Raw genomic sequence first — 57,465 nt, forward strand, 5'->3', positions numbered from 1 at the left:
GTCCCCGCTGGTGGCCTGGAGCTGTTCGCCAAGGTCCGCTCGACCCGCCCGCCCCGCCCTGCCGTGCTGCATCACCGCGCTGGCGCCACATGGGTGGAACTGGTCGACGGCGAGTCCGGCATCGCGCCCGGACAGGCCTGTGTGCTCTATTCCGATGACGGCAACGAGGCGCGTGTGTTCGGCGGCGGCTTCATCGAGCGTTCGGAGCGTGGCGCCGAGGCCGAGGCCATGCTGACGCGGCTTTCCGCCAGGCCGGCGCAGATCCCCGCCGAGTAATCCAAAAGCCGCTCAGAGACTTTTTCGAAATTCGCGCCGGCGAGTGACAGAGGCCAAACAGTCTCTCAGGAATTGGGCGTGGTATGCGTGACCGTCCCCGCGGTCAGGATGCGCAGCACCCTGATCGCTTCCTCGCCGCTGGTGCGCGGCTCGGCCCGTGTCTCGATGCACTGGATGAAATGCTCCAGTTCACGCGTCAGCGGCATGCCTTGTGCAACCGCGACATAGGACGGCTCATTGGTGGTGAAGGCCCATTGGCCGCTGTCCTGCCACACAGCGTGGCGGTAGACGGCAAGCTTGCGTTCCCATGGTTCGACGTCGTCGAACACCGCCATCGCCTTGGTTCCGACCACGGTGAGCCGCCGCTCGCGATAGGGATTGAGCCGCGAAGTGAAAAGATGGCTGCGCAGGCCGTTGGGAAAGCGCATGTGCAGATGCGCGAAGTCGCTGAGATTGTCGAGCAGGGCAGCGCCCTCGCCGCGCACCTCGATCGGCTCGGTGCCGGTGATCGCCAGGATCATCGACAAATCGTGCGGCGCCAGGTCCCACAGCGCGTCGTTCTCGGTGTGGAACTTGCCAAGGCCGAGCCGATGCGAATGGATGTAGCGGACTTCGCCGAGTTCGCCCTTGTCGATCAGCCCCTTCAGCGTCTCGAAGGCGGGATGGAAACGCAAGACATGGCCGACCATGAAGACGCGGCCATTGTCCTTGGCCGCCTGCACCGCGCGCTCGGCGTCCGGCACCGTCAGCGCGATCGGCTTCTCCACCAGCACGTCCTTGCCGCTCTCGGAGGCGCGCACCGCGAGGTCGGCATGGAATTGCGGCGGCAACGCCATGACGATGGCGTCGATATCGTCACGGACGAACAGCTGGTCGGGCTCGATCGCCAGGCAATCCTGCTCGCTGGCGAAGCCTTCGGCGCGAGCCCGGTTGGCGTCGGACACCGCGTGCAACGCGCCGAGCGCCTTGAGGGTGCGGATGTGGTTGCTGCCCCAGTATCCGCAACCGAGGACTGCAATGCGCGGTTTCATCTGTTTCAACTCTTAAAACTCGTGGCCGAGACATAGCGACGTGCCCCTACGAACTCAACCCCGGCGGCAGCAACCAAATGTCTGCGCGGCAAAGCTTTTCGACAATGACAATAAGCCGGCGCGCCGGTTGCTTCGAAGCTTGACAGGCTCGCCCTCCCAACCTTATATCCGCGCGACCTTGGCGAACGCCCCCGACATGCCCTTTCGATTTAAGGCGGATTTCGGGCCTTTCGCCGCCCTGGCGGGGTAGCTCAGTTGGTTAGAGCACGGGAATCATAATCCTGGGGTCGGGGGTTCAAGTCCCTCTCCCGCTACCACCTTCAAAGTCCCAACAATTCTCTGCTCCGCTGGCAGGCTCTCTGAAGCCCAGCGTTTGCACGGTGTGTGGCCAAAAGCTGGGGAGTGCTGCAGCGCCCTGAGCGTGCAAATTGCTCTCTGAATGCCGATCATTCTCCGAAGCTGTGGAGTAGCTCCAAAAATCCCCAGGTTTTGACAACAGCAATATCAATGCCTTAGCGCCAGCCTTGCTGCGGGCAGTTTTGCGGTTCGCTCGCCTGTCAACGAGACTACAACCAGGCCATCACTCGCTAGGTCCGGCTTGCGCAACACGGACGTCGCCAAGCTACTACTCGGACCTCGTGTTTTGGGCCGCAAGCTGACCGACTGGTTTTAGGTCAAGGTGCGAAGAAGCGGACACTCCGCCTACGACCCCATCTCTCGGACGTATTCCCTATCTGCATTAGCTCCGAAAGCCGACGCTCAGGTGCATCACCAAAGCGGCCGCTCTGCGTGACGAACGGACGTTGCAGGTCACCAAACTTGACGCTGGGCTGGCCAGAGCCGACACTGAGCAGAGAAAAACAGGAGCACCTCTGTGGGAGGGCCAGACTCCGACTCAGAGATGACGATCAGCTCGCTCCGATCCGAGTTGACAGCGGCGCGCGAAGAAAATCAGGTACGCACCGCGGAGGTCGTCAATCTCCTTGAGCAGCAGAATGCGACGAGTGCGATCCTCAGGGTGATCGCCGCATCGCCGACCGACATCCAACCCGTCCTGCAGGTCGTGGCGGAGAGTGCTGCGCGCTTTTGCGACACCTACGACGCCGGCATTTTCCTGGCGCGAGACGGGACACTTTTCCCCAAAGCGCACTACGGCCCCATCGCCTTCGACTTCGAACCGATGCCGGTCGCACGCGATTGGGTCTGCGGTCGCGCCTTCGCCGACTGCAAGACTGTGCATGTCAACGACATAGCGGTAGCAGGTGCGGAGTTTCCTGTCAGCCAAACACTTGCCGAAAGGCTTGGCCACCGCACGATGCTCGCAACACCTCTCATGCGTGACACCGAGGCGATCGGCGCGCTCATCATCAGGCGCATCGAGGTCAAGCCGTTCAGCGAGAAGCAGATCAAGCTGCTCAAGATTTTCGCCGACCAAGCGGTCATCGCCATCGAGAACGTGCGACTGTTCGACGAGGTGCAGGCGCGTACACGCGACCTCGGCGAGGCGTTGGAGCAGCAGACCGCGACCGCCGATGTGCTCAAGGCAATCAGCCGGTCGGCCTTCGATCTCCAACCGGTACTGCAGACGCTGGTCGACTCGGCAATACGCCTGGCCGGGGCGGACATGGGCGCAATCACGTTGCGCGTTGGCGATACGTTGCGGTTCATGGCAGGCGGCGGGCAGGCTGCCGAGCTGCATGCATACGAACGAGCCAACCCACACGTCGTGGGACGAGGGACGTTCCAGGGCCGCGCCGCGCTGGAGGGATTGACGATCCACGTGGCGGACGCGCTTGAAGACCCGGAATACGAAAGGCCGGAAGCGGCAATCATGGGCAGTTTCCGCGCAGTACTTTCTGTTCCGCTGAAGCGGGGTCAGGAGACCATCGGCGTATTCGGCATGGCGCGGCGGGCGATCGGGCTATTTTCACCGCGTCAAGTCGAACTGGTCGAGAGCTTCGCCGACCAGGCGGTGATCGCCATCGAGAACGTCCGGCTGTTCGACGAGGTGCAGGCGCGCAACCGTGAGGTGACTGAAGCGCTGGAACAGCAGACGGCGACGGCCGAAGTGTTGAAGACGATCAGCAGTTCGGCGTTCGATCTCGATTCCGTGCTGCATACGCTTGTGAAGTCCGCGTCCGACCTCTGTCATTCCGGGATGGGCTACATCTATCTGCGCCAGGGCGACGTGTTGCAGCCGACGGTACAGATCGGATGGAGCCAAGAATTCCAGGACCACATGAACAACCTCCCGGTCACGCCAGGCCGGGGCAGCATCGCCGCCCGCGTTGCCCAGAGCGGGTCCGTGGAGCAGATTGCCGACGTTCTCGACGATCCGGAGTATACCAACATCGAAGGCCAGCGGCTCGGCGGCTTCCGCACCCTGCTGGGCGTTCCGCTGATGCGTGACGGCGCCGTGACCGGCGTGTTCGTCCTCGCCCGCTCGTCGGTCTCGCCGTTCAGTACGCGCGAAATCGAACTGGTGCAGACATTTTCGGATCAGGCGGTCATCGCGATCGAGAACGTGCGGCTGTTCGAAGAGGTCGGGTCGCGTGGCCGTGACCTGACCGACGCGCTAGAGAAGCAGACAGCGACCGGCGCAATATTGCAAGTGATTGCCGGGTCTCCTACGGACATTCAGCCTGTGCTGGACGCCGTCGCTGAAAGTGCCGCTCGGCTCTGCGACGCCTATGACGCAACGATCTATCTACTGCGCTCCGACAGGCTGGCTGTGGGAGCGCATCACGGACCGATTCCGATTGACGGTGCTGGCTTGCCGGTCGCGCGCGACATCGTTACCGGCCGCGCCGTATTGGATCGGGTGCCGGTCCACGTTCACGACTTGACCATCGCTGGAGAGGAGTTTGCAACTGGCCGAATGATGGCTCAACGCCTTGGTTTTCGCGCGATTCTCGCCACTCCACTGTTGCAGGAAGGAAAAGCAATCGGAGCGCTTATGATCCGGCGCATCGAGGCGCGGCCATTTAGCGACAGCCAAATTGGCCTTCTCAAAACTTTCGCCAACCAGGCCGTCATCGCGATCGGCAATGTGCGGCTCTTCGAAGAGGTGCAGGCTCGCACCGCCGAGCTTGGCGAAGCATTACTGCAGCAGACCGCGACCGCGGATGTGCTCAAGGTCATAAGCCGCTCCGCATTCGACCTGCAGAGCGTCCTGCAGACACTTATCGATTCTGCTGTGAGGCTCTGCGGTGCGAAAACGTCTGGCATCTTTATGCGGGACGGCGATGTCTTCCGGCTTGCGGCAGGCTACGACCAAACCCCGGAGTATCGCGCGTATGAAGAGGCGAATCCGAGTCCGATCAGCCGACAATCCTGGGTCGGCCGAACAGCACTCGACAAGGCAGTCGTCCACATTCCGGATGTTACCAAGGACACCGAACATGGCCTTCCCGAAGCTCCGCGACTCGGAGGTTATTCGGCTGTGCTCTGTGTACCGCTCATGCGCGAAGGATCGGTAATTGGCGTCTTCGCAATGACGCGACCCGAACCCGGGCCCTTCACCGATAGCCAGATCGAACTTGTCCAGACCTTTGCCGACCAGGCCGTAATTGCGATCGAGAACGTCCGCCTTTTCGAGGAGGTGCAGCAGCGGACACGGGAGGCCACAGAGGCGCTGGAGTACCAGACGGCGACCAGCGATGTGCTTAGCGTCATCAGCCGCTCGCCCACCGATGGGCAGCCAGTGTTTAATATGATCGCGCATAGCGCCGCCCGTCTATGCGAAGCGCAGTTCTGCTTTGTCTACAGATTTGACGGCGAGCTTCTGCATTTCGTCGCACATCACGGCATCACCGAAGAAAGCGTTGAGATCGTGCGCAACACCTTTCCCGTGGCACCTACTCGCGGCAGCGCTGCCGAACGGGCAATTCTATATCTTGACGTGGCGCAGATCCCGGACCTCACCTTGGATAGTGAATTCACGCATCGCGCCGCGGCGGCTTTTTCGGGCCTGCGCAGTGCTGTCGCCGTGCCGATGCTGCGTGACGGCCTGCCCATCGGTTGCATAGCAGTCGGGCGTGCTGAGACGGGCTTTCTTGCCGCTAAGCAAGTCGAACTTCTGAAGACCTTCGCCGACCAGGCCGTGATCGCCATCGAAAATGTCCGCCTGTTTGATGAGGTCAAGGCGCGGACCGCGGAGCTAAGCGAGTCGCTTCAGCAGCAGACAGCGACAGCAGACGTGCTCAAGGTCATCAGCCGGTCGGCCTTCGACCTGCAGAACGTCCTTGACACCCTGGCAGAGTCCGCCGCGCACCTCTGCGACGCGGACATTGCCGATTTCTATCGTCTGGTCGACGACGGATTTCAGTGGACCACGACCTTCAGCCGAGATCCGGAAGCGGCCCCTGCCCATACCAAGATCATGCGCCAGCCGGGGCGCGGATCGGTGTCGGGGCGCGTTCTGCTGGAACAGAAAACCGTTCACGTCCCGGATTTCGAAGCCGATCCCGAGTTCACCTTCACCGACGTGGCGCGGCAGCGCGGCGTTCGCTGCATCCTCGGCGTTCCGCTCCTGCGCGGCACGGAGCTGATGGGGTTGCTTCTGGTCATGCGCAAGGCGCCCGGGCCGTTCTCGCCAAAGCAGATCGAGCTGGTCGAGACTTTCGCCGATCAGGCTGTCATCGCCATCGAGAACGCGCGGTTGTTTGAGGAGGTGCAGACGCGCACAGCCGAGCTAAGCGAGTCGCTGCAGCAGCAGACGGCGACGGCCGATGTGCTGAAGGCGATCAGCCGCTCTACGTTCGACCTGCAGCCGGTTCTCGACACGCTGGTGGAATCAGCGGCCAAGCTGTGCGACGCGGACACGAGCGTCATCTTCAAGCGCGACGGCGATCTCTACCGGTGGTCGGCCGAGTACGGCAATTTGCCTGAAGCCGCGGTTTTCGCCAAAGCCAATCCCTTCGCGGCTAGTCGCGACAGCGTCACCGGACGGGTGGCCCTCGAAGCCCGCGCCGTCCACGTTTCGGACGTGCTCGCCGACCCGGACTACGGGGCAACGCAGCTTCAGAAGCTCGGCGGCTACCGTACCATTCTATGCGTTCCGATCTTGCGCGAAGGCGCGCCGGTAGGCGTGTTCGCACTGACGCGGTCACAGGTGCGGGACTTCACGCCGAGGCAGATCGAGCTCGTCGAGACGTTTGCCGACCAGTCCGGCATAGCGATCGAGAACGTCCGGCTGTTCGACGAGGTGCAGGCGCGTACCCGCGAATTGTCACGCTCGCTCGAAGATCTGAGGACCGCGCAGGACCGCCTCGTGCAAACGGAGAAGCTCGCCTCACTCGGCCAGTTGACCGCCGGTATCGCCCACGAGATCAAGAACCCGCTCAACTTCGTCAACAACTTCTCAGCGCTCTCCGGCGAACTCATCGATGATTTGAGCAGTGTGCTGGCCGGAGCGCCTTTGGAGGCATCCGTGCGCGATGAGGTCGCCGAACTGACAGGCGTGCTCAAGAGCAATCTCGACAAGGTGGTCCAGCACGGCAAGCGGGCCGATTCCATCGTCAGGAACATGCTGCTGCATTCGCGCGCGGGTTCTGGAGAGCATCGTCCGATCGACATCAATGCCGTCGTGGAGGAGAGCCTGAACCTTGCCTATCACGGGGCGCGCGCCGAAAAGCCGGGATTCAACGTCACGCTGACGCGGAATTTCGACCCGCAGGCGGGGGATGTCGATCTCTACCCGCAGGAGATCACGCGGGTGCTTCTCAACCTCATCTCCAACGGCTTTTATGCAACGGCCAAGCGCAGCGCCGCAGCGAATGGCGCGGGTTATGAGCCGACGCTCTCCGCCACCACCAGGAGTCTCGGCGACCGTGTCGAAATCAGGATCCGCGACAACGGCACCGGCATTCCGCCGGAGGTGAAGGAGAAGATGTTCAATCCATTCTTCACGACCAAGCCAGCCGGCGAGGGCACCGGGCTCGGCCTGTCGCTCAGCCACGACATCGTCGTCAAACAGCATGCCGGCACGATCGACGTCGACAGCCAGCCAGGCGAGTTCACCGAGTTCCGGATTGTGCTGCCGCGCGCTGCGGCCTCGCTCGCAAAATCGGGAGGTGAAGCATGAGCCTCCTCATCCTGGTCGTCGACGACGAACCCGACGTCGAGCCGCTGTTTCGCCAGCAGTTCCGCCGCGACATCCGAGCCAGCCGCTTCACCATGGAGTTCGCGCAATCGGCGGTCGATGCGTTGGAGCAGATCGACCACGCCGAAGGGGTGACACTGATCCTAGTGCTGTCCGACATCAACATGCCCGGCATGAGCGGGCTCGAGCTGCTGCCGAAGATCAAGGTGCTGCGGCCCGACGTCCCGGTCATCATGATCACCGCCTATGGCGACGCCGAAACCAAGAGCAAGGCGCTGGAGAACGGTGCCGAAGCGCTGCTGACCAAGCCGATCGACTTTTCGGCGCTCAGGCAACAGATCGAAACCCGGCTGGGAATGGTGGCGTGACGGCGCGCATCCTCGTGGTCGACGACGAGCCCGATCTTGAGGTCTTGATCGTCCAGAAGTTCCGGCGTCAGATCCGCGACGGCGCGGTCATTTTCCTGTTTGCCAACGATGGTGTGGACGCCCTGTCCGTCATCGACGGCAACAGCGACATCGACATGGTGCTGTGCGACATCAACATGCCCCGTATGGACGGCCTGTCGCTGCTGGAGAAGCTGCAGCAGGCCGAGGGCCAGCAGCTTTCGACGGTCATCGTCTCCGCTTACGGTGACATGGCCAACATCCGCACTGCGATGAACCGAGGCGCCTTCGACTTCATCACTAAGCCGATCGACTTTGCCGACCTGGAGACCACGATCGCCAAGACCTTGAAGCATCGCGAGGTGCTGCACGAGGCGCATCGGCGGCAAGCGGTCGCGGAGCGCGCGCATGCATCGCTGTCGCGCTACTTCTCGCCCAATCTGGCCGAGCGGCTGGCCGGCGACGCCGACGGGTTGGCGCTAGCCGGGCAGTGGCGCGAGGTCGCCTCGCTGTTCACCGACATTACCAGCTTCACAACGCTGGTGGAAACGATCGACCCTGCCACGCTTGGCGCGCTCCTCAACGACTATTTGGCTGGCATGACCGACGTCGTGTTCGCGCATGAAGGCACCGTCGCCAAGATCGTCGGCGATGCGCTGCATGTGCTGTTTGGCGCTCCTGGCGAGCAGCAGGACCATGCGGCGCGCGCGGTTGCCTGCGCGTTCGAGCTCGACGCGCTGTCGCAATCGTTCCGCGATAGCTGGCGCGACAAGGGCGTCGCGGTCGGTACGACCCGCATCGGCGTCCATGCGGGTCCGGCGCTGGTCGGAAATTTCGGCGGAGGCCGCTTCTTCGACTATACGGCCTATGGCGACACCATCAATATCGCGGCGCGGCTGGAAAGCGCCAACAAGCAGCTGGGCACGCGTATCTGCGTCAGCGGGAGCGCGGCTGCAAGGGTCGACGGCTTCCGCGGACGGCCGGTCGGCGATCTGATGCTGCGCGGCAGGGCCGAGGCGCTGCGCGCGTTCGAGCCTTTGTCGTCAAAGCAGTATGATGATCCTTCGACGGCGAGCTATCTCGAAGCCTTCGGCAGATTGGAGGCCGGCGATGCAAACGCGCTTACGGCTTTCGCCGCGCAGATCGGCAAATGTCCAGACGACCAGCTCGCCAGCTTCCATCTCAAGCGGCTGCTCAACGGCGCCAAGGGAACGCGGATCAGCCTCGACTGATCTTTGCGCCTGTCGCTACCGCGACCGTCAGACAAAAAGCACTTCGGCGGACAGAGCGCGGACATCGGCGGCCAGGATCGCGGCAAGGCGGCGTTGGGCGCGAATTTCGGCCATGAGGGGTGAGTACCTTCAGGAAGCCTAAATTTAGGTGCTCTGGCCGCGAGTCTATTCGGCCCTTCGCCGGCAAGGCCGGCGAAGATACGGTCGAACACGCCCATCCTGCTCCAACGGATGAAGCGGTTGTAAAGCGTCTTGGGCGGGCCATAGCCCGTTGGCGCATCCTTCCACTGCAGGCCGTTCCTGATCACGTAGACGATCCCGCTCACCACCCGTCGGTCATCGACCCGTGGAACGCCATGCGACAGCGGAAAATGCGGCGATATCCGCGCCATCTGGCGCTCGCTCAGCAGAAACAAATCACCCATCACGGCCTCCTTCTCGGAAACCGTGAATCACATCTCAATCCAAATTAATAGGTCCTGAGCCTAGACATGTGTGATCATTCCAGCAATCGTCTGCGTCGGGTCAAACTTTCGCGTTCGCCTGATGTCGTGGATGCGCCGGAATCGGTCGAGAGATGAAGGGCCTGTCGCGCGACTTGATGAACCCGAAAACTGACGTTCGCGGACAGCGCAGTGCCAAAAGGGACCTTGCATCAAATGGCAAGCTCCAGGTGGTGTCCGCGCTTGGTCGAAGAGAAACTCGGCAAGGCGGCCGAACCGCGGAGCAGTTGAAGGCCGCCTGAGCCCTGCGATCCCCATAGGGGCGTTTTCGGGCAGGCTAAGGCCGAAGGTCCACCGGTCCGGGCGGTCCGGGCGAAATCGCCCAGCCGCGGAACCCGGATATAGTCTTTCTGGAGAGTCATGCTGACGACAAAGGAACCGTCGGCGTGCTTTATGGGGGCAGAAACGCCAGGGCAGCTTCGGAAGCGTTCCGCTTCAGATTGTGAACTGGCCTTAGTCCTCCGCAAGGCCTAACTTGCGGCAAAGGAGCGCTCAGCCATGACGCGACGGCCTTACGGACTGGTCTGCCCGATCTCGCGCGCCTGCGAGTTCCTGGAGCCACGCTGGACGATTCAAATCCTGGCCGAGCTCTGGAACGGCTCGACCCGCTTCAATGACATTCGCAAGGGAGTAGGCAACATCTCGTCCGCCCTCTTGTCGAGGCGGCTCAAGGAGATGGAAGCGTTGGGCCTGGTCGAGCGCGTCGAGGACAAGGCGTCGGGCACCATCGCCTATTTCCGCACCGAGAAGTCGATCAAGCTCGAGCCGGCGATGAACGCGCTGGCGGAATGGGCGCAATGCAACATCGAGGCGGAGATCGCGCTCGCCGACGTGGATGTTTCGACCCTCATGTGGCTCGTGCGGCGAAAGATCGACCTCGCTGAGCTGCCGCGGCGGCGCGCCGTCATCCGGTTCCATTTCCGCGACGATCCCCCACCGAAGTGCCTCCATTATTGGTTTGTGGTCGAGCCAGGCGCGGACTTGCCCGAGCTATGCTCGCTCGACCCCCACCGGGACGTCGACCTCTACGTCGAGACCGGCGTTGTTCCGCTGGGGGCCATTCTGGAGGGCCGCTCCAGCATCGAGCGTGAGAAAGAAAAGGGCGGCCTTTTCCTGAGCGGCGACCCCGGCCTTGCCCGCAGCATGGACCGTTGGCTGCGAACCTCGGTCTATGCGGCGCTCGAAGGTATCGTCCCGCTTTCTTGAAAACCATACTGAGGTTGCAGCCTCACGCGCGGAGGGTCGCTCGTAGCCGTGCAACGCCTATTACCGAGAACAAGGGAGGAAAGACATGTCGGGTAAAATTCTGCAAATCAACTACAAGCTCAACGGGCCGAGGGCCGAGTATGAGAAAGACAACCTGCCCTATGCTCAACCCATCGCGGACATACCTGGCCTGCGCTGGAAGGTCTGGATTATAAACGAGGCCCAAAGCGAAGCCGGCGGGATTTACCTGTTCGACGATGACGCCGCCGCGCAGTCCTTCGTTGATGGGCCAGTTGTTTCGGAGATGAAAGGTGACCCGACGTTGAGCATCAAGGCGTTTGACGTGATCGCTGAACTCACGACCATCACCCGTGGCCCGGTGAAGTATATAGACTCACTGAACGCGATTCAAAGCGTGGTCGCCTAGATCTTAATTCCAGGCATTTTAGCAAAATTGAATATTCCAATGAACGGCCTGTGATTTGCCCGCCGGGAGTTGGGCCGACGCCGTTCCAAGCTCTCCACCTTATGGTGGTCGCCGTCCGGCAGCGCGTCTCTCGTTATATCTGCCAGTGATCTGATCGCTTCATATCTTACCGCCGCAACGTCTTGGCATTCTGTCCCCTGGTCATCAGGAAAAACCATCCCGTTGTCGTCAAGGTCGAAATAAAAGAGCGCCATGGGTGTTGAATTGGCAGGCCGCGATTTTGTTCCAACGCTGACGGCTTTTGTCCGATTCCGAACCGTCGGCGCGATCACCCGCCCCGCAGCGCGGACCAGATGTCATGCCAATATGCTGTGACAAGCGAGGCCAGCGCCGCAGCGGCCATACCGGTGACGCCTAAGGCGCCTAGGCCCATGAGCTTCCAGCGTGTCACCTATTGGCAGCTGTCGGAGGCTCTCGGTCCCCATAGTCCAAGATAGAGGCTATCCTCCTCAATTTGGACATTGCTTCATCGATAGTTCGCCAGGATGGCTCTCCCTGATGTAGCGAATCCCTGGCGCTCGCCAGATCAGTTCTGACGATCTGCATTATTTCGCGGGCGACTTCTTTCTTGTCCATGATGCCACTCCTGCGAGACCACGATGGTGGTCTTGGGCACCATCATGCCACGACCGCCGACCGGGCGGCAACGGAACGATCCACCCTGTGCCGGGTTACACCCACCAAAGGTGAACCATCATGCTTAAGCTGTTGATCCGCCTCGGCGCGATCTATGCGGCGTTTCAAATCGGCAGGGAATACGGCCGCGCCGAGACGGAGGTCATGCTGTTGCCGCCCGTCGACTATGAGAGACGCCCATCGGGCAAGGAACGAGGCGGAGTTTGGGGAGCCGACCTAAGTGCGGTTCCGACTAGGTCGACCGTCAGCAACCTACCTGAGGCCCGTTTCGTTGCCAATCAACGGAATGATTTTTGGGGATCTATCGGGTTCGCGCTCGGTGCTTGTTCGCGCTTCTGACGCCTGACTTCAGGAGACCGTGCCGTTCCTGCCAGATGATTCTTTCGGTTGGGCTTGCACGTCGAAAATACCCGCGCTATGTATTCAACCGATAGGTTGTCAACCGAATGGTTAATTACGTGCCGTCAGATCGTCTCAGCTCGACCCTGTTCGCTCTCTCCGATCCTACGCGGCGTGGAATCCTTGCGCGCTTGGCGACCGGCGACGCCACTGTGACTGAATTGGCCGAGCCGTATGAAATGAGCCTTGCGGCCGTTTCCAAGCACCTAAAGGTGCTCGAAACTGCGGGCCTAGTTTCGCGCGGCCGAGAGGCGCAGTGGCGTCCCTGTCACCTTGAGGCCGCTCCTCTCCGAGATGTCTTCGAGTGGCTCGAAAGCTATCAGCGCTTCTGGGACAGAAGCCTCGATACCCTGGCCCAATATCTGAAGGTTATGCAGCGCCAGGACCCCGATAGCAAAGATGGCTGAGCTCTTGCGAGCCGCGAGCCGACCCCTTCGACCCCAAATAAAAAAAGGAAGATCTCAGTGACATCAACAATTGACGCCAGTTCGCTAGACGAGCCCGTAATTATCATCACGCGAATGCTCGACGCGCCACGTGAACTTATCTGGAAGGCCATTACAGATCCAAAGCATGTCGCGCAGTGGTACGGCGGGCACGGCTTCTCGAGCCCTCTCTGCGAGATGGATGTAAGACCCGGCGGCGCCTGGCTCCACATTATGCAAGCCCCCAACGGCGCACAGTTCACGATCAACTGCGTCTTTCTAGAAGTCGTCGAGCCAGAGCGGCTCGTCTGGAAAACCATCAAAGACGAGAAGCGAAATCCTGCTCCACCGACTGCCGTCAATACGGTCACCCTCGAGACACACGGACTTCAGACGAAATGGATGCTCGTCGCACGCTTCGATTCGTTCGAGGACCGGGACATCACAGCCGGGATGGGTTTCGGCCACATGATCAGCCAGGGCGCGGAGCGCATGGCGGAATACCTCAAGACTCTTTGAGGCAGCGAATGTCGGCGGCGACCATGGCCGCCGGAACGCCTCTCACCAAACAAGCTAGGAGACAATTGTATGCCAACCGACTTTCAAACGCCTTCGAGCTCGAAGGCCATGTTGTGGACTGGGCGAGCAATGAGCGGCCTCGTGCTGCTGTTCCTGGTCATGGACGGCACCACGAAGCTGATGATGATCCAGCCCGTAGTCGATGCGACGGCGCAGATCGGCTATCCACTGGACCTGGTGCGCCCCATCGGAATCATCGGTCTCGTTTGCGCCGTCCTTTATGCCGTTCCGCGCACGGCCCTCCTCGGCGCGATCCTCACCACCGGCCTGCTCGGCGGCGCCATCGCCAGCAAGATGCGCCTAGAGGAACCACTCTTCAGCCAGGTTCTCTTCGGGGCCTATGTCGGCGTCCTGGCCTGGGGCGGCCTCTACCTGCGCGACGGCCGGCTGCGCGCCCTCTTCACCCTGCGCCGCGCAACGACGACCTGATCGCGACGCCCATTCCCACAGACCGAACTGCAACCCCGCCTAAGGAGCGAGACATGCAACCCTATCTGTTTTTCAAAGGCGAATGCGAGGACGCGTTCAAGCTTTACGCCACCTGCCTCGGCGGCAAGATCGAGGCCATGCTTTCTTATGAGGGCACCCCGGCCGCGGACCATGTGCCGGCAGAATTGCGCAGCAAGATCATCAATGCTCGTCTGGCGGTGGGAAATACGGTCTTGTTGGGAACTGACGTTTCGCCGGACCGCTATCATGAGCCTCAAGGCTTCTCGGTAGCGCTCCCCGTCGACAGCCCGACCGAGGCCGAGCGCGTATTTCAAGCCTTGGCGGAAGGCGGGACGGTGCGCATCCCGCTCGAGCAGAACTTCTTCGCCGTCCGCTATGGCACGCTCGTCGATCGCTTCGGTATCCCGTGGATGATCGTTTGCCAGCAGCCGGCCTGATCTTTCTGCCGGACCCTTGGCATGCCATCCGGCCATCGCTTGACCCAAAATTGGAGGGATCAATGACTACCATTGCTATCGCCGTCGTCGCTCTGTTCGGCGCTTTACTTGTTCTTATTCTCATCATTGCCTTTGCCGCTCCCGACACGTTCCGCGTTCAGCGCGCGGTGAGCATCAAGGCTCCGCCAGAGAAGATCTTTGCGCTCATCGCCAACTTTCGCGATTGGGTATCCTGGTCGCCCTACGAGAAGTTGGACCCCGCGATGAAGAGAACCTACAGCGGCGCAACAAAAGGCAACGGCGCCGTATATGCGTGGGACGGCAAAGGCAAGGCTGGCGCGGGGCGCATGGAGATCACGGACACATCTTCACCCTCGCAAGTGACAATCAAAATAGATTTCATCAAGCCGTTTGAGAACCACAACATCGCGGAATTCACACTGGAGAGCAAAGGGGGCTTCACAAACGTCACCTGGGCTATGCACGGTCCCAATCCCTTCATCGCGAGGGTGATGCATCTGATTTTCAACATAGACCGGATGATCGGCACAGACTTCGAAATCGGTCTCGCCAACCTGAAGGCGGCCACTGAAACTTGACCGCAACTGGCAATTTCGAGGTGCGGGGCACGCCCGTCCTCCGCCAGATGGACGTCGATCTGCTCCCGTCACGAGAACCAGGAGGCAACATGTCTTTTCAAGCGTACCTAGACAACATCAAAGCGAAGACGGGTAAAACGCCGGACGATTTTGCCAAGCTAGCCAGCCAGAAAGGTTTGGCCAAACACGGCGAAATTATAGCATGGCTGAAGACCGAGTATGGCTTGGGGCACGGACATGCCAATGCCATTTCGATGGTTCTCCTAAAGTCCGACGCGCGAAAAGACAACTCGGATGAGAAGCTCGACAAGCTGTTTTCAGGAAAGAAGGACATCTGGCGCGCAGCCGGTGAGGGTATAATCGCGAAAGTGTCTGAGTTTGGACCGGATGTCGTGGTTTCGGTCGGCGAAACGTATGTCAATCTTATGCGGGGGAAAAAGAAGTTCGCCATTCTCCAGCCCTCTTCGGTCGAGCGCCTAGACGTCGGCATCAAGCTAAAGGGCGTAAAGCCCGAGGGACGTTTCGAGGCTGCCGGATCATGGAACTCGATGGTTACGCATCGCGTGCGCATCAGTGACCGTAACGAGACTGATGCCGAAATCGTCTCTTGGTTGAAGCGGGCCTATGATGTTGCGACATCCTAGAATACCGGTCCCCGCTGCCACAGGACTCCACCTTTAGATCCGATGCCGACCGTGTCTAAACCGGCATGGACATCTCGCGCACCCATTTGCGCAGCACATTCTCGTGGAGATCGAGGTCGCGGGCCGCCTGGGCCACCGCAGTTCGGGGCGCATTCCATCGCCGGCAGGACGGAGGTCTACGCACACGGTCCGAAGTAGAGAAGGTTGGTTTCCAGTGCCCTTCCCTCTACCACCTTCAAATTCCGAACAATTCTCCAGTGGCCGCACGGTTTCCCGAAAGCCCAGCGTTTGCGGGATGTGCAGCCGAAAGCTGTGGAGTGTGGCAGCGCCCTGAGCGTGCAAATTGCTCTCTGAATGCCGATCATTCTCCGAAGCTGGGGAGTAGCCCCAAAAATCCCCAGGTTTTGACAACAGCAATATCAATGCCTTAGCGCCGGCCTTGCTGGGGGCGGTTTTGCGGTTCGCTCACCTGTCGAGAAGGACCACAACTAAGTCGTCGCTCGCTAGGTCCGGGTTGCGCCACCTACGGACATCGCCAAGTCACTACTCAGACGTCGCGTTTGGGCCGGGAGCCGACTGGCAGCTTCGAGGCGTGGAATTTCAGAAGCGGACCTCAGATGCACTGCGTGCATTGACGTGAACTGACCCGAAGCGGACACTCAAATGGGTGGGCGAGCATCACCCGCTCTGCCCCACAAGCAGACCCTTGCGAGCAGATCTCAGGATCACCCTGGCGCTTGGCAGCTGAGGTTCTGCCCCTCATCTCCAGTGCCTGCTAGTCAGCCTACAGCACCGATACGGTGATCTAGAGAACGGCAGCAGCTTCGCGGATGACCGAGGTTTCTAGGCCTTCAGCGATCTCGCTAATCCGAAGCTGATTCCGATAGTCAGCTCGGAGCTCATGGCCCGACCTTCTTGAGAGCTTGGCCAACTCCGTTGCAGCACGCACCGCCAACCAACACGCGCCCTGACTTATCGCAGTATCATAGGCTCTAGTTAGGACTCTCATCCCTCGGGTCACATCCGCCTTGGCGACCAAGCAACCCTCAATACGTTCTATTTCAGCCTGCGCCCATTTCTCGCCGGTCTTGTCCATCGCCTCGACAGCATTCTCGATTGCCGCGAGACCCTCATCGATCCGTCCATGCCGGAGGCAAATGTCCGCAATCGACGAATAGAAGTGTGGCAAGTGCAGCTCAGAGCCAGTCGAGCGCCATCGGTTCATGCCGTCTCGCAGCATTCTGAGTCCTTCGTCGGGCAGGTTGCTGCCGATAGCCCAGCCGAGCACCGTGCGAGCACCTCCGGACCAGGATGCCAGCCTGCGGTTGTCAGCTAATATGAGCATTCGTTCAGCGATCTCACGGCACTCGGCCGGCTCATTGCGGAACCGTCGGGCAATGGCGAGATTCATGAGGATAAATGCCAGATTGAGCGGATGATCGAGCCGCTCCGCGGTTTCAACGCTTGACGCACAATTGGCGAGCCCGGTGTCGACCCGCCCTGCGAGCACCTGCACCACGCCCAGATAGCTGCGACAGATCGCGGGGCCGTCCTCTCCATATCTTGCGACATCGAAATCCCCATTGGAGGTCGCCCAGGCATTGATTCCGGCCTCGGCTTCCCGTGCGGCATCCCCAATGGCACCGAGATAGAAATAGGAAGTGGCGAGCGCCCGATGCGCCAAAGTCGTTTCCTCAACGTTTTCTCCGCACGAGGTTTCGGCAAGGAGTTGCTTGGCCAGGTCTCGGCTCCGGTGCAGGTCAGGCCGGTCAAGGTAGAAGTTCCAAAGCGAACGTCGGACAAAAAAGAGGTTGGAGGTGAGGCCCGTTGATATACAAAGCTCTTCGGCACGGAGAAAGTTCGCTTCAACCTTCTCCGACGCATATCCATCTGACGCGTTCAGCGGGACGCCCATTTCAATCCGGATTCTGAGTTCAAGCTCATTTGTATCGCCCGAGCTAGTGACCGCTTCCAGGGCATCCAGCGCGCCCGTGAAATGCGCGACCGCCTCCGGATTGGCATATCGCGCCGCGGCAGCGCGGCCTGCTTGGAGGAAGCATTCAGCTGCCTCAAGATACCGCTTTGCCGCTATGAGGTGATGTGCAACCAGCTCCGGTTCGGCCGTCGGCTCCATGCCGAGTTTGTCGGCCAGCCGGCTGTGTATGTCCTGGCGCACCGATTTCAACATACTGTGATAGGCAGCATCGCGAACGAGCGCGTGCTTGAACGTATATCGTGCGTCCGAGCCCCTTCCGCGCCGGAAGACGAGCTCGGCATCCACGAGCTTATCGAGTGCCTCTTCCAACTGGGCAGCGCTGAGCCGCGTGACCGATCCGAGGAGGTCGTGGCGGAATTCGCGGCCGATGCATGCGGCCATTTGCGCAACTTCCTTGACCGGCTGCAATCGGTCGAGGCGGGCCATCAGCGAATCGTGCAACGTTAGCGGAATGTCGAGATTTGCGAGTGTGGCGTGATCTTGGTCGAAGACGGCTGCGCGATCGAAGTGGCGGGCTTCGAGAACACTCTTTGTCAGCTCTTCAATGAACAGCGGCACACCATCCGTCGCGGCGATGATCTTGTCCACAATGATGGCCGGTAGTCGAATATCGCCAGCGAGTTTCTCGATGAAAGCGGTGGTCTGTTCACGGCCCAGGCGATTAAGCGCCAATTTCGTCACTATGGGATGTCCCCCAAAACCGTGTTCGAAGGTCGGTCTCGTCGTCACCATCATCATGACCCGAGCGTGCTGAATCCGTTCTACACATTGATCCAACAATTCGAGCGTTGTCGCGTCAATCCAGTGGATGTCCTCGATCACGAACAACAATGGCAGCCTTGCTGCAGCGTCGAGGATGTCGTTCAACAATCCGTCAAGCGTTCGCGCTCGCAGCTGCTGCGGGTTCAGGCCCGTCAAAGCATCGCTCTGGTAGTTTTGAAGATCGAGCAGGGAAGCGAAGATAGGCAACAACGGATTCGCTGGACCTTTGGTGCCTTCGAGTTTTCTGACCTTCTCTTCATCCCCGTCGGCTTCTTCAATACCGATAGTGCGGCGGAGTTGCTGAACAGCTGGATAGAGCGGCGAGCCAGAGTAATACGGCGAGCACTGATAGCTCACCCGCACATGTTTCTCTTGAGAGACCGCGTCTATCAAGGCGCGGGTGATGCGAGATTTGCCGATACCCGCCTCGCCGCTGAGTAGCACGAGCGGCCTTCGCCCCTCTTCGCTTGCCCCCAACGTTCGAGAGCAAGTCCGAGTTCGAGGTCCCTTCCGAACATGATTTGAGGAGCGCTCGTGACGCGCGCGTCATAGCGCGTCTCGACGGCATGTTCCCCGACAACCAGAAACGGCGAGAAGGGTATCGAAAATCCCTTCAGCTCGATAGGCCCCAAGCTCTCAACCGCGAATATTCCGCCGAGCAACTTTCTCGTGCTCTCGGCGACCACCACATATCCCGGTTGGGCCAGGGCTTGCAGCCGAGCGGCGAGATTGGGCGTTTCGCCAACGACGACTTCTTCTTGTGCGGACCCAGTCCCGATGACGTCTCCGACGACACACAATCCCGTGGCAATTCCCACTCTAGCTGCGAGTGGCACTTGACCGGGAGTGCGCAAACTGGCGACAGCTTTCACTATGGAACGTCCAGAGCGGACCGCCCGCTCGGCGTCCTCCTCGTGGGCGTGTGGCCAGCCGAAGTAGCACAGCACGCCGTCGCCCATGAATTTGGCGACGTAGCCATCATAACGGGCGACCTCTGCGGCGACCAACGATTGATATGCGGCTATGACCGAGCCCAAGTCCTCAGGATCGAGCGTCGACGCCAGTGCGGTCGAGCCCACGAGGTCGACGAACATGACTGTGAGGTGGCGCCTTTCTGCCTCACTCCCCTCTCGCTTAGGTACTACACTTTGGAGAGCATCCCACTTGGCATCGTCGTCTGCTTTCAGCGGCTGGGCCGGTGGATGCGAGAGCTCGGCGATGGCGGTCAGGATTCTTCTCCGGTGACCAACAGATTTTACGCCAAGCTCCCGAAGGTCATCGTCGGAGAGCTTTGGTAGAATTGCCGGTTCAATGTCGTTGTCGATGAATGCGCTGGCATACTGCTCAAGGCTCAAGCCTTGCAGCCATGAAGCGATCCCCTTGCCGCCCTGCTGATGATCCATCGAGGCAGTCAAGCGCACATGCTCAAAATGTCAATCGGACCACGTAAGAATGCGTCACCCTTTGTGTTCAGGCGCGGACGAGCGGCGTCCGCGCTGCACCAAAACGCCCCCAATCCGATTGCCTGGGATCACGGCAGATCCAGGCGCAACCGCGACCTTCAGCGTGATCGCATGCAATGTCTGCTTTCAGGCGGCAGCAGGGCTGATCGCTACGGCCGACATGCGGCGGTGAGTTCAACTGGTCATCGCAACACCTTCTGTAGCCTATCGGCCGGCGTTTCGAAGTCCAGGATTTTTCGGGGGCGCTGATTGAGCCGCAGAGCGACGGCGTTGAGTTGGGCTTGGGAGACACGGGAGAGGTTGGTTGCTCTCGGGAAGTACTGCCTGAGCAGACCGTTGGTATTTTCGTTGGTGCCGCGCTGCCAGGGACTGCGCGGATCGCAGAAGTAGACCTGTAGATCGGTTGCAACGGTGAAGCTCCTGTGACGAGCCATCTCCTTGCCCTGGTCCCATGTCAACGAGCGCCGCAGCTCTTCGGGCAATGTGCCGATCTGCTTGGCGAGGGCCGCCACGACGGTGGCCGAGTCCCTTCTCGTCAACTTCACAAGCATCGTGAACCGGCTGTGTCGTTCGACGAGGGTGGCGATGTTCGTGTCGTTCGCACCGGTGAGCAGATCACCCTCCCAATGGCCTGGGATAGCTCGATCCTCAGCCTCAGCGGGACGCTCGCGGATGGAGACCATATCGAGTATCTGCCCTTGCCCCGTCCGGCGCTGTGCACCTTTGGCGAGGCGCATCTGCCGTTTGGTGCGCAGATGTGCCGTCAGTTCCTTCTTGAGTACCCCTCGCGACTGGATGAATAGACTGCGATAGATTGCTTCATGAGATATCCGCATGCTTGGATCGCCCGGGTACTCTCGCCTCAACCAGCCCGCTATTTGCTCCGGCGACCACTGTAGCGCCAGCTTTTGCGCGACCCGCCATCGTAGCCGTCCAGAGCATGCAAGGCGACACTGCTTCGGGCGTAGCGCGCGCTCCCAAGCCTGCTTGTCAGCCCGAGTTGCACGGTAAGTTCGCGTACCTCCATTGCGCGTGATCTCCCGACATATTGTCGATGGCGCGCGCCCAAGACTTCTGGCAATGGCGCGTATCGCAAGACCCGCCGCGATCCCCCGAGAGATCTCTTCTCGCTCCGCCAGTCCAAGCGCCCAAGCCGCTCTACGCCTTGCTGACGGAGCAATGCCGCCATGTAGGGATACGATCCGCTGCACGCCGGTTTTGTTCCTGCGGTCCAATGCCCGCGAGATCGACGAAATGCTTTGGCCTTGCTTCCATCGCTCCCAAAGCTCGGCCTTCTGCGCTGATGTAAACCAGACCCGTGACGTCACCATGCGACACCTCCTCATCCTCTCAGACTAAAGGTGTTGCCACGATCGGTTGAACCCACCGGCGCATTGCTGACCGGCAGCCTTGGGGCCGGAAGCAGACTGTCAGTTTTCAGAGCAAATACAGGGGAAAGAGGTCATTCGGATCTCGAGTCCTTCTTGAGACTTGCGTGCCGCTGGTCAAGCATTGGATAAGGCTCGATCGTCAAAGTGGAGCTAACCTTGCCTGACATCATGGTAACTTCAGCACGAGCTAATGTTAACTCCGCCAGATCCGGTCGATCACATCGAAAGCGAGCGAGACATTTGGATCGGATCGCGTTGGGAACAGACAGGCAAAACCCAGGCTTGTCTCCAGCTTGACCTTGTCGGCGATGACCAGCCCGCTCGCCTGTCGTTCGTTGAGCGCGATGGACTCCCGGCAAAGGCTGAGCCCAAGGCCGGTGCGAACCATCGCCAGCATTGAGGATTCCTGATCGACAAGGGCAACGACGTTTTGCTTGAGGCCGCCCAATTGCCTTGCCAGCAGCCGATTGTGGACCGATGCTGGCGGCGTGCCGATCCATGGTAGTTCGGCAAGCTCCTTCCAGTCCCGTCCTGCCACCATGCCGGCGAAGGCAGGCGGCGCCACGACGCGATAGGTCAGGCGCGACAATGGCTTTATGAAGAACTGGGCCTCGGCATCGATGGTATTGGTGCTGGTGCCGAAATCATCGAGGTCGCCGAGAAAAAAGCCGACATCCAGCTCGTTACGTTTCAACCGGATGGCAACTTCACCGCTCATGCCTTGTCGAAGTTCGGTGTCGATGCCCGGGCCACTTTCGCCAAGAGCCTGCAGAAACGCCCCAAGGCGGGTGAACTCAGGGTCAATGATCGTGCCGATCCTGAGTTTGCCGCGCAGCTGCGCGTTGAGATGCCTCGCGGTCTGCCTGAACTCGGCCGCCAGCGCCAACACCTGCTGACCCTTGGCAGCAAGCAGTGCGCCGTCGCGGGTCAGCTCAAGTCCGCTCGCAGTTCGCTGGAACAGTGTCACGCCGAGGTCCAGGGAAAGGCGCTTGAGCTGAAGACTGATGGCGGGCTGGGTCAGATGCAGCAATTCGGCCGCCCGGGTCACGTTGCCTTCCTGCGCCACAGTGACGAAGGCTCGCAGCAGCCGCAGATCGAGGTAATCAGGCATATAAATTTCCTTTATAATGCTGTCTTGCATTTATCATTGGATTCCACGCGGGAATAGCCGCTATGTCGGCCTCGGAGGATTTCCATGTCTCAAGCTGCTGGCCGCAATTATAAGAGATGGCGGGGTTTTGGCCGCGCTGATCGCACAGCCTGTCGCGCCACTCCGCTCATTGCTCTCAGTGGGAAACGCAAGCCATGAACGCGCGCAACATCCGTCCGGCTAGCGAAGTTTTCGACTACATTATCGTCGGCGCCGGCTCGGCGGGCTGCCTGCTTGCCAGCCGCCTCAGCAATGATCCCGCCAAGCGGATTCTGTTGATCGAGGCTGGCCGCAAGGACAACTACCCCTGGATCCACATTCCCGTGGGCTACCTCTACTGCATCGGCAACCCACGCACCGACTGGCTTTACAAAACGGAGGCCGAGGCAGGCCTCAACGGCCGCTCACTGCGCTATCCCCGAGGCAAGACGCTCGGCGGCTGCTCTTCGATCAACGGCATGATCTACATGCGCGGCCAGTCGCGCGATTACGATCACTGGGCGGCAATCACCGCCGACGGCGAGTGGTCATGGGAAAACGCGCTGCCGGACTTCAAGGCGCATGAGGATCACCATCGCCTCGACGACGGCGCCGACCCGGTCACCGGCGACAACAGCCGCTTTTCGGACATGCATGGCCATGGCGGCGAATGGCGCATCGAAAAGCAACGCCTGAAATGGGAAATTCTCGAATCATTCACAGATGCCGCGGTGCAGGCGGGGATCCCCCGCTCTCCCGACTTCAGCAGCAGCAACGACGAAGGTGTCGGCTACTTCGAGGTCAACCAGAAATCCGGCTGGCGCTGGAACACCTCGAAAGCCTTTTTACGTCCGGCCCGCCATCGCCGCAACCTGGTGGTCTGGACCGAAGCCGAAGTCGATAGGCTCCGCATCGAAACCACACCCGATGGACGCAAGCGGTGCACGGGCCTGTCTCTACACAGACACAAGCAATCGCTATCGGTCGAGGCCAGTGGCGAGGTCATCCTTTGCGCCGGAGCCATCGGCTCACCGCAAATATTGCAGCTCTCGGGCATCGGTCCGGCGGTGCATCTGAAGCGTGCCGGCATCGACGTCGAACTCGATCTTCCCGGTGTCGGAGAAAACCTCCAGGATCATTTGCAAATCCGCACCGTCTTCAAGGTCACCAATGCCAGGACACTCAACACGCTCGCCAACAGCCTCTTCGGCAAGGCGATGATCGGGCTGGAATATGCCGTCAAGCGCAGCGGCCCGATGAGCATGTCCCCATCGCAGCTCGGCGCGTTCACGCGCTCCGATCCTAGCCAGACGCACCCCAATCTCGAATATCACGTTCAGCCGCTCAGCCTCGATGCTTTCGGTGAACCGCTGCATACTGTCCCGGCCTTTACCGCCAGCGTCTGCAACCTCAATCCGACCAGTCGCGGCAATGTTCGTGTGCGCTCCGGACGGCGCGGCGAAGCGCCTGCCATCGCGCCGAATTATCTCAGCACCGAGAGAGACCGCAAGATCGCCGCCGACAGCATCAGGCAGATCCGGTCGGTCGTCGCCCAGCCGGCCCTTGCCAGGTACAATCCCGTCGAGTGGAAGCCCGGTATCGAATTCCAGAGCGACGAAGATCTGGCCAAACTCGCCGGCGACATCGCCAACACCATTTTCCATCCCGTGGGCACCACCAGGATGGGCGGCAAGGACGACGCCATGGCTGTCCTCGACAGCCGGCTGCGCGTACGCGGCATCGAGGGCCTGCGCGTCGTCGATGCCAGCGTCATGCCGACGATCACCAGCGGCAACACCAGCGCCCCGACAATGATGATCGCCGAAAAGGCGGCGCGCTGGATCGTCGCCGACGCGCGGCAGGGCGGACACTGAAGACAAGCGCCGGGAGGATCAGCCAATGACATCGATCTCGCGCTCAGTGCTGCCGCTGTCGGGCATCAGGGTCGTCGATTTCGGCCAGTATATCGCCGGCCCCGCGGTGGCGATGATCCTCGGCGATCTCGGCGCGACCGTGGTGCATGTCGATCCGTCCGCCGGCCCGCTCTGGGACAATCCCGCCAATGCGATCCTCAACCGCAACAAGCTGATCGTCACCATCGATCTGAAAACCGCCGCCGACCTGGAGCAGGCAAGCATGCTTGTTGCCGAGGCGGACATCGTCATCGAGAATTTCCGGCCCGGCGTCCTGGCCCGGCTCGGCATCGACTTCGAGGTGCTGAGAAAGGCTCGCCCCGAACTGATCACGCTGTCGATCCCCGGCTTTGCCTCGAACGATCAGCTGCGCCGCGATTGGCGCGCCTTCGAGACCGTTATCGCCGCCTCGTCCGGCGTCTTCACCGACATGGGACTGAACCGGGTGCTGATGGGGATCAATCCTTCCTTCTCGCCGCTGCCGCTCGCCTCCGCCTATGGCACGATGCTTGCGGCTTCTGCCGCGGTTCTGGCGCTGCAAAGCCGGCAGCGGACCGGCTACGGCGACCATATCGAAGTGCCGCTCGCCTGCGCTGTCATGGAGGGCCTGTCCTACAATTCCATAGAGATCGAAGACTATCCGTTGCGCTACCAGACGCAGCGCGAACGCGAGATCGAGCGGCGTCGTGGGCAAGGCCTGCCGATGGACATGTCCTACGACGATTTGCAGGAATTCCTCGACCCTTTCTATCGCAGCTACATGTGCAGCGACGGCCGCATGTTCTATGTCGTCTGCCCCAGCCACAAGAACCATGCCAAGCGCTGCCTGCAGACGCTTGGCCTCTACGATGACCTCGTGGCTGAGGGACTGCGCGAGGAAGACGACACCTATCTTCCCGTCGCCGAATGGTCGTCGGACGTCTCGCTTGGCGTCTATCCCTTGCCGAAATTCTGGGCCGACAAGATTGCCGCGCGGATGAAGGCAGTGTTCCTGACGCGCCCGGCAGCGGAATGGGAGCGTATCTTCGGCGACGGACTGTTTCCGGGAGCCCCCCAACGTTGGCTGCAGGAATGGATCGCCGACGATCACGCCAAGGCCGCCGGCCTGATGATCGAGGTCGATGATCCCGTGCTGGGCCGCATGGTCCAGCCGGGGCCGATGGTGTGGCTGCAGGAAAGTGGTGAAGCCATGCTGAGCCCGACGCCGCGCAGCTGGGGTACCGTGGCCCAGGCATTGGCCAGACTGGCGCATACATCCCGCCCACGGTTGCCAGACCCTATCGCAGATGCCTCCGCCGGCTGGCTCGATGGCGTCAGGATACTCGATCTCTGCAACGTCATTGCCGGTCCGCACTCGGCTGCCTACCTCGCCCGCTTCGGCGCCGAGGTGATCAAGATCGATCCGGCAAAGCCGTTTTACGACTGCTGGAACACGGTGATTTTCGGCATGTCCCACATGCGCGGCAAGAAATCCGCGCTGCTGGATATCTCCACTACTGATGGACGCGCCGCATTCGAGCGGCTGGTCAAGTCCGTCGATGTCGTCGTCTGGAATGCCACCGACCGTCAGGTCGAAATCATGGGGCTCGATCTCGAAGGGCTACGCGCACTCAACCCCCAGGCGATCTTTTGCCAGCTCGATTGCTTCGGCGGCGTCCGCGCCGGACCTCGCACCAACTATCTCGGCTATGACGATCTGGTCCAGGCGGCGACCGGCATCATGCTGCGCTTTGGCGGATCGATGCAGACGCCGGAAGAACACGCCCATGTCGGCACTATCGATGTGATGTGCGGATTTGGCGCCGCGCTCGGGGTCGCCGCCGCGCTTTACCAGAAATCCACGACCGGCGTTGTTGGCCGGCCACGCACATCGCTGTCGGCGCTGACGGGTCTGGCGCAGATTCCGTTCTGCTACGATTATGAGGGCCGCCAACCATTCGACGAACCCGCTGGCCGCGAGACAAAAGGCTTCGACGCGTTGTCGCGGCTATACGAAACGGCGTCCGGCGGCTCAATCCTTCTCTGCGCCGGCGAAGCCGATCTGCGACGCTTGGAGACGATCGAGGGATTGAGCGGACTGGCTTCGATACCGAAGCCTGAGCGCGGCGCCCATTTGGCCAGGACGTTCATGACCGCATCGGCCGAAATCTGGCAGCAGCGCCTGGTCGACGTCGACATCGGTGCATCGCTTTGCGAGAATATCGAGACAATCCGAAGGCGCAGCGCAAGAATGGCCGACGGCAAGCCCGGCACCGAATGTGGCAGCTATTCTTTCTCCGTCTTTCCGGACCATCCAAGCAGTCACACGGTGACGCAGCTCGACCCTTTTGCTGTCCGACCCAGCCGGGCAAAGGTCTACGCGCTTGCCTCTGCCGAGAAATATGGCGCATCTACAGGCGCCGTCCTCGCCGCCGTAGGCTATGATGACGCTGAAATTGACAGAATGCTTAAGTCGGGTGCCGCCAGTGTTTCTTGGAGCTATGCCTATTTGCCAGACTAGTTAGGATACGCCAAAAGCTCCCGAACGCAGATTGAAAATTACACCTGACGAACAGCTGAAGGAGAAGCGAACTTACCCTAATGCTTCGTCAGCGGTAACATCCGCTTTTAGACTGCAGCAAAGTTCCTCTGTACGGCCGACATGAGGCGCAAATTGGTCACGGCTCCACTCGTAAGTGGAGCCGCTCGTGATCAAACCTCAGTTGCCTCGGCGAGTTCGAGAGCATCCTCTACATCGACTCCCAGATAGCGGACCGTGTTCTCGATCTTGGTATGACCGAGCAATATCTGGATGGCTCGCAGATTTCCTGTCGCTTTGTAGATAATCGAGGCCTTGGTGCGACGCAGGGAATGGGTTCCGTATTCCTCTGGTCGAAGCCCGATCGCCTCGACCCATTCGTCGACGAGGCGGACATACTGCCTTGTGCTCATGTGAGCCTTCGGATCGATCCTGCTCGGAAACGCATAATCATCGGCTGTCCCGCCGCGTCGTTCCAGCCATGCGAGAAGGCTAGAACGTACGTCGCTCATCAACTCGAACTGAACAGGTCGGCCGGTTTTCTGTTGGATGACCATCGCGCGAGTTCGGATCCCCGGTCCTACAACGAGGTTGCCGATTTTGATCTTAACGAGATCGCAGCCGCGCAACTTGCTGTCGATCGCCAAATCGAAGAGCGCTCTGTCTCGCAGGCGCCGTTCATGGTCGAGAAAGAAGCGTAACGCCATATCTGTCGAGGTTTCAGCGGGCGTTTCGTTCCGACCTTCTTGCCAGCATTCCATGCCCGGCGATCGGAGGCGTTGAGGTCGTAGCACGAGTGTCCCATTTCGTTTCTCCTTCGGCCATGATTGGCCACCGGAGAAACGCCGGTAAACTGTTGCGGGGCCGGAAGCAGGCGGTCCGTTTTAACCGATGTCTGAGCTAGAGCGGCCATTCGCACCAAATTCCTGCAGGCTAAACCCGTGCTCTTTGGAACCCCATTGTTTGGCGGAGCCGCATATCCATCCACTGAGCCTCGCCCCGCAGAACTCGATGTTCCGCAGGAACTTCGAGATGACAGAGGTATTGGCAAACCGGGCGATCGGGCGCACTGATGGGCTGATGCAGGAAGATCGGGCAAAAACATGGCGGAGCAGCGCCCTTGGGGACACTCTGTTCCTCGCGGCGGAGTATCGTCAGCTGCGCTTCGATCCGCACTTTCACGACGAGTTCGCCATCGGAATCATCGACGGCGGCTGTCAGGCCTTCGCTTATGACAACGGCCGCCGCCTCGACTTTCCGATGGGCTCGGTAGCCTTGATCGCCCCTGGCGTCGTCCATGTCGGCTGGCCAGGGGTGGAAGAAGGCTGGCGCTACCGGATGCTCTATCCGCCGGCTGACCTTGTGAGGACTGCCGCTGCCGACATCTTCGGGGATGGCGAAACGCCAGGCTTTCACCGACCGGGCGTCGTCGATGGTGTCTTGGCACATGCCCTCTCGCGGCTGCACGAGCTCAGCGCTCGATCCGACACCGATCCCTTGCAACTGGAAAGCCTCTTTCTTCTGGTTATCCGACGCGCGTTCGAGCATCACGCCGGCCGGCGCAGCGGTCCGCAGACGAACGGCGATCGAAAATTGGTTGCCCCGATGCGAGACCTGTTGGAGACGGAGTTCCAAGGTCCGATTGCTCTGGCCACTCTTGCCGGCGCCGTCGGCCTGTCCCGGTTTCAAGCTCTGCGGCATTTCAAGGCCGCCTATGGACTACCGCCCCATGCCTACTTGCGCCAGGTTCGGGTCCGGCGTGCGCAGCAGCTGATCTTAGGCGGCGAGAGACTGGCCGCCGCGGCAGCGACCGCTGGATTCGCCGACCAGGCCCACATGACCCGTATCTTCCGGCAGATCGTCGGCTACACGCCCGGCTCCCTTTCTCACGCCTAGATTTGGCGCACGCCTGGAATCTGGCTGCGAAATGTTCTGGAAAAGCGCGCCCTTGCAATAGCGTTCAAGACCGGCCGCTAGGGCTGCGGCATGCTGCTGCCAAAGATTGGAGCACGCCATGATCGACCTTCGCAGCGATACCTGTAGCCGTCCAACCCCGGAGATGCGGAAAGCAATGGCCAATGCGGAGGTTGGCGATGATGTCTATGGCGACGACCCAACCGTCAAGGCGCTGGAGCGTACCGTAGCCGACCTCCTCGGCAAGGACGACGCGGTCTACATGCCAACCGGCACTATGACCAACCAGGTCGCCATCCGGGCCCACACGCAGCCGGGCGACGCGGTGCTGTTCGACCAGAACGCTCATGTCTACATCCTGGAAGGCGGTGGCCCGGCTGCATTCTCCGGGGTGCTGCCGCGCCTTCTTCCCGGTGTCCGCGGCATCTTCACCGCAGGCGACGTTGATATGGCGATGGGCGTTTCCCACCCGTTCTTTCCTGCGACAGTTGCGGCGCCAGTGCGTCTGCTGTGCCTGGAGAACACCCACAACATCGGCGGCGGCTCGATCTGGCCACTGGAAGCAATCCACGCGGTCGCGGCGGCGGGACGCCGGCATGAGCTGATACTGCACCTCGATGGCGCGCGCCTGTGGCACGCCGCTGCGGCGACCGGCATCTCGGAGGCCGACTACGCCAAACCGTTCGATACGGTCAGCGTCTGCCTGTCAAAGGCGCTTGGCGCGCCTGTCGGCTCCTGCCTGGTGGGAACCACGGACTTCATCACCCGGGCTCGCCGCTTCAAGCAGCAGTTCGGTGGCGGCTTCCGCCAGGCCGGGATTATTGCGGCCGGCGCGCTCCATGCACTCCAGAACCATCGCTCGCGGCTCAGCGAAACCAATGCGCTGGCGAGCCGCTTTGCCCAGGGCTTGGCGCAGATCGATGGCGTCGAGATCGACCCCGCGAAGGTGGAGACCAACATCGTCCGCTACCGGCTGACCAAAGTCGGCGCCGGCCGTTTCGTCGAAGAAGCTCACCGTCGCGGCCTTTGGATGCTGCCCTCGGGCGTCGATGCCGTGCGGGCGGTCTTCTATCTCGACATTGCACAGAGCGATGTCGATGACGCCCTGAAAATCATCGCTGACGCGCTGCGCGCGCTTCCCCAGCAGGACGATTCGAAGAGCCGGAACACTTCGAGCGCCGCGAGTTATTAGGCCGGCTTCACCAGCGGCGCTTCACACTTGCCTATGCGGTCGCAAACTCACTGAACAGGAGAACGACAATGCCGACTTATGTTCTTTCCACCGCGAAGCATTTGACGGCCGAGCAACGCGCAAAGATTGTCGAAAGCGTCACGTCCATCCATCATGTGGAGGCAAAGGCCCCTCGATTCTTCGTTCAGGTGATATTTTATAAAGTCGAGACCGGTTCACTTTTCAGGGGCGGCGAAGCGGCGTCAGCCGATGATATTTGGGTGCGGGCCGATATTCGATCCGGGCGAACCAAAGAGCAAAAGGCTAATATACTTCATCGGATCATGCAGGAAACGAGTGAAATTCTGCAAATTTCCGAAGAGAACGTGTGGGTGTATATCTCAGACATACCAGCAGACAACATAGCAGAGCTCGGCGCCATTCTGCCGCAACCGGGTGGCGAAGAAGAATGGCTCGCAAAGTTGCCCAGCGCGTTGCGCAAAAAATTGTTGTCGGCACCCTGATTCTCGCGGCGCCCAACGGCTCTTGGAATGGTCGGCTACGCATAACGAGCATCGTCCCACTATGGCTCCTATCCGAATGCGGACAGTCCGCTCTTGGGAGCGAGTTGATTGACTGCAGAGGTCCAATAAGAGGCGCAAAGCCGCTGGACCCAACACGAAGCGATGACGACCCCGCGCGACCCACCCGAGGTCGTCCACTTTCAGATTTCAGTTCCCTCGGCCAGCATCAATGCATCCTCGACGTCGACGCCGAGATACCGGACTGTGTTCTCAATCTTGGTGTGGCCGAGCAGAATTTGAATTGCTCGGAGATTCCCGGTGGCCTTATAGATGATGGAGGCCTTGGTACGACGAAGCGAGTGGGTGCCATAGTCCTCACGGCGAAGGCCAACCGCCGAAACCCATTCATCGACCAGGCGCGCATACTGCCTGGTACTCAAATGGCCAGCATGATCGACGCGACTGGGAAAGGCAAGATCGTCGACTGTTCCACCTCTACGTTCGAGCCATGCGAGTAGGCTTGCTCGCGCGTCTGCCATCAGTTCGAATTGAACTGGCCTCCCAGTCTTCTGCTGCACAACCATGGCCCGGGTCCGAATTTCAGCGCCACTCACTAACGCGCCAATCTTGAGCTTCACCAAGTCGCAACCACGTAACTTGCTATCGATCGCAAGGTCGAACAGCGCTCGGTCCCGTGATCGACCTTCGCGGTCAAGAAAGAACCGGATTTCCCAAATCTGACGAACCTTCAGAGGTCGTTTGACGCCTACTCTCTTGCCTGCATTCCAAACGGGACGGTCTTGTCCGGCGAAGTCATACTGCGAATGTCCCATATCGTTTCTCCTCGGGCCACTATTGGCCAGAGCACAAACGTTCAGGAGATTTGTGGGCCGGAAGCCGTCCGTCCGGTATCAGAATGCGTTTGGCGGATAGCTTGCCGTTTCTCGGAGGTAATTCGCCCACAGCGAGCGCAGGCAAGAGTTCACCAAGAGTGAAAAGCCGGCGAACATCGTCCCGACGACGCACACCTCCCCCGAGCCATTGCCCGCGTGCCGCTACTTATTGTGGGCAAATATCGCCATCACCGCGCGGTGGAGAAAGGCCCTAGCGCTTCGCGGCATAGAGCTTCGGACTCGAAATCCTCCCTAGGTATTTTCGTAGCGCGGGAATAGCATGCGCTCGGGAGGTGGGCGATGATCAATGTCTCGATCCGCCGGGCGGATTTCATGATGGTCCTCGCCTATGCGTCGGACCTTGCGACAGGCCATTCTCGCGACTTCGCGCTGAAATCATGTGTGCTTGCAATGCGGATCGCCCAGCTTGCAGGCCTTTCTGAACAGGTTCGGCGCAATGCGTATCATCAGTCGATGCTGCGCTATGTCGGCTGCAACGCCGACACAGACCTTCTGGCGGCCACCTTCGGTGACGAAATCGCGCTTCGCCAGGATCTTGTCGGTCTTGACATGGGCAACCGTGCGGAACTTGGCAGGGTGTTCGTGCAGGCCTTCAAGCGGTTCTATTACGATCTTGCGCCTGACGCGCAGGCCAAGGCGATCGAGACGGCGATGTCGCAGGCGGTCGCGGTGGCCCGACCGGTGCTGACCGCGCATTGCGAGGTCGCGCAGCGGATCGGCGAGCGTCTCGGCTTGTCAGACGAGATCCGGCGCAATCTCGGGCAGATCTACGAACGCTGGGACGGCAAGGGCCTGCCGCGTGGGTCGAGTGGCGAAGATGTCCTGCCGGCCGTACGGCTGATCACACTGGCGCAGGATGTCATCGCGCTCGGCGAAGCCGTCGGTATCGACGGGATGGCCGAAACCATCGCCAGCCGCGGCGATGGGCCATACGAAGCGGATCTGGCCCGGCTCGTTGCCGCCAACGCAGCGGCGCTGATGGAAGGCATCGGCGCGACGGTCGACCGCGACACGATTTTGGCGCTGGAGCCCGATCCGCCGGTGACGCTGGACGAGGCGGCTTGCGATGCGGCGTTCCTCGCCATCGCCGACATGATCGACATGCGCATGCCGTTTACCCAGGGCCATTCGCGGATGGTGTCAGAACTGGCCACGGGCGCGGGGAGACGGAGCGGGCTGCCCGACGCCGACATCCGCGCGCTGCGCTGGTCGGGCTGCATCCATGATATCGGCGAACTCGTAGTGCCGGTGGCGACCTGGATGCGCAACGGTCCGCTGTCCGTGCGAGAGCGCGACGCGGCACAGCTGCACGCCTATTATGGCGAGCGGGCGCTGGCCTCCTTCGGCCGTGACGGCGATGCGATGGGCGCTCTCGTGCTGCGCCATCACGAGCGCCTGGACGGCTCGGGCTACCATCGCAAGGTCGGCGGCTCCGACCTGTCTCCGGCGTCGCGAATCCTGGCCGCAGCCGAAGCCTTCCAGACGTCGCGGGAGGAACGTCCGCACCGCAAGGCGCTGTCCAGCGAGGCGGCGGCGACGCAACTCCGCACCGCCGTCCGCGAGGGCTGTATCTGCGCCGATGCCGCCGAGGCGGTGTTGTCCTTCGCCGGGCAGGCCTCGCGCCGGGCGCTGCCGCGGGCGCTGGCCGGCATGACGCCGCGCGAGATCGAGGTGTTGCGCCTGATCGCCGGCGGCCTCACCGGGAAGGAGACAGCGCGGAAGCTGGATATCTCACCCAAGACTGCGGATCATCATATCCAGAGCGTCTATTCCAAGATCGGCGTGACCACCCGCGCCGCCGCAGCGCTCTACGCGGTCGAGCACGGCCTTATCCGACCTGGCGAAACGCAAGCATAGGGAATCCACCCCATGTGCGCCTGCCCCGAGGCGCGCATCCTGATCCTGTCGACGGACCGATGGTGGCCGCGACCGACAGGAGGAATCAGATGCTTCTCGCAACGACAAAGGTGGCGGACGTCGACCACTTCATCCGTATCTTTTCGACCAAGGGCGCCGACAAGCGCCGGCTGCACGGCTCGAACGGTGCGACAGTATTCCGCGACCCCAGCGAGCCCGACCGCGTCAAAGTGGATCCGAAACCTATCAAGATCGGCCTCATCGCCGAACTTACCGGCCCGTTGTCCTTCATGGGCATCGCCAACGCCAACCTCACCACCATGCTCGTCGACGACATCAACGCCAGGGGCGGCCTCCTCGGTCGGCCGGTGAAGCTCGTCATCGAGGACGGCGAGACCACCGAAAGTGTCGCCAAGGCAAGGACCGCGAAACTGATAGACGTCGACAGGGTCGATTTGGTCGTCGGCGGCATCTACAGCTCGACCCGCCTGGCCATCAAGAGCGAAGCGGTCTCGCGCGGCAGGACACTCTATATCTACACCGAGCAATATGAGGGGCAGGAAAACGATCCCCTGATGTTCTGCACCGGCCCCGTCCCGGCACAGCAGGTCGAGCCATTGATCCCATGGCTGATGAACAGCACCGGGGCGAAGAAATTCTACCTGCCATCCTCAGACTATATCTGGCCGCATTTGTTGAACAAAGCCGCGAGCCGGGTGGTGCGCGCCAACGGCGGCGAGATCGTCGGCGAGGAGTACTTCCCCCTCGATACCATCGATTTCCGGCGGACCGTACAGCAGATCATGGCGAGCGGTGCCGAAGTGGTGTTCAACACCATCGTTCCGCCGGGCCTGACGCCATTCTTCGACGAACTGCACAAGGCCGGTTTTGGCAAGCGGGGCGGCAGGATCGTGTGCACCTACTTCGACGAGAACTTCTTCAATCTCGTGCCGTCCGAACAGATCGAGGGCCTCTACAGCTGCCTCGACTACTACCAGGAACTCGACGATCCGTTTGGCCGCGCGGTTCTGCGTCGCTATAGCGAGCGGTTCCCAGGCAGCGCGATGTTGACCGCCGGCAGCGGCTGCACCGGCCACTACCGGGCGATCAGGATGTGGGAAGCGGCGGTGCGGGAAGCCGGCACGGTTGAGCGCGACGCGGTCATCCGGGCGCTCGATCATGCCCGCATCAGCGAGGGCCCGGGCGGCTCGGCGGAAATGGTTCCTGGCCAGCACCATGTTCGCATGAACATGTACATCGCGCAGGCGCATGGCGGTCGCTTCCGGGTCGTGAAGAACCTAGGTCCGATCAATCCCAACGAACGCGTGCTTACCGACGAATCCCAATTGAGCAATGCGGGGTGACCGGCGACGCGGATCACTGTTATTCCAGGTGTCGTGGCGGCTAGATTGCCGCCTCTCCACCAACCTGCCGACAGTTGCCGTTTCAGTCACATACGCAGCGATTGGTAAGATCAAGAGGCGCCATCTGTGGCTCCGGTCGAAAGTCGCTGACAGGCAACCATCAACCTCAACCAGCCTCAGGTGCAAATGTTCCAGGCGCGTCGACATTGACCACCGTTTCGCCTTCACCCACACGCACAAAGACGTAGTGGACGTCGTCGCCGCCTTCGAGGGAATCGTCCCGCTTTCTTGAACATCATACTGAGGTTGCAGGCTCGCGCGTGGAGGGTCGCTCGTAGCCGTACAATGCCCACTACACAATAGGGAGGAAGATATGCCGGCTTAAGCGACCTAGCCCCACGGAGTCGTCATTGAGCGATTTCTAATATGCCTGTAGCTTCAGGCAGCCGACACAAAGTTGGTGGGAGGTACGCAATGAAATTGCTCAATCGCCGAGAGGTCTTGGCCGGTTTCGCAGGCACTTCGATCTTCAGCATGGCAGGTTTTCACCCTGCCTTTGCTGACGACGGGTACATTGAACTGACGGCGCGCGAGACCAAAATCAAACTAAAGGGACTTGCGGGGCCAGACAGCGAACTGATGGGCTATGACGGGCTGGTTCCCGGTCCGACATTGCGCTTTACCCGAGGTCAGATGGTGCGCATCAGATTTCGCAACGAACTTGACGTGCCGACGACAGTGCACTGGCACGGCATCAGGTTGGATAACGCCATGGACGGCGTACCGGGGCTGACGCAGGACGCGATTCCGCCTGGGGGCAGCTTTGACTATGAATTCACACCCCCGGATGCCGGCACGTTCTGGTATCACGCCCATGTCGACAGTTGGAGTCAGGTGGCGCGCGGCCTGTTCGGGGCGCTGATCATCGACGAGGTGACACCGGCCTTTGCGCCCGAAAACGATCATGTTCTGGTCTTGACCGACTGGCGGGTGGACGACGCCGGTGCCTTTGACGTGGCAAGCATGGGCGGCATGCACGAATTTGAGGGCGGAGGGCGCATCGGCAATTTGCTGACCGTCAATGGCGTCGAGAAGCCGGAAATTCCCGTGTCTTCCAGCTCTGCGCAACGCTTGCGTCTGATCAACACCAGCACTGCGCGCATCCTGAAACTGGAGTTGACCGATGCCAAGGTCGCGATTATCGCTCGTGATGGCCAGCCCCTGGCGTCACCCAAGGAGGTCAGTGGCGATATTTTGTTGGGGCCTGCCCAGCGTGTCGACTTGACGGCTGAATTTGCGCCGGATGTTCCGGCGGAATTGAATGAGTTTGGCGGCATTGTGATGGCGCGTTTCATCCCGTCAGGGCCCGCAACGGCGCAAGCAAGTCCCGTACTCGTTCCCGCCGACTTGCCGGTCCCGGACTTGGCAACAATCCGCTGGATTCCTTTGCTGATGGAAGGTGGTGTCTCGGGAAGGCTGAAGGATCCAGAAATTGCTCAATTGCACGGCGGCATGGCAATGAAAGCCACCGCGCCGCCGCTGTGGGCCTTCAACAATGTGGTGGGCATGGGGGACAAGCCGCTCTTTGAGGCGGCTGGTGGCGAGTCTATCGGAATCGAGATGACGAACAAAACGGAGCAATATCATGCCATTCACATTCATGGGCACGATTTCCGGATAATTCGCCAGACTGGTCCCGCAAATACGACCTGGTTCGACACGGTTGTGATTGCACCAGCTGAAGTCATGCGAATTGCCTTCGTTGCCGGCAAGCCGGGTAAATGGATGATCCATTGTCACGTGCTGGAGCATTCGGTTGCTGGGATGGATACGTGGTTTCGGGTCAGTTAGTTCGACGTTTCCACCGCGCCGCAAATCCGGACCCGCCACCGATACCGGCCCGGAGTACTTGAGGGTGCGGCAATCGTACGCTTTTGGTGAACGCCGAAATGGGTCTCGCCGGCCGCTTGGAGGCGTATTGCTGACAGGCAGTTTAGGGGCCGACAGCGGACTGGCAGGTTCAGGCTGCGGTTGTTCAAAAGCGGACGTTCGGTTGAACGGGAACATAGTCGTGACCTGACCCAAAGTAGCCCGTTCGGCACCAGCCGCGATCGGACCATAAACGACGCCGTGTGAGGAAGGACCAAGGGACGTGGTGAGTTGATGGCTGTCGACGCCGGCACTGCACGCTCGCATTCGAGATAGGACTAGAATACGCTCACCGCCCGGAGCTTCGACCTACGGAAGAGGCAGGACACAAGCATGGAGCGACGCCTCACCGCAATTCTTGCTGCCGACGTCGTCGGCTACAGCCGCCTCATGGGAGCCGACGAGGTTGGCACGCTTGCGCATCTGAAGAGGCTTCGCGCCGAAGTGATCGAGCCCAAGATCACAGAGTCGCACGGACGCATCGTCGGTTCCGCTGGCGACAGCCTTCTTGTCGAATTCGCCAGCGCAGTCCTCGCGGTGCAGTGTGCGGTCGAAGCCCAGGAGGGATTGGCCGCTCACAATGCAAGTTTGCCCGAAGACAAGCGCATGACTTTCCGCATAGGCGTGAATTTGGGCGACGTGATTGCAGAGGACGATACGATCTACGGTGATGGCGTGAATATCGCCGCGCGGCTGGAGAAGCTTGCAGAACCTGGCGGCGTCTGCGTCGCGAGCAACGTGTACGAGCAGGTCAAAGGCAAACTAGACTATGCCTACACCGACCTCGGTAGCCATCAGGTCCACAACATGGTGGAGGCGGTGCGCGCCTATCGGGTCACTCGAGCAAAACCCACTTCGGCATTCTCGACAAGGGATACGCTGACGCTTCCCGAAAAACCGTCCATCGCGGTCTTGCCATTCGACAACTTAAGTGGCGATCCCGAGCAGGGCTACTTCGCTGATGGCATGGTGGAGGAGATCATCACCGCGCTGTCCCGGACGCGCTGGCTGTTCGTCATCGCGCGCAACTCGAGCTTTACCTACAAGGGCCGGGCGGTGGACATTAAGCAGGTCGGACGCGAGCTTGGTGTGCGCTACGTGCTTAAAGGGAGTGTGCGCAAGGCGGCGAGCAGGGTGCGCATCACCGGGCAGCTCATCGATGCGGCAACGGGTGCACATCTATGGGCCGACCGTTTCGACGGCGGGCTGGAGGACGTTTTTGAGCTGCAGGAGGAGGTGACCCGGAGCGTCGTCGGAGCGATCGCTCCAAAGCTGGAACAGGCAGAGATCGAGCGGGCTAAGCGCAAGCCGACCGAGCACCTTGACGCTTACGACTACTATCTGCGCGGGGTAGCAAGCCTCCACCGGTTGACCAGGGAATCCAACGCAAACGCCCTCCAGTTTTTTTACAAAGCCATCGAACTCGACCCTGAATTTGCCTCGGCATACGGCATGGCCGCCTGGTGTGCCGTCATGCGCAAGGCGAACGGTTGGATGACGGATCGCAAGCAGGAAACCGCCGAGACGGAACGCCTGGCTCTGAAGGCAGTGGATTTGGGCAGGGACGACGCGATCGCGCTTTCTCGCGGCGGGAACGCGCTCGCCTTCGTCGTGGGCGATAACAATAGCGGGGCAGCGTTCATTGATCGCGCGCTTGCGCTCAATCCGAACCTGGCTACCGCGTGGCTATTCAGCGGCTGGGTCAGAGCCGACCTCGGCGAGACGGAAACCTCACTCCGGCACCTGGCGACTGCGATACGCATGAGCCCAGTCGACCCGCTCATGTTCGATATGCAGAATGCGGTTGCAGTGGCCCATCTCTTCGCTGGTCGATTTGAGGAGGCATCATCTTGGGCTGAAAGGTCGTTGCGGGAAAAGCCGGACTATTTGGGGTCGTTGCGCTATGCGGCTGCAAGCTATGCTCACGTTGGCCGAACCGAGGATGCGCAAAAGGTGGTGAGCCGAATGCTCGCCCTCGATCCCGGCCAACGAATTTCCAATCTCGCCGATGTCATGCCAACTAGCCGTCCGGCCGATATGGCTCTGCTTGCAGAAGGTTTGCGAAAGGCGGGGCTGCCCGAATAGCGCTGCCAGGCTGGCGCATCAATCACGAGTTGGTAGTTAAAACGTGGGCAGCCTGCTCTTCACCGAGAACGGGCTTGTGGTCGAACCGGCGCGGGCCCCGATCTCGGCATTCCGTTCGAGGGACGAGAGGGCGCGATATCCAGACCAATCGTCGTGACGTTATCCATCGTAGCTCTCCTCCAGCTCTGGCCCCACGATTATAACCGCAGGGGCGAGGAGAGCCGTTCACCGCATCAAAAGCGGACTGGCAGCTTCCAGCTTGAAGTTTGCATAAGCTGACTTTCAGTTCGGCGCGAGAATCGTCCCCATCAGAGGCGACATGACGGGACCACCCCACCTGGGTGGCGTCATCCTGATTGCGGCGCTACACCCTTCTCCTGCCCTTACAGCCGAGTAAGATGGATCTCATCAGGAGGAGGTCGAATGCCGAAAGTGAGGTACAGATGCGCCGGCATGACGGTCGAGACCGGCCGCTTGGACGCAACTCTGCTTGACGTATCGATCGCCCACAAGATCACCCACTGGCATGAATGCGGCGGCAATGGTCGCTGCACGACTTGCCGGGTCCGCGTTCTGGACGGCGCTTCGCACCTGTCGCCACCAACAAGGCGTGAGGCGGAGCTCGCGCAGGCCCGCGGCTGGGACCCGACGATCCGGCTGGCGTGTCAGACATCCGCGAGCGGGGACGTCACGCTGGAACGGATTGTGCTGAGCGAGGCGACAGCGAGCCAGCTTCGGACCGAAACGGTCGGTCGAGAGGCCGGTGCGGAACGTCGGTTGGCAATCCTGTTCTGCGACATGCGCGATTTCACCGCTCTCGCGGATTCGAACAGCGCATTCGACGTCGTCCATATTCTCAACCGCTTCTTCGATGCCCTCGGGGATCCGATCCTGCTCAATGGCGGCATCATCAGCCACTACGTTGGAGACCAAATCTGCGGGCTTTTCGGACTTGACGACGCAGATCCCGCCAGGATCTGCAGTGGAGCGATACGGGCTGCGTTCGGGATGGTGGAGGCAATTGACAGGCTGAACGAGGATCTCGCGCGCTCCTTCGGCATCCGGATCAGGATCGGGATCGGGGTGCACTTCGGCAACGCCATCGTCGGCGATGTCGGCCATCCAACGCTCCGCAGGTTCACGGTCATCGGCGACGACGTGAACACTGCGAGCCGGATCGAGTCGATGACGAAGGAGCTGGGGGCCACGATCCTCGTCTCGCGCGCCGTCGCTGAAAGGCTCGCCGAAGGGTCGCTCTCGGTCACCGCGACCAAGATGACCCGGCTGCGCGGAAAGCGGAACGACATCGAGCTTCTTGCCGTCGACGGCTTCGCCGACCCCAGCCCGTTCACACTGGCGCAACGCTCGGTCGGCCGGCTCCTCGATCACCCTTCGACGTTTGCCGCGCAATTCTACGCGAACATGTTCGCCATGCGACCCGAGCTGGAGGGGCTCTTCGTCAATGGCACGGGTGCTCAGGGAGCGATGCTTTCCCACATGTTGCGTAGCGTGGTGTCGGGCCTTGAGACGCGCAAGCATGTGACCATCGGTCTGCAGACAATGGGTCGGAAGCACGTCGGATACGGTGTCGAGCTGGATTACTACCGCACATTCAGGGCCGCGATGCTAAAGACGATCAGCGACGTCATGGGGGCGGGCCTGACGCGCGAGATCGAAGAGTCCTGGTCGGTGACCCTCGATGTGATCTTGGGTCTGATGAAAGAAGGTGCCGGCGCAGAGTTCCGTCGAAATTGAACCGAGGTAAGCAAGGCACTTCTGCATAGTCACACCCGCCGTGATCGGCCCGTTGGTGAGACGAGGCGTTGCGTAAGTTTCAGAAACATCGGGAGAGAAAGAGAGAGAGATGCCGCGCGTAACACTGGTCGGGTTTGACCCGGAGAAAGTCGATTTTTCAGATCCCGCTTTGCCGCCGGGAATGAACGCTGAGAAGATAAGTGCCGGCATCATGCTGGCGCTGAAGCAGATGAAGGACCGGGGATGGGAAGGCGATTTCTGCCCCATCAGTCCCGATGAAACGGCTGGGCAGACCGTGGAGCGTCACCTGGCTTCCGCAGACTATGCATGCGTCGTCATCGGCGCCGGTGTCCGTCTGCCTCCTAAAGGCCTTTCGCTGTTCGAGGCGGTCGTCAATGCGGTACATCGTGCGGCGCCAGCCGCGACCATCGCATTCAACACTCGGCCCGATGACAGCGCCGATGCTGCCGCCCGATGGCTGCCGCCAGCCTGAGCGGCGCCCGGGCGCGCGACCGGAGAGTCGGCAACTGGGTCTGGATTGAGACACTCGCGAAGTTGGCTGCGGATGTCCGGAAACAGGCGGTGGGTTCAACCGATCGTGGCAACACCTTTAGTCTGAGAGGATGAGGAGGTGTCGCATGGTGACGTCACGGGTCTGGTTTACATCAGCGCAGAAGGTCGAGCTTTGGGAGCGATGGAAGCAAGGCCAAAGCATTTCGTCGATCTCGCGGGCATTGGACCGCAGGAACAAAACCGGCGTGCAGCGGATCGTATCCCTACATGGCGGCATTGCTCCGTCAGCAAGGCGTAGAGCGGCTTGGGCGCTTGGACTGGCGGAGCGAGAAGAGATCTCTCGGGGGATCGCGGCGGGTCTTGCGATACGCGCCATTGCCAGAAGTCTTGGGCGCGCGCCATCGACAATATGTCGGGAGATCACGCGCAATGGAGGTACGCGAACTTACCGTGCAACTCGGGCTGACAAGCAGGCTTGGGAGCGCGCGCTACGCCCGAAGCAGTGTCGCCTTGCATGCTCTGGACGGCTACGATGGCGGGTCGCGCAAAAGCTGGCGCTACAGTGGTCGCCGGAGCAAATAGCGGGCTGGTTGAGGCGAGAGTACCCGGGCGATCCAAGCATGCGGATATCTCATGAAGCAATCTATCGCAGTCTATTCATCCAGTCGCGAGGGGTACTCAAGAAGGAACTGACGGCACATCTGCGCACCAAACGGCAGATGCGCCTCGCCAAAGGTGCACAGCGCCGGACGGGGCAAGGGCAGATACTCGATATGGTCTCCATCCGCGAGCGTCCCGCTGAGGCTGAGGATCGAGCTATCCCAGGCCATTGGGAGGGTGATCTGCTCACCGGTGCGAACGACACGAACATCGCCACCCTCGTCGAACGACACAGCCGGTTCACGATGCTTGTGAAGTTGACGAGAAGGGACTCGGCCACCGTCGTGGCGGCCCTCGCCAAGCAGATCGGCACATTGCCCGAAGAGCTGCGGCGCTCGTTGACATGGGACCAGGGCAAGGAGATGGCTCGTCACAGGAGCTTCACCGTTGCAACCGATCTACAGGTCTACTTCTGCGATCCGCGCAGTCCCTGGCAGCGCGGCACCAACGAAAATACCAACGGTCTGCTCAGGCAGTACTTCCCGAGAGCAACCAACCTCTCCCGTGTCTCCCAGGCCCAACTCAACGCCGTCGCTCTGCGGCTCAATCAGCGCCCCCGAAAAATCCTGGACTTCGAAACGCCGGCCGATAGGCTACAGAAGGTGTTGCGATGACCAGTTGAACTCACCCCAGACAGTGCTCCCGATCATCGCGTCCATCCGACGCTCTGGCATCACCAGCTTGCGTGGCTTGGCAATCGCCTTGAACAACCGAGGTGTCCACACTGCTCGCAATGGGCAATGGCAGGTGTCGAACGTGCGCAACCTGCTGGCGCGATCCACGAACCCAGTTTGAGGGCCTGATCAGTTTTTATAGGCGGGAAGATCCGAGGTCTCGGCGTTCGGACTGAGTCGGTCGGTCCGCAGACGCCACTGTCGCGCTCGGCCCTCTTCACCCACTCATGCAGCGTCTGCGGGACGGCGGGCGTATACCAGCGCCGACATCGTCGCCAACGCCACGGGCTATGCCGTCGGTCTTGTCCTCGGCTTTTTCCTCAACCGCCAATGGACCTTCACACGAGCCGATGGCTTCCGCGCCGGAACCCTATTGCGATATGGGGGTGTCTTCCTGGTCGCCTACAGACTACGCAAGTACCGAAAAATTGGTCCCCGTGGGCCACCCTATCGCCGTTGCATTACGATCCTGCTCTCGATCATCGAGGCGATCTTGGGCGTGTGTAGTCTCACGGCCGGCCGTTGCAAGAGATCTTCCAGCTCGATCGGACGCAGTTCGATTTCAGGATCGATGCTTTGCATCTCGAGCAGGTTCGGGAGCCTTAGGATTTCGACTTTCTGCTGTGCCGCGATCTCAACCAACGCCTCAATGCTGGCGTGCCGCTGATAGTCCTCGCGCGAACGTGTCAGGATGATCGCTTCAACCGCAAGGGCACGTCGACACCGACATAGCGGCGGTGAAATCGGCGGGTTTTACCGAGGCTCAAGTCATCGAGATTGTCGCCATCGTAGCCGAGAATTTCCTGACCAATCTCATCAACAATGTTGCCGAGACCGATATCGACTTTCCCGTCGTTCTCGCCGCCGAAGCCGCCTGACCGACGCCCGCCCCGCCGCCTACGGTGGACCGGGCGATTTCGGTTCTGCTCTCGTCGAGGCTCCCGCAGCGGCGGTAACGATGCCGTGAGACTGTAACGGTCGGTTCCCGTGGGGCGAATAAGAAACTGTCTCCCAAGCCCCCATGGCAGGCTTTTTTTCGGATAGTGCCGAATCCAGGCACGCCGCCCCAGAAAGGTATACCGGTAATGAATCTCCGTGGACTCATCACGAGAACTACACTCTCCTCGTCCGCTGCAGCAGCTGGGCGGGCGCCGTTGCCGATAAGGTTGATCGTGGGCTTTGGCTTCCTTGCCCATGGCTATGCCAAACTCAGCAGAGGGCCGGGAAGTTTTGGCGTCGTGCTTCAGACACTGGGAGTCCCAGAGCCTCAAGCGCTGGCATGGTTGACAACGCTGGTTGAACTTGTCGGCGGCAGTGCTGTGCTGGCGGGCGCTTTCATTCCGATCGTCAGTGTGCCGATGGCGATGGTGCTTTTGACTGCACTGGTTACCGTCCATTCCCAATACGGATTTTTCTCAGTGAAGTTTGCCGAAGTGACAGCCACAGGAATCCGGTTCGGGCCCGTCGGCTACGAAATCATCCTGCTTTATCTGGCTGGCCTTGTAACGCTTGCAGTAGGCGGCCCCTGCCGTTTGTCGGTTGGGACGGTCTTGTCTCGGGGAATCGAGCGCTCGAGATGACTACCCTTGCCCAACCCCAGCACCATCTTTCTGCAATTGAGATCGACGCCTTCGAAGACAGGATCTATGCCTACAATCGGGAGGCGGTAGGGCGCGATGACGCTCAGGGCCTTGGCTTTGTGATCCGCGACCCAGTTGGACGCATCATCGGTGCTGCAGCAGGATTTTCCTGGGCAGGCACTTCCGAACTCAAACAGATGTGGATCGATGAGGGACATAGGGGACGTGGCTATGCGCGAGCGTTGTTGAACGCCTTCGCGGCCGAGGCCAAAGCTCGAGGCGTTCGGCGGATTTGGGTGCAGAGCCATGATTTCCAAGCGCCAGGAATGTATGAAAAATCCGGCTTCGTGCGCGTAGCTGAGTTTGCGGATTGGCCCGAGGGACACTCCAACGTCATTCTCTGCAAAATACTTGAAGAGCCGACTGCAACCCAATGACCCCCATCCGAATTGCGCGAGACGCTGACGCGGAAGCCCTGCCCTATATCGAACAGTAGGCGGGTGAGGCCTACCGCGAGATCGAGGAGTTGGCCTGGATTGCCGACGACGACAACCAGACCGTCGAGCGCCACCGTGAACTCATCGCCAAGGGCACGTCCTGGGTCGCGGCGGACCCCTACGATCGGCCGGCCGCATTCCTGAGCGCGGAGATCCAGAATGACACATTGCACATCTGGGAACTTGCCGTCCGCCTTGATCGACAACGCTCGGGTATCGGACGCGCCTTGCTGGAAAAGGCAATTGCGGCTGCGAGGCGTCGCCGCCTTGTCGCTCTTACCCTGACGACGTTCCGGGACGTGATCTGGAACGCGCCATTTTATCAGAAGCTGGACTTTCAGGTGCTGGATGATGCGCAGGCCGGAGAGCGGCTTCGCCAGGTGCTGCGCCGAGAGGTCGAGCACGGAATGCCGGCAAGCAGACGTTGCGCCATGCGCCTTGTCCTCACTCAAGTTTGAGCTTGCTGGCGAACAGACTGCGCTCTAAGCGGCGGCCCGGGTGTTTCAAGGTTTCTGGTTCTTCTGCGCCGGATCGCCTCCCAAGTCGTGCTAGCGCGACTTGGGCTTCCAGACCATGAGTCGCGAATTCGCGACTCATCCCAAATGCAATGACCACCGGTTACGAGGGAGATACGCAGCGGGGCGTGAGATAAACACACTGCGCCGGGTTATTTGCTGCGCAACCGTATGAGACGCAATGTAAATGCGTATGATCGCAGCGGCGCGACCTTTCCTCAATCGCGGTCACGATCAGCGCGGCTTGCAGAGCAGTCGCGGCAATTCGGGACTTCTCGCTTGAATGGCCGACGCACCCGGCAGCAAGAGACGCAGCATCGAGAGACACGATCCGCGCCAGTCGATCATTTCGCCCCCTCGCCGCACAAGGCAGTCTTTTCGGTCTGCTTGGCGCACCAGTCAGCGATGATCGCCTTCGGATCGGCTTCACTCTGTTCCGGCACGGCACGATCCTTCCCAAGCTGCACCCTATTGCGCTCGGTCATCTGCGGCAGCAGCGTCTTCGCTTCGGCCAGCAGCGCCCCCGCCTCGGGCATCGCGGCGAGATCAGCGATGCAGCGGGGCAATTCCTCCTCGTAGCCGCCATTCGCCAGCGACCAGCGCGCCGCCAGGAATATCTTCACCACGGCAACGACATGGCCGCATTGTGCGACACGCGCCACCCTCGCTTGGGCTGCGTCGCGCTGGGCCCTCTCTTTTTTGAGCGCTATGAGCGTTGCGTCCATCTTCGGTTGCATTTCAAGGATGGTGGCGGTGACCCTGTCGACGAACGCTTTGGCGGGCTCGCAGGCCGACTTGTCGGCTTTCAGACGGCTGGCTTCACGCGTCTGCTCGACGCCGGAACGTGATTTGTCCTGGAGATCCGCTTGCGTGATTGCCGCAGCCGCGAGATCGGTGCTGGCATAGTGCCAATCCCGAAGGCAGTAGGCGTCGATAGCTTCGGCATAGGCCAAGGCCGTCATGAACGGTAGCTTGGCGATCTCGTCCCTGGTCAGGATGTCCTCGGCCTGCGCTTCGGTGATGGTGAGCGCGATGGCTGCAGTCAACAAGGTCGCCTTCATTTAGGTTACTCTTCTCGCCGGATAAGCCGAAGCTGGAATACACTTGGCCAGCACGGGTTGCGCTCCAGCTTGAGACCGGAAAAGGCTTTGCTACACGACCTGGCCCAAGCCGTCTTTATACCAGAGACACGGCGTGATTCCGAGACCGAAGCGGATCTCCAAGGACCACCCGTCCACGGTTCGCCGTGTCCATCCGACGCTCTGGCATCACCAGGTTGCGTGGCCTGGCAATTGCGTTGAATAACCGCGGCGTCCGGATAGCTCGCAATGGGCGATGGCAGGTTTCGAACGTGCGCACGGGGGGAGAGTGTGGCCCAGAGGACCACACCCAACGCAGCGAAAGCCCCAAGAAACTCGGACAGCACGCCATCGCCGGTGCTCTTCACGACCCGGCCCCGATGAACTGCAATGGTCGATCGATGAGGTCGCTTCGCAGCGCGCGGAGGCGTGCGAGCGCAGGATCCTCGTCCCTACTTCAGCGGTCTTTCTCGATGGCCGGCACGGTGAACACTATCGGCTGGGCGCGCAGGTCAGCTCCCACATACGAATACGGCGTGTCAGAGTTGGGCGTCTGGATCGCCTTGTCGTCCGGCGTGTAGACGCGGGCATTGTTGAAGATGGTGTTCCGGGGCGCCTTGTATTCGGGCCCGCTGCTGTCGACGAAGTAGGAGTACTGGATGCGGTAGCTGTCGACGGGCGGGAAGCCGTAGACCGTGGCTTCCCTGGCGATCGCGCGGGCTTCGTCGGGCGTGATCTCAGCTGCGGCACAGGGCGGGGGGAGAGTGTGGCCCAGAGGACCACACCCAACGCAGCGAAAGCCCCAACTCTCATGGCCCAACTCCTCGTCGTCGCGTTTCCACCCGCGTGCCTTCGTGTCAATTCTGGCCCGGGTCCGCCGTTGTGATCTTGTCCATCACGTCGCTGAGGGAGAAGCTCGCCGCCTTGGCACGCGGTGGAAACTCCTTGAAGCTCTCAAGGAACTTTCCGACGATGACCTGCGCCGGCACCGTGAGGAATACCCGGTGCACCACCCAGTCGGCGTAGTAAATACTGGTTGGTCCCCTCTCGAACGGATCGGATCGCAAATTGTACACCATCGGCGCGCGCAACTTGGTGAAATCGCCCTGCCAGACTCCCAATGGAGTTTCAGGGTTGGTCTCCGCGTGCTGCTCGATAAATGCTATCTTCCAATCGTGAGCACGGAGCGCCATTACATCCCCATCATCGCTCCAGTACAGGAAGCCTTCGCGCGGAGACTTTTCCACTTCGCCCCTGAAGAAGGGTAAGAGATTTTCTCCATCGAGATGGACCTTGAAGGTCTTTCCGTTGAGTTCGTGCCCCTTCATCACCTTGGCGACCAGGTCGGGTTCACCCGCCGCCGCGGCGAAGGTCGGGATGAAGTCCATGTGCGCGCAGATGTCGTTGACGATTGTGGCGGGCTTGATCACGCCCGGCCAGCGGATCAGGCAGGGAACGCGGAACGCGCCTTCCCAATTGGTCGCCTTCTCGCCCTTGAACGGCGTTGTGCCGCCATCGGGCCAGGTGAAGACTTCGGCGCCATTGTCGGTCGTGTAGACCACGATCGTATCATTGGCGACACCGAGATCGTCCACCAACTGCAAAAGTTCGCCGACATGCCCGTCCGTCTCCACCATGCCGTCGGGGTATATGCCAAGGCCCGTCTTGCCCTCCGATTCCTTCTTCAGATGCGTGAAGATGTGCATGCGCGTGGAGTTGAAGTAGCAAAACCAGGGCTTTCCGGCAGTGTGCTGGCGGTTAATGAAGTCCTTGGCCCCAGCGAGGAACTCCTCGTCGACCGTCTCCATGCGCTTGACGTCGAGCGGTCCGGTGTTCTCGATGACCTGCTTGCCGACCTTGCCGAATGCCCGATCAACGGTCGGGTCGTCGGTATCACTCGCCTTGCATTTGAGCACGCCACGCGGGCCAAACCGGGTACGGAAGCTCGGGTCCTTGGGGTAGTCGGGGTTTTCCGGCTCCTCCTCGGCGTTGAGGTGGTACAGATTGCCGAAGAACTCGTCGAAGCCGTGGACAGTTGGCAGATGCTCGTTGCGATCGCCGAGGTGGTTCTTGCCGAACTGGCCGGTAGCATAGCCAAGCGACTTCATGACGTCGCCGATGGATGGATCGTCGGGGCCGAGCCCAAGCGTAGCGCCGGGCAGCCCGACCTTGGTAAGGCCGGTGCGGATCGGCGATTGGCCGGTGATGAAGGCTGCGCGGCCCGCCGTGCAGCTCTGCTGGCCGTACCAGTCGGTGAAGACCGCGCCTTCCTTGCCGATCCGATCGATGTTGGGCGTGCGGTAGCCCATGATACCCATGTTGTAGGCGCTGACGTTGAACCAACCGATGTCGTCGCCCATAATGAACAGAACGTTCGGCTTGCTGGCCGGCTGGGCCTGAGCCGTAGAAACGACAGGCGCGGTCGCCAGGGCAGCGGTTGCCGCCGCCAGGGCAGTGCTGCCCAGAAGCACGTCCCGGCGGCTGATGCCTGTGCTCGGATGATTGGTGGTCGGCTGAGTTTTGCCAGTCATTACTTTCTCCCTTTGCAAAAAGCGAGACCGGGATTGAGCCAGGCTCGCCGGTTTCGATGAAGACCGGATGTGACGGCTCGCCGCGCTCTACTGAACGATCACCTGCACGTAGACGTCGCCACTCCTGGCGTATTGAGAGGCCGCCGCAGCGACGACGCCGTTCACCACTGCGCCCGCGATATACTTGGCGTCGGTGACGCCATCCACCAGCCCCTCGAAGACGTTGGCAGACAGGAGATCTCTCCGCCCGGCGCTTCGACGCCTGCGTCGGCGAGCCGATACGTGAGTTCGTCGATCGTGCCTTTCGCCTCGATCCGGGCATAGGCGTTGAGGTTCTTGCCGAGCACGCTGAAGGGGGTGCCGTCGTAGACCACCTTCGATGCCAGGACCGCGGCTGCGGTTTGCAAATGCGGTACCCCCGAGCAGTAGGCTGCGCCGGCTGACCGAAATGTCGCCCGCTTTCGAAGGATCTGATCGATCGTTCTCGTTCTGCGAGGCTTGATCTCCTCTGATTGCTGCGGGCGGTGCTGTCGGTGCCTAGTCGGAGGCGACTGTCGTGAAGACGTACAAATGCGCCGGTCGAGCCGGCGGATTTCGTCTGGCGATGCAAAGTCGAAAGAGACCGAGTTTCAACCAACGATACAGCAACGCACCGTCATCGTCCAGTATCTCGGTGATCCCATCTACCGCCATGAAGCCGACTATGTGAAGCACTTGGCAGCATCTGGCTTGGCGGTAACGGTTATCGAAAGCGTCGGTGTCAACGACACCGCCGTGGCGGAAACCTTGCAAGCTATGCAGGCTGGCACCGAGGTCATTGTCCAGGGTGCCTTTCGCAAGGACGGATGGAACGGACGGACCGACATCCTCCGACGGGTCGCGGTGCCGAGTAATCTTGGCGCCTGGTCCTATGAGGTTATCGACACCAAGCTCGCAAGCGAGACCAAGGGAGGCACGGTCCTCCAGCTTTGCCTCTATTCCGACCTTGTTGCGGCCGCGCAGGACCACATCCCCAGTGAAAACGTCAGCGAACGGCAGGCGAAGATCAATGCCCTCGTGCAGCGTCTCACCGCGGATTGTCCTGACGATCCCGCAGACCGCGATGCGGATCAGCAGGCCCGATGGATCCTTGCCCATGTGCTCGACTGGCATCGCCGCGAGGAAAAGTCGATCTGGTGGGAATACTTTCGTCTCGCGGCCTTGGACGCCGCTGTGCGCATCAGGCTGGGGTAGCAAGCTGCCAAATCAAACCAATCGCCAAACCAAGGCCTGAATCTGACATCATCGTGTACGGCCGTGTCAGCCGCCCAGGAAAAGCCTGATCTCTTCGAAGAATCGATCGGAAGCCGGCTCATGCTGCAGGAACAGATGGTTCTTGCCCTCGAAGGCGATGAAGCGGGCGCGGGGAATGCCAGCGGCCAGCTGTCGACCCGCCTCGATTGGAACAATGAGATCGCCCCGCACATGCATGACGAGCGTCGGCGCCTTTACTGCGACAAGAAGATCAGTGATATCCAAATCGCCCGCGACATCGAAATACCGGGCAGCGCACTCGGGAGAGGTAGTCCTGCGCTGCAGTTCGTTGAAGATATCTGCTTGGTCGTGCGTCGCTCCTGGAATGAATAGCGCGGTGAACAATTGCCGGAAGCTCGGGTTATCTGCACCCCATCCCTGGCGCATTAATGTGGCCATCGCAATGCGCCTTTCTTTTTCGGCCGGCGCGCGCTTCTTGCCGCCGAGCCCGAAGCCGCCATAGAGAACAAGGTGCGACACACGTTCCGGATGTCGCGCGGCATAGGCGACCGAGACGGCGGCACCTTGGGAGATTCCAAGAAGCGGGAAGCGTTCGAGGCCGGCCGCATCGACAACGGTTTCTAGGTCGCTCACCCAAGCCTCAAGCGAGAGTTCGTCGACGTCCCAGTCAGACATACCGTTGCCTCTCGCGTCATAGCGGATCAGCGTGTGTTCACGCGAGAGTCCTCGAAAAACATGCCGCCAGATCGGGCTTTCCCAATCGTATTCAAGGTGGTTCATCCAGTTCGCCGACTTCACCAGAATTGGCCCGCTGCCTGAGTGTCTGAATCGGAATGACCGCCGTGTTTTCAGGCCCTTGCGAGCCGTCGGGTAAGCATGCGAATGTTTGCGATGAGGACCCAGGCCTGAGCGGATTCGATGGATCGCTCGAAGTCCTTGGCCAGCCTACGGCACCTACCCAGCCATGCGAAGGTCCGCTCAACGACCCATCGGCGTGGCAGAATCTCGAAGCCCTTGGCGCTGTCCGATCGCTTGATGATCTCCATCGTGAACTTGCCGATCTTTTGCAGGGCGCCCCGCAGTTTCGGCCCTGCATAGCCACCATCGGCGAAGACATGGCGCAGCCACGGCCAGCGCTCGAGTATGGATTTCAGGACGGCCGGCGCGCCGTCGCGGTCTTGAATGTCGGCGGCGTGAACGACGACGCCGACCAGCAAGCCCAGCGTGTCGACGACGATGTGCCGCTTGCGGCCCTTGACCTTCTTGCCGGCGTCGAAACCACGAACGCCGCCGCTTTCGGTGGTTTTCACGCTCTGGCTGTCGATGACGCCGGCGGACGGGCTTGCCTCCCGGCCTTCCCGTTCGCGCGCCGCCATGACGAGTTCATTGTTGATGGCGCGCAGCAATCCTTCGTCCCGCCAGCGCCAGAAGTACTTCTGCACCGTCGAGAACGGTGGGAAGTCCTTCGGCAGAAGCCGCCATGCTCCGCCCGACGAAGCCATGTAAAGCAGCGCGTTCACGACCTCGCGCAGGTCCGTCTTCCGCGGCCGGCCGATCCGGTTCGGCGCCGGCATCAGCGGCTCGATCAGCGCCCACTCCGCGTCCGTCAGGTCGCTTGCGTAGCGCGGGCAGCGCCGTTCATAGTGAGGGCGAGTGGTTTCGGTCCAGGGCATCATGATCTCCGTCGAATCTCAGCAATCCGACAGAATCACAACCCGCTGAAATCACTCACTTCTTTTTGGAGCAGACACTGAGATCGCGTAAGCGAGGCGCACCCCGTCAAATGCTCGGCAATATTTGATCTCCTGCATCGGCTCGGGACCGTCGAGGACCGACATCTCGTGCAGGCTACCGATCCTATCGACCGCAAACACCTCTACTGGTTTGGCAATGTTTTTCAAATCGCGAGGACCCAGTTGTCGGAATCGCAGGGCGAGCTTACCTTCGATCTGCTCGTACACCTGACGGGAAATGTAGATTCCGTTTGGCTCCGCAATTGCTTCGAGGCGGGCCGCCACGTTCACGCCATCGCCAAAGATGTCATTTTCATCGATGATGATGTCGCCTAGATTTATTCCAATGCGAAATTCGATCCGCTTCTCTTGCGGCACGTGAGCATTGCACTTGACCGTCTCGCGCTGAACCTCAACAGCACAACACACCGCCTCCACGACACTCGCGAACTCCACCAGAATGCCGTCGCCGGTAGTTTTTACGATGCGTCCGCGATGCTGCTTGATCTTGGGATCGACAAGGCCACGCCGGTGCGCCTTCAGTCGAGCTAGAGTACCCTCCTCGTCGGCGCCCATCAGTCGGCTGTATCCAGCGACATCGGCAGAGAGGATCGCCATGAGCCGTCGTTCCAGATGCTTTTTTTGGGCCAAGGCCGAACTCCAAAGAAAACTAGCCCATTTTAGTTGGTCTTGACAGCCAGCGCCATCGTCGGTGGGCCTCACTGAGCAACCGAAGCCATCACCTCAGTTTTGAACGCGATTGGGCCCGGTCAGCAGGTTGCTGAAGAAGTCATGAGTTTGCGTGGGTTGAGGCCACTGCAGGAGATTCCGGGCCCTCGCGTCTCGCAAGCTACAAAGCGCCAGGCTCGGCAGTCCGACGAATGCGGGCCATGCGGCAGCCAGACATCGGCAGAGAGGATCGCCATGAGCCGTCGTTCCAGATGCTTTTTTTGGGCCAAGGCCGAACTCCAAAGAAAACTAGCCCATTTTAGTTGGTCTTGACAGCCAGCGCCATCGTCGGTGGGCCTCACTGAGCAACCGAAGCCATCACCTCAGTTTTGAACGCGATTGGGCCCGGTCAGCAGGTTGCTGAAGAAGTCATGAGTTTGCGTGGGTTGAGGCCACTGCAGGAGATTCCGGGCCCTCGCGTCTCGCAAGCTACAAAGCGCCAGGCTCGGCAGTCCGACGAATGCGGACCATGCGGCAGCCGCGGGGCGTGATGTTCAGACGAAGGCAGCCGATCGATTTTGCCGAAGCGGTCTTGCCGACAATTACCGCGCTGCAGAAGGCCGGCATTGCCAGCTGGCGTGGCCTGGCAATCGCCTTGAACAACCGAGGTGTCCGCACTGCTCGCAATGGGCAATGGCAGGTGTCGAACGTGCGCAACCTGCTGGCGCGATCCACGAACCCAGTTTGAGGGTCTGATCCGTTTTTATAGGCGGGAAGATCCAACTCCGATGCAGCCTCCAGGCTGATCTGCAGGCGGTTCAACGGCGTCTTCAGATCATGCGCAGTATCTGATGCTGCAAGGCAATCCGGCCCTTGAGCCGATCGCGCTCTCGGTTCGCTGATCGTGGCTGTCGCCGTGTTGCTATTCGCGTACGAGCGAAGCGTGTGTTTGGCTTTTGAATTATCGCCTGTCACACGCTGAATCGTCGGAAGTCATTCGACGAAATGTCGCCACGCCACCATAAAGGTAGCGGGCTTGTGCAGCGGGAGAAGTTTTCGGCCATTCAGCAGGTGGGCTGTATTAGAGCCAGCCGGTCGCGAACGGCAATCCCGGTTGCGCCGAACTCCGGCTCTGGCGCGTCGCCTCTGACCTGCTCGCCATCGAGATAGCGGCCAATGTCGGCAACGCCGGCGAGCGCCAAGTCGCAGAAATGGCCGAACGGTGGGCGGGATTGATTATTCGGCCGGGCTCAACGGCGGCAGTGCAAGGTTGTTCCTACGCGACGGCCTTGGATGATCCGCACATTCTTGAGCTTCAACGTGATCTCTTCGACGCGCACCTGGCCCAGTAGATGACCGTGACGGCCAAAATCGCACCAGCCGGGATAACGATGTTGAAGGTATCCGAACGTTGTCCGAGCCAGTGCTCCGGCGATGAGAAGATGGCCGCTGCTTGGAGCGTGGCCGGCGAGCATGGTATTGCAATGTCAGGAGGCCGGGGATGCGTGTGATTTTCCGATGTGATCCGATGCTAGTCGAGCATTTGCCACGCCCGATCCCGGCGCGCGGCACTCTACCGGATTGGCTGCGTGCAATGCCCGCCACCGCCTATTCGGCGATCCACGGCCGCGACATTCGCACGCTCAAGCAGTGCCCTCCGGTGGTCGACGCGATGACCTACGGCTTCATGGTCCTGCTGCCGTGCGACGTCGTAGTCGACAAAGGCACCTTTTCCTGGGACTGGAAGATCCCGGACCCGGTCACCGAGAACCACCCTCGGGCACCACTGAGCTTCCACACGCCGGCGCAGCTTGCCGGCAGCCCGTTTGCCAACTCAGGCCGGGCCGCCCTCAAATTCAACAGCTTCTGGACCATCGAGGTCGAGGATGGCTGGTCGCTGTTTGCGACGCATCCGGTCAACCGCGAGGATCTTCCCTTCAGGCTGGTGACGGGTCTGGTGGATTCCGACCGGTTCAGCGATGGCGGTATCAATTTCCCGGCGGTCTGGACGGAGCCCGATTTTTCCGGCGTGCTCCAGAAAGGAACTCCGGTCGCCCAATGCTTCGCGGTTCCGCGGGTCGCGCCGCAACTGGAATACGCGGTGTTCGACGAGAAACGGAAGGCCTCCTATACGCAGACGGTCGCGGATGTCCTGTCAACGCCCGGTGTCTACCGCAAGCGGTTTCGCGCCAGACGCGGGCGCTCCACCGGCGAGTAAACGACGCAGCGCTTCCTCATCAAGCCATAGCCGGCCGCTTGGCGCCGACGCAAGCGCCATCGCGATGACGCCGAAGGTGGATGGGCTCAGACCATAGGCCAATGAATAGGCTGCCATGGCTCCGTGGATGTCGCCGGTTTCCTGCAGCACGACGCCCAGATTGACGGCAGCCTCCGGGGCATCCGGCCTCATCTCCAGCACGCGTCGATAGGCTTCGGCAGCGCTGCCGAATTTGCGCGTGTCCTGACGCAACAGCCCGAGATCGAACCACGCAGTCGCATGCCCGCCGCCAGCGACAGCACGTTCGAGGAAGCCTTCCGCCTCAACGGGCGCGCGGCGTTGCCACGCAAGGCGCCCGAGGCGCGCCATTGCCTCCTCGAATTTCGGATCCCGCTGCAATACGAGTGTCCAAGACGCGCCGGCCGCCGAGGCATCGCCTGCCTGGTCCAGGGTGCGTGCACGCTCTATGAGGATTTCCGCCTGGGATGACAGCTTTGCTGCGCGATCGAGTTGTTGCAATGCCGCGTCGAACCGGCGCTCAGCCCGGGCAATCCTGCATGCCATAATCAAGGCCGGCACATTGTCCGGCCGAGCGGCAAGGCTCGCCTCGATGCGCGCTCGAGCCCCCGGCAAGTCGTTCTTGGCGAACAATACAGCCGCCAGAAGATGGCAAAGCGCCGGATCGCCCGGGTGCTGCCGAAGGCCCAACTCGCACAGATCCGCTGCTTGGCCGTGATCGCCAGAATTGAAAGCGGCCACAGCGCGGCGGATCAGATCGCCGCTATCGCCTTGACTTATGCTGACCACGAAATTGAAACTCCCTCTCGAACCCGAACGCCAGGCACGCCGTGCCGGGTAGTGGGTCAGTTTATGGTGTTATCAGCGTTCGAATCCCCGCTTTGTTCCGGCGATGAAAAGATTAGTAACTGCCTATACTTCGGGCGTCGACTGAGGCAGTTCGGCTCACATGAGAAAAACCCGCCACCAGGGTCAAGGGTGACGGGCTTCCTTAGGAGTCCGGATGCGGTGATGGCGGCGAAGGGAGCCATTAAGGCTAATCTTCAGGGGGGCCGTTGTGGTGCGATTGGCTTACCGCGAGAACTCCCGGCTGGACAATCTGGTGACCAAAATTCTTTGATGGATGCAGCTCGAAGGAGCATTCGGAGCGCGAGCCGGACGCTCACGGACGCGACCCTAATCAGCCTGAGAAATATCATAGCCAAGCCAAATCTGCTTCTTCACTGGGCACTGGATTGCTTCGGTCGGGCTGGCCCTTTCGCACTGCCTAGTAGCAAAGGCAGAAGGGCGTTCAAGGCCTGGCCGTCGCAAGCGATGAGCGATCCCGGGTCAGAAATGGGCTGTACAAATAACTCAGGCCCCTGGCCGTGGCTGCGGTGATATGGTCGGCATCCTTGTAAATCGGCAGACCGTCTCGAACGGCGTTACAATGGCCATTACTGCAGATCGTTGGAAGCGGGTCGACGATCGCGGCGTGATATTTGGCAGCAAGACTCGTCAGGATCGCACGCGAGAGTGCCTGCCGTTTCTCTACATAGTCCCATGGCGGGGCCACATCGGTCGAAGCTCCCGCCATCATCGCTTTGGAAATAGCTTCCGGCATATAGTGACCCATCTCCGGGACATCCATGACCAGGACGACCTTGGTACCCTGTCGCGTCAGGTCCGCCATCAGATCATCGAGCGTTTCGGCGACCGAAGCGGACCTGTCTTCCAGCGCTGCCGGCACAGCTGGGTCGAAATAAACGCCTTCGTTAGGCAGTTCGGCATCGTGGACGTATTTGGGCCAGTAGGCGACCAGGAAGACGAGCGGAATGTGCCGGGATGTGATCAGGTCCCGCACTGCGCGATTGAAGTCGCCACAACGCTTGGTGTCACCGCGAGGTGTGAGCTGAACGTCCGGCAGAGGCGGGCAAGAAGAATGTCCGGCAAAGAGGCCAGCAATACCGGTTTGCATGGCTGCGGCATCGATAGCGGGAGCCATCGCCCCAGAGTGAGAGTCTCCCCATACAAGGAAAGCAGGATTGTTTGATCCTTCGACGCCGAGCGGGCAGAGCTTGCCTGCATGTATGTCTGCCCGCGTCGGCCCCGTCGTGTCGGAATCGGCGAAGCATGGTGGCACGCTGAAGCGGCTTTCGTCATAGGTCGCAGCGTAGACCTTCTGCACATCGGCAGGCAGCCGGCTCGGCACGCCGCCGTGATGCGCAACGTAGTTGCCCAACCCAACCACCGCGATCATCATCACCACCGCCCCGGCAAATAGCGGCCTGCGTCTCACCAAGCTGCCACTGCCACGGAAGGGCTGTTCGACGAACCGCCACGAAACAGCGGCGATGATGAGAGAAACGAGGGCGATCAGGCCGCCGTGAAACAAGGATAACTCGCGGCCGGCCATCACCCGGCTGAACACGATGATGGGCCAATGCCAAAGATAGAGGGAATAGGAGATCAGGCCCACAAACACCATTGGTCTTGATCGGAGGCAGCGGCTGGCAGGCCCTTGTTCATCGTGCGCATAGATTACAAGCGCAGCACCGAGGCATGGGAGTAAAGCAGCCGGGCCGGGAAAGAGAGTGCGTTCGCTAAACCCGAACACGGTGACGGCAATCAGCAAAATGCCGCCCGCTGCAAGACTTGCCCGTATGATCGGCCGTTGCGGCACAGGAATCGCATTGAAGGCCAGCAACGCGCCAAAGAGCAATTCCCAGGCGCGGAACTGCAGCAGATAGAATGCCTCAACCGGGGAATGGAAGACGACCCATGCGCTCGCCGCGAACGAGGCGGTCAGCAGGCCGATCAAGATGGGCACCGTCAATCGCTGCGCAAACCGGCTGATCGTCGCCAGCAGCAATGGAAACAGAATGTAGAATTGTTCCTCGACCGCCAGCGACCAAGTATGCACCAGGGGCTTCATCTGCGCCCCGATGTCGAAGTAGCCACTCTCCTCCTCGAACTTGATGTTCGATGTGAACAAAGCTGTGGCCTTCAGGCTGCGCGCGAAAAATTCCAGTTCGGCCGGCATCAGTAAGAACCATGCGGCCACGGAAGAAGCCGCAAGTATCGCAGAAAGAGCCGGAAATATCCGCCGCACGCGGCGCTCGTAGAAGCGAACCAAGCTGAAATCGCCGCAGGCGATCTCAGCAGAGATCAGCGATGCCATGAGGAAACCGGAGATGACGAAGAACACGTCGACACCGACAAAGCCACCGCCAAAACCCGGAATGCCGGCGTGATACAAGACGACCGGAATAATTGCCAAGGCACGCAGCCCGTCAATATCCGCACGATACGTGAGTCCACCTGATCTATGGCCGTGAACTGGCGCTTGGGCGGACGGGCGCCTTAAAACGAGATTCAAACGAATTCTCCGAATTGCTAGCGCGATGAACGATGTCGCCAGCACACACGCTTAGTCGCCATTGTGGGTCCCGACGATGCCGGACTGG

General features: G+C 60.7%; 50 protein-coding genes, 1 tRNA gene and 5 pseudogenes (1 of these 56 only partly in view). 33 read left to right on the forward strand and 23 right to left on the reverse strand.

Annotation, left to right across the window (positions count from 1 at the left end; all coding sequences use genetic code 11):
- A partial coding sequence (locus CGZ66_RS03875) for an aminomethyltransferase beta-barrel domain-containing protein (RefSeq protein ID WP_342586845.1) occupies positions 1-276 on the forward strand: 276 nt, incomplete at its 5' end.
- Positions 277-341: 65 nt separating this feature from the next.
- On the opposite strand, the gene CGZ66_RS03880 is transcribed toward CGZ66_RS03875, so the two are convergent.
- Entirely contained in the window at positions 342-1,307 is a 966-nt protein-coding gene (locus tag CGZ66_RS03880; RefSeq protein WP_095081773.1) for a Gfo/Idh/MocA family protein, read from the reverse strand.
- 240 nt (positions 1,308-1,547) lie between these two features.
- On the opposite strand from CGZ66_RS03880, the gene CGZ66_RS03885 reads away from it, so the two are divergent.
- From CGZ66_RS03885 to CGZ66_RS03900, 4 genes are all read left to right on the forward strand, one after another.
- A tRNA-Met gene (locus CGZ66_RS03885) sits at positions 1,548-1,624 on the forward strand.
- 584 nt (positions 1,625-2,208) lie between these two features.
- Positions 2,209-7,392, forward strand: coding sequence for a GAF domain-containing protein (locus CGZ66_RS03890; protein WP_095081775.1), 5,184 nt, complete (start codon positions 2,209-2,211; stop codon positions 7,390-7,392).
- Positions 7,389-7,778 (forward strand): response regulator, encoded by a 390-nt coding sequence (locus tag CGZ66_RS03895; RefSeq protein ID WP_095081778.1) that lies wholly within the window; start codon positions 7,389-7,391, stop codon positions 7,776-7,778. The genes CGZ66_RS03890 and CGZ66_RS03895 overlap by 4 nt, the downstream gene beginning before the upstream one ends.
- The gene (locus CGZ66_RS03900) at positions 7,775-9,028 is read left to right on the forward strand and encodes an adenylate/guanylate cyclase domain-containing protein (RefSeq protein ID WP_095081782.1); all 1,254 of its coding nucleotides are present in this window, start codon (positions 7,775-7,777) and stop codon (positions 9,026-9,028) included. Before CGZ66_RS03895 ends, CGZ66_RS03900 begins: the two co-directional genes overlap by 4 nt.
- A 176-nt stretch (positions 9,029-9,204) precedes the next feature.
- Here CGZ66_RS03900 and CGZ66_RS03905 read toward each other — a convergent pair.
- Positions 9,205-9,453, reverse strand: a pseudogene (locus CGZ66_RS03905) (transposase); the annotation flags it as partial.
- A 576-nt stretch (positions 9,454-10,029) separates the two neighbouring features.
- Between CGZ66_RS03905 and CGZ66_RS03910 the strand changes: the two are divergent.
- On the forward strand, positions 10,030-10,737 hold the full coding sequence (locus CGZ66_RS03910; protein ID WP_095081784.1) for a winged helix-turn-helix transcriptional regulator: 708 nt from the start codon (positions 10,030-10,032) through the stop codon (positions 10,735-10,737).
- A gap of 85 nt (positions 10,738-10,822) precedes the next feature.
- Positions 10,823-11,164 carry a YdhR family protein gene (locus CGZ66_RS03915; protein ID WP_095081786.1) on the forward strand — a complete coding sequence of 114 codons (342 nt, stop codon included), beginning with the start codon at positions 10,823-10,825 and terminating at the stop codon, positions 11,162-11,164.
- Here CGZ66_RS03915 and CGZ66_RS41665 read toward each other — a convergent pair.
- Positions 11,161-11,418, reverse strand: coding sequence for a DUF6894 family protein (locus CGZ66_RS41665; protein ID WP_095081789.1), 258 nt, complete (start codon positions 11,416-11,418; stop codon positions 11,161-11,163). The two genes, CGZ66_RS03915 and CGZ66_RS41665, sit on opposite strands and share 4 nt — an antisense overlap.
- A gap of 74 nt (positions 11,419-11,492) precedes the next feature.
- Positions 11,493-11,615, reverse strand: a complete 123-nt coding sequence (locus CGZ66_RS03925; RefSeq protein ID WP_280952785.1) for a DUF1515 family protein — start codon at positions 11,613-11,615, stop codon at positions 11,493-11,495.
- A 305-nt stretch (positions 11,616-11,920) separates the two neighbouring features.
- Between CGZ66_RS03925 and CGZ66_RS03930 the strand changes: the two genes are divergently transcribed.
- The 7 genes from CGZ66_RS03930 to CGZ66_RS03960 all read left to right on the forward strand — a co-directional run bounded on the left by CGZ66_RS03930 (position 11,921) and on the right by CGZ66_RS03960 (position 15,393).
- Positions 11,921-12,199, forward strand: a complete 279-nt coding sequence (locus tag CGZ66_RS03930) for a hypothetical protein (protein ID WP_095081791.1) — start codon at positions 11,921-11,923, stop codon at positions 12,197-12,199.
- Positions 12,200-12,306: 107 nt separating this feature from the next.
- Positions 12,307-12,666: an ArsR/SmtB family transcription factor gene (locus CGZ66_RS03935; protein WP_167391981.1), complete on the forward strand. Its 360-nt coding sequence runs from the start codon at positions 12,307-12,309 to the stop codon at positions 12,664-12,666.
- 57 nt (positions 12,667-12,723) lie between these two features.
- Positions 12,724-13,203: an SRPBCC domain-containing protein gene (locus CGZ66_RS03940; protein ID WP_245331004.1), complete on the forward strand. Its 480-nt coding sequence runs from the start codon at positions 12,724-12,726 to the stop codon at positions 13,201-13,203.
- Positions 13,204-13,332: 129 nt separating this feature from the next.
- Complete coding sequence (locus CGZ66_RS03945; protein ID WP_245331005.1) at positions 13,333-13,692, forward strand: DoxX family protein; 360 nt, start codon at positions 13,333-13,335, stop codon at positions 13,690-13,692.
- A gap of 53 nt (positions 13,693-13,745) precedes the next feature.
- Positions 13,746-14,150, forward strand: coding sequence for a VOC family protein (locus CGZ66_RS03950; protein ID WP_095081794.1), 405 nt, complete (start codon positions 13,746-13,748; stop codon positions 14,148-14,150).
- 62 nt (positions 14,151-14,212) lie between these two features.
- Positions 14,213-14,749, forward strand: coding sequence for an SRPBCC family protein (locus CGZ66_RS03955; RefSeq protein ID WP_095081995.1), 537 nt, complete (start codon positions 14,213-14,215; stop codon positions 14,747-14,749).
- 89 nt (positions 14,750-14,838) lie between these two features.
- Positions 14,839-15,393 carry a DUF4287 domain-containing protein gene (locus CGZ66_RS03960; RefSeq protein WP_167391982.1) on the forward strand — a complete coding sequence of 185 codons (555 nt, stop codon included), beginning with the start codon at positions 14,839-14,841 and terminating at the stop codon, positions 15,391-15,393.
- A gap of 805 nt (positions 15,394-16,198) precedes the next feature.
- Here CGZ66_RS03960 and CGZ66_RS03965 read toward each other — a convergent pair.
- From CGZ66_RS03965 to CGZ66_RS03980, 4 genes are all read right to left on the reverse strand, one after another.
- Positions 16,199-18,595, reverse strand: coding sequence for an ATP-binding protein (locus CGZ66_RS03965; RefSeq protein ID WP_167391983.1), 2,397 nt, complete (start codon positions 18,593-18,595; stop codon positions 16,199-16,201).
- A complete protein-coding gene (locus tag CGZ66_RS03970; RefSeq protein WP_095081803.1) occupies positions 18,541-19,554 on the reverse strand; it encodes an adenylate/guanylate cyclase domain-containing protein in 1,014 nt (337 codons plus the stop codon). The genes CGZ66_RS03965 and CGZ66_RS03970 overlap by 55 nt, the downstream gene beginning before the upstream one ends.
- A 242-nt stretch (positions 19,555-19,796) precedes the next feature.
- Positions 19,797-20,945: an IS30 family transposase gene (locus CGZ66_RS03975; RefSeq protein ID WP_095081806.1), complete on the reverse strand. Its 1,149-nt coding sequence runs from the start codon at positions 20,943-20,945 to the stop codon at positions 19,797-19,799.
- A 253-nt stretch (positions 20,946-21,198) separates the two neighbouring features.
- The gene (locus tag CGZ66_RS03980) at positions 21,199-22,116 is read right to left on the reverse strand and encodes a LysR family transcriptional regulator (protein WP_095081996.1); all 918 of its coding nucleotides are present in this window, start codon (positions 22,114-22,116) and stop codon (positions 21,199-21,201) included.
- A gap of 194 nt (positions 22,117-22,310) precedes the next feature.
- Here CGZ66_RS03980 and CGZ66_RS03985 point away from each other — a divergent pair, with 194 nt between their 5' ends.
- Entirely contained in the window at positions 22,311-24,008 is a 1,698-nt protein-coding gene (locus CGZ66_RS03985) for a GMC family oxidoreductase (protein ID WP_095081812.1), read from the forward strand.
- Between the two features lie 25 nt (positions 24,009-24,033).
- Complete coding sequence (locus tag CGZ66_RS03990) at positions 24,034-26,547, forward strand: CoA transferase (protein WP_095081817.1); 2,514 nt, start codon at positions 24,034-24,036, stop codon at positions 26,545-26,547.
- A gap of 191 nt (positions 26,548-26,738) precedes the next feature.
- Here CGZ66_RS03990 and CGZ66_RS03995 read toward each other — a convergent pair.
- Positions 26,739-27,370 (reverse strand): annotated as a pseudogene (locus tag CGZ66_RS03995) (tyrosine-type recombinase/integrase).
- Positions 27,371-27,597: 227 nt separating this feature from the next.
- On the opposite strand from CGZ66_RS03995, the gene CGZ66_RS04000 reads away from it, so the two are divergent.
- The 3 genes from CGZ66_RS04000 (at position 27,598) to CGZ66_RS04010 (ending at position 30,174) form a co-directional block, all read left to right on the forward strand.
- Entirely contained in the window at positions 27,598-28,461 is an 864-nt protein-coding gene (locus CGZ66_RS04000) for an AraC family transcriptional regulator (RefSeq protein WP_167391984.1), read from the forward strand.
- Positions 28,462-28,579: 118 nt separating this feature from the next.
- Positions 28,580-29,671, forward strand: coding sequence for a threonine aldolase family protein (locus tag CGZ66_RS04005; RefSeq protein WP_095081825.1), 1,092 nt, complete (start codon positions 28,580-28,582; stop codon positions 29,669-29,671).
- Positions 29,672-29,739: 68 nt separating this feature from the next.
- Positions 29,740-30,174 (forward strand): tautomerase family protein, encoded by a 435-nt coding sequence (locus tag CGZ66_RS04010; RefSeq protein ID WP_095081830.1) that lies wholly within the window; start codon positions 29,740-29,742, stop codon positions 30,172-30,174.
- Positions 30,175-30,374: 200 nt separating this feature from the next.
- Here the strand turns inward: CGZ66_RS04010 and CGZ66_RS04015 are convergent, their stop codons facing one another.
- On the reverse strand, positions 30,375-31,007 hold the full coding sequence (locus CGZ66_RS04015; protein ID WP_095081834.1) for a tyrosine-type recombinase/integrase: 633 nt from the start codon (positions 31,005-31,007) through the stop codon (positions 30,375-30,377).
- 360 nt (positions 31,008-31,367) lie between these two features.
- Here CGZ66_RS04015 and CGZ66_RS04020 point away from each other — a divergent pair, with 360 nt between their 5' ends.
- The 8 genes and pseudogenes from CGZ66_RS04020 to CGZ66_RS41305 all read left to right on the forward strand — a co-directional run.
- Positions 31,368-32,945: an HD domain-containing phosphohydrolase gene (locus CGZ66_RS04020; protein ID WP_095081838.1), complete on the forward strand. Its 1,578-nt coding sequence runs from the start codon at positions 31,368-31,370 to the stop codon at positions 32,943-32,945.
- 230 nt (positions 32,946-33,175) lie between these two features.
- The gene (locus CGZ66_RS04025; RefSeq protein ID WP_095081998.1) at positions 33,176-34,309 is read left to right on the forward strand and encodes a substrate-binding protein; all 1,134 of its coding nucleotides are present in this window, start codon (positions 33,176-33,178) and stop codon (positions 34,307-34,309) included.
- Positions 34,310-34,783: 474 nt separating this feature from the next.
- The gene (locus CGZ66_RS04030; RefSeq protein ID WP_167391985.1) at positions 34,784-36,160 is read left to right on the forward strand and encodes a multicopper oxidase family protein; all 1,377 of its coding nucleotides are present in this window, start codon (positions 34,784-34,786) and stop codon (positions 36,158-36,160) included.
- Between the two features lie 411 nt (positions 36,161-36,571).
- Complete coding sequence (locus CGZ66_RS04035; protein WP_095081848.1) at positions 36,572-38,323, forward strand: adenylate/guanylate cyclase domain-containing protein; 1,752 nt, start codon at positions 36,572-36,574, stop codon at positions 38,321-38,323.
- A gap of 453 nt (positions 38,324-38,776) precedes the next feature.
- Positions 38,777-40,078: an adenylate/guanylate cyclase domain-containing protein gene (locus CGZ66_RS04040; RefSeq protein ID WP_167391986.1), complete on the forward strand. Its 1,302-nt coding sequence runs from the start codon at positions 38,777-38,779 to the stop codon at positions 40,076-40,078.
- Positions 40,079-40,187: 109 nt separating this feature from the next.
- Positions 40,188-40,571 (forward strand): hypothetical protein, encoded by a 384-nt coding sequence (locus CGZ66_RS04045; RefSeq protein WP_095081853.1) that lies wholly within the window; start codon positions 40,188-40,190, stop codon positions 40,569-40,571.
- Between the two features lie 145 nt (positions 40,572-40,716).
- Positions 40,717-41,865, forward strand: a complete 1,149-nt coding sequence (locus CGZ66_RS04050; protein ID WP_095081857.1) for an IS30 family transposase — start codon at positions 40,717-40,719, stop codon at positions 41,863-41,865.
- Positions 41,866-42,193: 328 nt separating this feature from the next.
- Positions 42,194-42,319, forward strand: a pseudogene (locus CGZ66_RS41305) (GtrA family protein); the annotation flags it as partial.
- Positions 42,320-42,372: 53 nt separating this feature from the next.
- On the opposite strand, the gene CGZ66_RS40635 reads toward CGZ66_RS41305, so the two are convergent.
- Complete coding sequence (locus CGZ66_RS40635; protein ID WP_245331008.1) at positions 42,373-42,567, reverse strand: hypothetical protein; 195 nt, start codon at positions 42,565-42,567, stop codon at positions 42,373-42,375.
- A 95-nt stretch (positions 42,568-42,662) separates the two neighbouring features.
- Here CGZ66_RS40635 and CGZ66_RS04065 point away from each other — a divergent pair, with 95 nt between their 5' ends.
- The 4 genes from CGZ66_RS04065 (at position 42,663) to CGZ66_RS04080 (ending at position 44,460) form a co-directional block, all read left to right on the forward strand.
- Positions 42,663-42,803 (forward strand): carboxymuconolactone decarboxylase family protein, encoded by a 141-nt coding sequence (locus CGZ66_RS04065; protein WP_206073667.1) that lies wholly within the window; start codon positions 42,663-42,665, stop codon positions 42,801-42,803.
- Between the two features lie 207 nt (positions 42,804-43,010).
- On the forward strand, positions 43,011-43,505 hold the full coding sequence (locus CGZ66_RS04070; protein WP_095081866.1) for a DoxX family protein: 495 nt from the start codon (positions 43,011-43,013) through the stop codon (positions 43,503-43,505).
- Positions 43,502-43,942, forward strand: coding sequence for a GNAT family N-acetyltransferase (locus CGZ66_RS04075; protein ID WP_095081870.1), 441 nt, complete (start codon positions 43,502-43,504; stop codon positions 43,940-43,942). Before CGZ66_RS04070 ends, CGZ66_RS04075 begins: the two co-directional genes overlap by 4 nt.
- 89 nt (positions 43,943-44,031) lie before the next feature.
- Complete coding sequence (locus tag CGZ66_RS04080; protein ID WP_206073668.1) at positions 44,032-44,460, forward strand: GNAT family N-acetyltransferase; 429 nt, start codon at positions 44,032-44,034, stop codon at positions 44,458-44,460.
- Between the two features lie 401 nt (positions 44,461-44,861).
- On the opposite strand, the gene CGZ66_RS04085 is transcribed toward CGZ66_RS04080, so the two are convergent.
- From CGZ66_RS04085 to CGZ66_RS40640, 4 genes and pseudogenes are all read right to left on the reverse strand, one after another.
- Positions 44,862-45,563, reverse strand: coding sequence for a hypothetical protein (locus CGZ66_RS04085; protein WP_143748664.1), 702 nt, complete (start codon positions 45,561-45,563; stop codon positions 44,862-44,864).
- 493 nt (positions 45,564-46,056) lie between these two features.
- A pseudogene (locus CGZ66_RS04095) lies at positions 46,057-46,371 on the reverse strand (DUF1254 domain-containing protein); the annotation flags it as partial.
- Between the two features lie 82 nt (positions 46,372-46,453).
- Positions 46,454-48,127 carry an arylsulfatase gene (locus tag CGZ66_RS04100; RefSeq protein ID WP_095081877.1) on the reverse strand — a complete coding sequence of 558 codons (1,674 nt, stop codon included), beginning with the start codon at positions 48,125-48,127 and terminating at the stop codon, positions 46,454-46,456.
- Positions 48,128-48,288: 161 nt separating this feature from the next.
- Positions 48,289-48,534: a DUF2092 domain-containing protein gene (locus CGZ66_RS40640; protein WP_095081880.1), complete on the reverse strand. Its 246-nt coding sequence runs from the start codon at positions 48,532-48,534 to the stop codon at positions 48,289-48,291.
- A gap of 163 nt (positions 48,535-48,697) precedes the next feature.
- Between CGZ66_RS40640 and CGZ66_RS40310 the strand changes: the two genes are divergently transcribed.
- Complete coding sequence (locus CGZ66_RS40310; protein ID WP_206073669.1) at positions 48,698-49,360, forward strand: hypothetical protein; 663 nt, start codon at positions 48,698-48,700, stop codon at positions 49,358-49,360.
- Between the two features lie 66 nt (positions 49,361-49,426).
- On the opposite strand, the gene CGZ66_RS04115 is transcribed toward CGZ66_RS40310, so the two are convergent.
- The 5 genes and pseudogenes from CGZ66_RS04115 to CGZ66_RS04135 all read right to left on the reverse strand — a co-directional run.
- Positions 49,427-50,161, reverse strand: coding sequence for an alpha/beta fold hydrolase (locus CGZ66_RS04115; protein WP_095081883.1), 735 nt, complete (start codon positions 50,159-50,161; stop codon positions 49,427-49,429).
- A gap of 68 nt (positions 50,162-50,229) precedes the next feature.
- On the reverse strand, positions 50,230-51,054 hold the full coding sequence (locus CGZ66_RS04120; protein ID WP_095082000.1) for an IS5 family transposase: 825 nt from the start codon (positions 51,052-51,054) through the stop codon (positions 50,230-50,232).
- Positions 51,055-51,105: 51 nt separating this feature from the next.
- Positions 51,106-51,765 carry an adenylate/guanylate cyclase domain-containing protein gene (locus CGZ66_RS04125; protein ID WP_425352260.1) on the reverse strand — a complete coding sequence of 220 codons (660 nt, stop codon included), beginning with the start codon at positions 51,763-51,765 and terminating at the stop codon, positions 51,106-51,108.
- A 507-nt stretch (positions 51,766-52,272) separates the two neighbouring features.
- A complete protein-coding gene (locus tag CGZ66_RS38970) occupies positions 52,273-52,605 on the reverse strand; it encodes a hypothetical protein (RefSeq protein ID WP_143748665.1) in 333 nt (110 codons plus the stop codon).
- A 517-nt stretch (positions 52,606-53,122) separates the two neighbouring features.
- Positions 53,123-53,237: pseudogene (locus CGZ66_RS04135) on the reverse strand (undecaprenyl-diphosphate phosphatase); the annotation flags it as partial.
- Positions 53,238-53,284: 47 nt separating this feature from the next.
- On the opposite strand from CGZ66_RS04135, the gene CGZ66_RS04140 reads away from it, so the two are divergent.
- Positions 53,285-54,001 carry a hypothetical protein gene (locus CGZ66_RS04140; protein ID WP_095081886.1) on the forward strand — a complete coding sequence of 239 codons (717 nt, stop codon included), beginning with the start codon at positions 53,285-53,287 and terminating at the stop codon, positions 53,999-54,001.
- Here CGZ66_RS04140 and CGZ66_RS04145 read toward each other — a convergent pair.
- The 3 genes from CGZ66_RS04145 to CGZ66_RS04155 form a co-directional block, all read right to left on the reverse strand.
- Positions 53,939-54,808, reverse strand: a complete 870-nt coding sequence (locus CGZ66_RS04145; protein ID WP_095081888.1) for a tetratricopeptide repeat protein — start codon at positions 54,806-54,808, stop codon at positions 53,939-53,941. The two genes, CGZ66_RS04140 and CGZ66_RS04145, sit on opposite strands and share 63 nt — an antisense overlap.
- A 502-nt stretch (positions 54,809-55,310) precedes the next feature.
- The gene (locus tag CGZ66_RS04150) at positions 55,311-57,422 is read right to left on the reverse strand and encodes an acyltransferase family protein (RefSeq protein WP_425352261.1); all 2,112 of its coding nucleotides are present in this window, start codon (positions 57,420-57,422) and stop codon (positions 55,311-55,313) included.
- 6 nt (positions 57,423-57,428) lie between these two features.
- Positions 57,429-57,465: the final stretch of a protein-L-isoaspartate O-methyltransferase family protein gene (locus CGZ66_RS04155; RefSeq protein WP_206073670.1), read on the reverse strand. Its footprint extends 836 nt past the window's final position; only the last 37 of its 873 coding nucleotides appear in the window; its start codon lies beyond the right edge, outside the window; its stop codon occupies positions 57,429-57,431.

The sequence above is a fragment of the Mesorhizobium sophorae genome (genome assembly GCF_002270415.1).
Lineage (GTDB): Bacteria > Pseudomonadota > Alphaproteobacteria > Rhizobiales > Rhizobiaceae > Mesorhizobium > Mesorhizobium sophorae.

Excerpts from the sequence above, each read along its gene's own strand:
- CGZ66_RS04035 (WP_095081848.1), top strand. The coding sequence starts at position 36,572 with ATGGAGCGACGCCTCACCGCAATTCTTGCTGCCGACGTCGTCGGCTAC.
- CGZ66_RS04120 (WP_095082000.1), bottom strand. The coding sequence starts at position 51,054 with ATGCCCTGGACCGAAACCACTCGCCCTCACTATGAACGGCGCTGCCCG.
- CGZ66_RS04045 (WP_095081853.1), top strand. The coding sequence starts at position 40,188 with ATGCCGCGCGTAACACTGGTCGGGTTTGACCCGGAGAAAGTCGATTTT.
- CGZ66_RS03955 (WP_095081995.1), top strand. The coding sequence starts at position 14,213 with ATGACTACCATTGCTATCGCCGTCGTCGCTCTGTTCGGCGCTTTACTT.
- CGZ66_RS04010 (WP_095081830.1), top strand. The coding sequence starts at position 29,740 with ATGCCGACTTATGTTCTTTCCACCGCGAAGCATTTGACGGCCGAGCAA.
- CGZ66_RS04030 (WP_167391985.1), top strand. The coding sequence starts at position 34,784 with ATGAAATTGCTCAATCGCCGAGAGGTCTTGGCCGGTTTCGCAGGCACT.
- CGZ66_RS04000 (WP_167391984.1), top strand. The coding sequence starts at position 27,598 with ATGACAGAGGTATTGGCAAACCGGGCGATCGGGCGCACTGATGGGCTG.
- CGZ66_RS04040 (WP_167391986.1), top strand. The coding sequence starts at position 38,777 with ATGACGGTCGAGACCGGCCGCTTGGACGCAACTCTGCTTGACGTATCG.
- CGZ66_RS04115 (WP_095081883.1), bottom strand. The coding sequence starts at position 50,161 with ATGAACCACCTTGAATACGATTGGGAAAGCCCGATCTGGCGGCATGTT.
- CGZ66_RS03980 (WP_095081996.1), bottom strand. The coding sequence starts at position 22,116 with ATGCCTGATTACCTCGATCTGCGGCTGCTGCGAGCCTTCGTCACTGTG.
- CGZ66_RS03970 (WP_095081803.1), bottom strand. The coding sequence starts at position 19,554 with ATGGATCATCAGCAGGGCGGCAAGGGGATCGCTTCATGGCTGCAAGGC.
- CGZ66_RS04100 (WP_095081877.1), bottom strand. The coding sequence starts at position 48,127 with ATGACTGGCAAAACTCAGCCGACCACCAATCATCCGAGCACAGGCATC.
- CGZ66_RS04075 (WP_095081870.1), top strand. The coding sequence starts at position 43,502 with ATGACTACCCTTGCCCAACCCCAGCACCATCTTTCTGCAATTGAGATC.
- CGZ66_RS41665 (WP_095081789.1), bottom strand. The coding sequence starts at position 11,418 with ATGGCGCTCTTTTATTTCGACCTTGACGACAACGGGATGGTTTTTCCT.
- CGZ66_RS03945 (WP_245331005.1), top strand. The coding sequence starts at position 13,333 with ATGAGCGGCCTCGTGCTGCTGTTCCTGGTCATGGACGGCACCACGAAG.
- CGZ66_RS40310 (WP_206073669.1), top strand. The coding sequence starts at position 48,698 with ATGCGCCGGTCGAGCCGGCGGATTTCGTCTGGCGATGCAAAGTCGAAA.
- CGZ66_RS03880 (WP_095081773.1), bottom strand. The coding sequence starts at position 1,307 with ATGAAACCGCGCATTGCAGTCCTCGGTTGCGGATACTGGGGCAGCAAC.
- CGZ66_RS03895 (WP_095081778.1), top strand. The coding sequence starts at position 7,389 with ATGAGCCTCCTCATCCTGGTCGTCGACGACGAACCCGACGTCGAGCCG.
- CGZ66_RS03935 (WP_167391981.1), top strand. The coding sequence starts at position 12,307 with ATGGTTAATTACGTGCCGTCAGATCGTCTCAGCTCGACCCTGTTCGCT.
- CGZ66_RS03990 (WP_095081817.1), top strand. The coding sequence starts at position 24,034 with ATGACATCGATCTCGCGCTCAGTGCTGCCGCTGTCGGGCATCAGGGTC.
- CGZ66_RS03975 (WP_095081806.1), bottom strand. The coding sequence starts at position 20,945 with ATGGTGACGTCACGGGTCTGGTTTACATCAGCGCAGAAGGCCGAGCTT.
- CGZ66_RS04070 (WP_095081866.1), top strand. The coding sequence starts at position 43,011 with ATGAATCTCCGTGGACTCATCACGAGAACTACACTCTCCTCGTCCGCT.
- CGZ66_RS04140 (WP_095081886.1), top strand. The coding sequence starts at position 53,285 with ATGCGTGTGATTTTCCGATGTGATCCGATGCTAGTCGAGCATTTGCCA.
- CGZ66_RS03985 (WP_095081812.1), top strand. The coding sequence starts at position 22,311 with ATGAACGCGCGCAACATCCGTCCGGCTAGCGAAGTTTTCGACTACATT.
- CGZ66_RS03890 (WP_095081775.1), top strand. The coding sequence starts at position 2,209 with ATGACGATCAGCTCGCTCCGATCCGAGTTGACAGCGGCGCGCGAAGAA.
- CGZ66_RS04050 (WP_095081857.1), top strand. The coding sequence starts at position 40,717 with ATGGTGACGTCACGGGTCTGGTTTACATCAGCGCAGAAGGTCGAGCTT.
- CGZ66_RS03910 (WP_095081784.1), top strand. The coding sequence starts at position 10,030 with ATGACGCGACGGCCTTACGGACTGGTCTGCCCGATCTCGCGCGCCTGC.
- CGZ66_RS03960 (WP_167391982.1), top strand. The coding sequence starts at position 14,839 with ATGTCTTTTCAAGCGTACCTAGACAACATCAAAGCGAAGACGGGTAAA.
- CGZ66_RS04020 (WP_095081838.1), top strand. The coding sequence starts at position 31,368 with ATGATCAATGTCTCGATCCGCCGGGCGGATTTCATGATGGTCCTCGCC.
- CGZ66_RS03930 (WP_095081791.1), top strand. The coding sequence starts at position 11,921 with ATGCTTAAGCTGTTGATCCGCCTCGGCGCGATCTATGCGGCGTTTCAA.
- CGZ66_RS03950 (WP_095081794.1), top strand. The coding sequence starts at position 13,746 with ATGCAACCCTATCTGTTTTTCAAAGGCGAATGCGAGGACGCGTTCAAG.
- CGZ66_RS04005 (WP_095081825.1), top strand. The coding sequence starts at position 28,580 with ATGATCGACCTTCGCAGCGATACCTGTAGCCGTCCAACCCCGGAGATG.
- CGZ66_RS03915 (WP_095081786.1), top strand. The coding sequence starts at position 10,823 with ATGTCGGGTAAAATTCTGCAAATCAACTACAAGCTCAACGGGCCGAGG.
- CGZ66_RS04015 (WP_095081834.1), bottom strand. The coding sequence starts at position 31,007 with ATGGGACATTCGCAGTATGACTTCGCCGGACAAGACCGTCCCGTTTGG.